This is a genomic window from Enterococcus sp. DIV0170 (assembly GCF_051710765.1).
In the GTDB taxonomy this organism is placed as follows: domain Bacteria; phylum Bacillota; class Bacilli; order Lactobacillales; family Enterococcaceae; genus Enterococcus_A; species Enterococcus_A raffinosus.
In genome coordinates, this window is the sequence record NZ_JBIOLG010000001.1 from 173,014 (window position 1) to 229,335 (window position 56,322).

The window sequence follows — 56,322 nt, forward strand, 5'->3', positions numbered from 1 at the left end:
TTTCTCCTTTTTCAGTAACGATGAGGAGCTAATAATCAAATCATAATCATCCTTCAAAGATACATCGTAAGGCTCCGCATCGATAAAACGCAGATCCTCTAAGAAGCGATATAAGTCTCGGACAAAAATCGCATTGTGTTCGAGAGCGATGCCCACCTTCAAATTTTGAGCATAAGGAAATTGATTGAAATACGGCAGCAACAATCGTTTGAAGGCTCGCGTAATCATTGGATGAACAGAGCTGATGAAACTATAGGATGGATTGTCCTTGTTCATCTGCATAAAGTTTTGGATATTTTGATACAAAATATATTCGCCGCGGGTTTGCTTTTCATTCGGATCCATGACCAGTTCAATAATACTTGGAAATGGCTGACGGAAAATAAAATAGCCAAAGGTAATATTTAACATGTTGGCGACAATCAGCGGGTCATCCATGACGGTAGGCCGATCTGGGAAGAGCGCCTTTTTCGCGAAATTACGAAATTCAGTCACAAAATCGTTGACCGGATTTGCTCGTACTTCAAAGTCATGAATCGTTTGTTTCATGCTTTGATCATCACGAATCGTGTAGAATGGGGAATAGTGAGCTAGGAAATAAATAAAGCTAGATTCGCCCTTTAACTGTCGTGTGGTCATCGGAACATCCACTAGATCGCGTAATGAAGTAAAGTCGTAATAAGGATTGTCCTTCATTAAGAAATTATAGCGGGGATCGTATTTAACAAATTTCTTATTATTGACACGAGTCAAATTAATACTGGTGAACAATTTAATTTCTTGTGTGCCAAAATAAGTTCGTGATAGCGGAAAATAGTCCTTATAAGTATCAATGATTCGCGTTAATTGTTGCTGGTCAACATTGATCGGGCATTCGATTCCTCGAGTTCCCAGCCATAGAAGATTGAAAAGAGCTAAGCGAATCAACCGTTCGTCTCCTGACATGCCGGCTTCTGTATATGTAAAGCGAATATTAAATCGTTTCAAATGTTTCTTCAGCTTATCGATTTTTCGAGAAACTGTGGAACGACTCACAAAATATTTCTCACAAAATTGTTCAATTGTTGGATTTTCTTCATTCAAAAAGTATAACATGAACTGGAATGGGACAGCCTGCTGGAGTAAATGGTAACGGTATTCATCAACAGTAGCAGTAAGGTTTTCCAAATTTACTTTTCCGGCACGCATCATGATGGTTTCGTGGTTCGGTCGGATTTCTGCCAATTCTTGATCTATTTCATTTAGTTCGATAACACTTTGTTGATAATTTAAATCCATATCTTCTGACAATTGGCTAATTGCAAGTACTTGTTTTGTGGATTGGTTTAAATATTTGAAGATATTAAAACGCAAGAGGAGCGACGCATCAAACATAAGTTCCTCATATAACATCTGTTTTCCTCCTTTATTAAATTAGGCGATTAATCTGAATTTTTTTAAGCATATTTCTCCTATATTGTACTTTATTTACAAAAACCTGTCAGTTATTAACTGGTAAAAAGTGAGTAAAATTATATAGAGAAAAACAATTTTCATGCTATTCTAAGAAAGAAGGTGAAAAAATGACAAAGTCACGTTTAGAGGCATTTACAGACGGAGTCGTCGCGATTGTTTTAACGGTTCTGGTATTGGATATTCAAATACCAGATGCGCCAACTTTGGCTTCTTTACTAAGTATTACGAATACATTATTTGCTTACGTGGTTAGCTTCATTTTTGTTGCAGTTATCTGGGTAAACCATCATCGGATGATGCAAATGGCAGAAAAGATTAATTATCGTGTTATTTGGGCGAATATTTTTTGGTTATTTTGGCTAACTTTATGCCCCGCAGTGACGAGTTGGGTAGGTCGTAATCCTGACCATTTTTGGCCTGAATTTTCCTATGTCGTCGTCTACACGATGTGGAGTTTTTCCTATGGGATTTTATCGAAGCAAATCATCAAAGCGAATGCTCCAGAAAGTCATGTAGTGAAGGTTTTGAAAAGAGATCAACGAAGCAAATTATCCATGATCATCAATTTGGCTGTTTTAGCAGGAGTCTTCTTTTTTCCTTCCATCGGTATCTTTGGACGATTTTTGGTCTCTGGCATTTGGATTGTTTCCTATCGTAAAGCCGATCAATACTATCAAAGAATCATTGGCAAAAAAAATCACGACAGAAGTTGAACACTTCCGTCGTGATTTTTTTTTTTTTAAGGTTCTGGATGCAATACACGATGTAGAAATTCTTTGGTTCGTGCTTCTTTCGGATTGCCGAAAATATCATCTGGATGTCCTTCTTCAGCGATGATGCCTTTGTCCATGAAGATCACGCGATCTGAGACTTCTTTGGCAAAAGCCATCTCATGAGTGACAATAACCATTGTAAGGCCGCTTTCGGCTAATTTTTTCATGATTTGCAGCACGTCACCGACCATCTCTGGGTCTAAGGCAGAAGTGGGCTCATCAAACAGCATCACTTCAGGGTTCATAGACAGAGCACGGGCAATTGCTACACGTTGTTTCTGACCACCGGAAAGCTGTGCTGGTTTCGCGTCAATAAAGCGATCCATGCCAACCTTTTCTAAATTTTCTAATGCGATTTTCCGAGCCTCTTCTTCTTTACGGCCTAAAACGGTGACCTGACCGCTCATACAATTTTGCAAAACGTTCATATTATTAAAGAGATTGAAGGATTGGAAAACCATGCCTAGATGTGTACGGTATTTTGGGAGATTATAGCCCGGAGCTAAAACATTCTCTCCTTGATACATGATTTTTCCATCTGTTGGTGTTTCTAACAAGTTGATGCAACGAAGGAAGGTTGATTTACCAGAACCTGATGCACCGATGATCGTTACAACTTCTCCTTTGTTGACGTTCATGCTGATATCTTTTAAGACGAGATTATCGCCGAAACTTTTTTTCAAATGTTCGATTTCAATGATACTGCTCATAATGATCCTCCTTGGATAAGTATTCTTTCATAGTAACAAACTGCGAAAAACGTATAGAAATTTCCTATTTATCCTCACCAACAGCTACATCTACATCGTCTAAACGGACATAAGCGGAGGGACCATCCATCTTTTTCTCTACCGCTCGTAGGATACGTGTGGCCGTGAAGGTCAATACGAAGTAAATCACGCAAATAATGAAGTAGGTCTGGAAGAACATGTAGTTTGTACCAGCCGCTGATTTCCCTTGGAAGAACAATTCAGAGACAGAGATGATACTCAATACAGAGGTATCCTTAATATTGATGACTAATTCGTTTCCGGTTGCTGGCAGGATGTTTCGTAAAACCTGCGGTAAAACGACTTTACGCATTGTTTGCCCGTGGGTCATCCCGATGGCATGAGCAGCCTCGAACTGACCTTGATCAACAGCGAAGATTCCGCCGCGGACGATTTCAGACATGTAAGCACCAGTATTGATCGAAACGATGAATAGCGCAGCTGCGGTACGATTTAAATCAATTCCGAAGGCCATCGCGATTCCATAATAGATAACCGCTGATTGAACAATCATTGGGGTACCGCGGAAAATTTCGATATACGCATTCAGCAGCCAGCCAAAGATTTTTTGCAGACCACGTTTTGCACGGTTGTCCGATTCTGGAATCGTCCGGAAAACGCCGACTAGTAAACCAATCAAGGTACCAACAGTCGTACCGACAATCGCAAGGAGTAAGGTCATTCCTGTACCGCGAAGAAACATCGAACCATTTTGTTTTAAGATACGAACAAAGACATTTTCCTTTTTACCTGAAGAGCTTTGTGTTTCGTCAGTCGCTGGCTGGTCTTTGATGGCTTGATCCATGATGTCAACACGTTCATCTTGTGGAATTTCAGCTAGGATCTGATTGACTTGTGCCATATCAGAATCTCCTTTGCGCATCCCCACAGATACTTGTACATCTTCAGGATTGGTTTGGAAACCATCGGCTTTATCAAACTCAACCATTTTTAAATCAGGGTTGACACTTTCAGCGGTCACCCCTTCAGGTCGTTCACTGACATAGCCATCGATGGTTCCAGATTCCAAAGCGACGCGCATCGCTGGAAAATTATCCATGGCTTCCTGTTTGTTTACGTCAGGGATCTGAGGAATGACATCATAATGGAACGTGCTCAACTGAGCGGTAATTTTTGCGCCAGCAAAATCCTTAATTGAAGTTGCTTTTGCATACTTTGTATCTTTACGAGTGACGATGACTAGTTGAGATTCGTAATAAGGATCAGAAAAATCGACTTCCTTCCGGCGTTCAGCCGTCGGGGACATTCCGGCGATGATCGCGTCGATCTTGCCAGATTGCAGTGCAGGGAGTAATCCGTCCCATTCGGTTTTTACAATGACCAGTTTGCGGTTCATCTTATCAGCGATTTTTTTCGCCATTTGAACGTCGTAGCCTCCGGCGTAAGCCTTGTCTCCTTGGATTTGGACAGCACCGTTCCGGTCATCTTTTTGTGTCCAGTTGAAAGGAGCGTAGCCGGCTTCCATGCCCACGCGTAATTCTCCTTCAGGGGTCTTTTCATCTGCCCGAGTGACTAGCGGGGCTCCTAGAAATGAAATAAATAAGGCAATGAGTGCGATAACTGAAAATTTTCTTCTATTCATAATTTCTCCCTTTCTTGAAATCACGAGATTGGGTAAGGGCTGTCTTTGAAAATCTGCAACAAAAAAAGCCGCCGATTTGTGTATAAGGCCGCTTGCAGATAATAAGAAGATGATGTTCCCTCTCACAAAAACATAGCGCAACTTAGCATCACTGCTAAGACAGTCCGCAAGTTATTCGCTTGCGTCCCAACATACAAAACAAAGAGAATTTTGTACATTTCGGCGAAACTTCCTAGACCTATTTCAACGTGTCTCTGCACTCCATAGGGTTAATAAGGTTCGCGACCTCTACCTCATTGTTCTGAGGCATCTCGTATTCAGTTATTATGTTTCACAGTCTAAAGCCTAGAAATGAAAAAGTCAATGGAAATCATTTGAAACGAACAAAAAACTTGTTCGTTTTTTTAATTACTTTGAATTATTTGTTCGAAAAGTCCAAAAATATTGGCAAATAATTTTTCTTTTAGTAAAAAAGGCCTTTTTTCGTTTGGATAAAAGTATTGCAACAGTACTATTCGTTCTGAATAATACGATTAAGCAGCCTCAGCACATAATTTTGCTTTCGGTACAATCATTTTGATTTTCAAAACGTAAATTGTACTGAAGAAGGTTCGATAATAAAACGGTTACACTCTATACTTTAGTCAGGAGGTGAGGAGAAAGTGAATTACAAAATGAGCTATCTCCTATCCAATTATTTTAATCGTTACGTAACATTAAAAGAAGCGACCCAGCAGACGGGATTATCTACTAATGAGCTCGCGACTCAATTAGCGGAGTTAAATTTGACCGTTGAAAGCGGAACAGCTTCAGAAGAACAGCATGTGTTCATTAAACCGCTCTCTATCGAGCAGTGGACACGAAAACTTGTGAATCATACGTATGAATACCTTGTTTATACTGAGGAGCAGCGTCAGGCATTGATTTATTTGTTGAGTTACTCTGCGTTTGAGGAATTGTCACTGTTTCATTTTCAAGATTTTTTAGAGATTTCAAAAGGCACGGCGATCGCTGACGTTAAAAAGCTCCGAACCTATTTATCCACCCAAGGGATTGAATTGGTGTATTCCAGAAGAGCAGGATTTTATCTAACTGGTGATGAACTGGAGATTCGGCGAGTGGCGCAAAATTTTGTTGCTCGTTTAGTACAGGAAACGACGGGGAAATTTGGTTTGTTCTATTGGTTGAATCAGTTTGATCTGACATTGTATGCGAGCATTCGTGATCATATTCAGAAATTAACGAGTAACCTAGGGCTGACCATTGTACCAAGTAGAATTGAGGAAGTCTGCTTATTGATCGGATTGTCCTATAAGCGTATCAATGAACAGCGTTTGACTCAATTGACTGATTTGGACATTTTACAGTCGTTAACGGTCCATCAAGCGAGTGAACAATTTTTTGATACTTTTTTTGAAAAAAATCATCCGATTGAAACAGGCTATCTGACGATGGTATTAATGACTATCGTACAAGGAGAAATTCGTGATTTACAACTGGATTTCTTACTAAGCTGTTCGGCAGAAATTATCCATCGGATGGAAAATTATTCAGCAATTCAATTTTCAAATTTTAGAGAATTATTGATGAATCTTTTTTATCATCTAGTTCCCGCTTATTTTCGCATTCGGTTCGGTTTTTACTTGCCTAATGTTTTGATTGAAAATATTCAACTGGATTATCCGGAGATTTTCGATTTTACAAAACAAGCACTTTATCCGTTAGAGCAAGTTGTAGGACAAAAAATTCCTATTGAAGAAGTTGGTTTCTTTTCCATCTTGTTTGGTGGAGCGATTACTAATCAGAAGGCTGAAGAAGCTGAAAAGGAAGTCCGGGCGCTCATTGTTTGTCCAAGTGGGATCAGCTCTTCTTTGATCTTACAAACAGAGTTAAAAAAAATGTTTTCGACGATTCGCTTCCAGGAAGCTGGCTCGATCGATCAGCTGCAGAATATTTCGGAGGAAAATTATGATGCGGTTTTCTCAACCATTCCATTGAATAGCAAGAAACGTGTGTATCTCGTTAAGCCGCTAATGTCGCAGCTGGAAAAAAATCAATTGATCAATCATGTTCAGGAAGAATTGCTTGTTCCTGGTTATTCACTGCCCAGTGCGGAAGAAATACTCAAGGCACTGAACCCCTATATTGATTTGAAAAAAGGGGTGACGGAAGAAAAGCTGTACAAAGTGTTAAATAAGAAAATGAATCGATTAATTGAGAAAAAGGAGGACAATCGTCCAATGTTAACAGAACTTATTACTCCGGATATGATCCAAATCAGCACAGAGGTTGCGGATTGGGAATCAGCGATTCGTTTGGCGGCACAGCCTTTGGTAGATAGCCAAAAAATCGAGGATCGTTATTCGGAGGCAATGATTGAAAAAGTAAAACAGTATGGACCATTTATCCATATCGGTAAAGGGATCGCTTTGCCCCACGCACGACCTGAAGACGGCGTGAAGGCACTAGGAATGTCGCTCTTAAAGGTGGAGAAGCCCGTTTTACTATTAAATGATGAAAAGCATGCCATTCAATTATTTGTTTGTTTAGCAGCAGTCGACAACGAAGCTCATTTGCGTGCATTGTCTAGTCTAACTAAACTATTATCCAATCGAGAGAACTTGGATGATCTATTGGCATCAACAACCAAAGAAGAAATCACAACTATTTTAACTAGAGGAGAGAATAACTAATGAAATTTGCAGCAGTATGCGGCTCAGGCTTGGGCTCAAGCTTTATGGTAGAAATGAATATCAACAGTGTATTACAAGAATTAGGGGTAAAAGACGTCGAAGTTGCTCATTACGATATGGGGAGTGCCGCGCCCGATCTAGCGGATGTCTTTTTTGTGGGGACAGACTTAGCAGATAGCGCGAAGCATCTTGGAGAAGTCGTTGTTTTAGACAGCATTATTGATATGGATGAATTAAAAACGAAGGTTCAAGCGGTTTGCCAAGAAAAGGGCCTGCTTTCTTAACATTTTTGCTAGATAGTAAAGAAATCTTGTTCTTAGCCATCTGAACGGATAGCAAAAGAATTACTTGAAAACGATATAGGAGGAATACAAATGAACGGAATTTTGGATATTTTGATCGATATTGCCAGTACACCGGCTTTATTGGTTGCATTGATAGCCATTTTAGGGAATGTTTTGCAGAAGAAAGATACAGCGTCTATTGTTAAAGGCGGAATTAAAACGTTTGTTGGATTCTTGGTAGTAACTGCGGGTGCTGGTGTAGTTGAAGGCTCATTGGCACCGTTTGGCGAGATGTTTCAAGCCGCCTTTAACATGCAGGGAGTAGTACCAAATAATGAAGCCATCGTAGCGCTGGCTCTAACGAAGTATGGCACGTATACAGCACTTATTATGTTAGTCGGAATGATTTTTAATATTTTGATCGCACGTTTTACGCGCTTCAAATATATTTATTTGACTGGGCATGCAACCTTATATATGTCTTGTATGATTGGTGTCATTTTAAGCGTAACGAAAATGGGTGCCGTTCCACTAGTGTTGTTTGGCGGTCTAGCCTTAGGGATAGCCAATACTATTTTCCCAGCGGTGGCTCAACCATTTACAAAGCAAATTACGAAGAATAATACCGTTGCCTTAGGACATACTGGAAACTTCGGCTACGCCTTGAGTGGTCTCATCGGAAAATATGTTGGCAACAAGGAAAAATCAACAGAGGATATTAATTTTCCGAAAGGCTTATCCTTCCTACGAGATTCTACTGTCAGTATCACGATCACGATGGCTGTTGTTTATGTGATTGTGGCTCTCTTCGCCGGAAATTCTTATGTTACGACCAATTTAAGTGATGGGACAAACTACATCATCTATTCTTTACAACAAGCTGGGTCGTTTGCAGCGGGCGTCTTCGTCATCTTAGCTGGGGTTCGTTTGATCTTAGCGGAAATTGTTCCAGCCTTCAAAGGGATTTCAGAGAAATTAGTCCCAAATTCAGTGCCGGCATTAGATTGTCCAATCGTATTTCCATATGCGCCAAATGCTGTATTGATTGGGTTCTTGACTAGTTTTGTTGGTGGGATTGTAAGTTTGGCGATCATGGTTCTTACTGGAACGACAGTGATTATTCCTGGTGTCGTACCTCATTTCTTCTGCGGAGCAACAGCTGGAGTTTACGGGAACGCTACTGGGGGTCTGCGAGGAGCGGTCGTTGGTTCTTTTGTTCATGGAGTAATTATCAGCTTTATGCCGATTCTTTTAATGCCGGTTATGGGTGATTTAGGCTTCCAAGGGTCCACCTTCTCAGATACCGACTATGGTGTCGTGGGTATCTTCTTAGGAAACTTAGCAAATGCTGGTGGACAAATCGCAGTCATTTCTGGAATTGTGGCCGTTTTAGCAGTATTGATTGGATTAACGGCCATAGGCAAAAACAAAAAATCAAAAGCTGTCTCAGAGTAAGAGGAGAAGTGTGGAATGAAGAATGTGACAATCAAAGAGTTAGAGGATTTGGCGACAAAAATTCGAATCAATAGTATTGAAGCTATTCGAAAAGTCGGGGCGGGGCATATCGGGGGTTCGCTATCAATTGTTGAACTATTAGCTGTGCTTTATGGGAAGCAAATGGTTTATGATCCCGAAAATCCTCAGTGGGAAAAGCGTGACCGCTTAGTATTGTCAAAAGGGCATGCGGGTCCAGCTTGGTATAGTGCATTATCGGCAGTTGGCTTCTTTCCAGAAGCATGGTTATGGACATTGAATGAGGGAGGAACCAAGTTGCCCTCACATCCAGACCGAAGAAAAACTCCTGGTGTGGATGCTACTACAGGTTCACTAGGACAAGGAACCTCTCTAGCGGCAGGGATAGCTACTGGATTGAAACTGCAAAAGAGCGAGAGCTATGTCTATCTAATTGTCGGGGATGGCGAACTAAATGAGGGGCAATGCTGGGAAGCTTTTCAATACATCGCCCATTTCAAATTGAATCACTGCATCGTAATCATTGATGAAAATAAGAAGCAATTGGATGGCACGACACAGGAAATATTGAATCCGTTTGATCTTACAGAAAAAATGCGCGCGTTTGGTTTTGCTGTACAAAAAGCCAAAGGAAACGATCTAATCGCCATTGATCAAGCGATTGAAGCATGTAAAAAAATTGAAGACCAAGCAGTTTGTATTGTTTTAGATAGCGTAAAAGGGCAAGGGATAAAATATTTTGAAGAAATGGCGGCCAACCATTCAGTAAAATTTGATAATGATGCCGTTCAAGAAGCTACAGATCAAGCCCTAGAGGAATTAAGAAAGGGGCGTGCCTAATATGTTCACCTTAGCAGATAATCATGAGGTTGGTAAAGAATTGCGGGCAACGGTAGTAGATGCCTTGAAAGCGGCGATGTCAGTAGATGAGAAAATCATCGCACTGGATGCGGACCTGGGCGGCGCAAGTAAGTGGACAGAGCTTGCTCAAAGTACACCAGAACGTTTTATTAATGTTGGAATTGCTGAAGCCAACATGATCGGGGTGGCAGCAGGACTTAGTCTGACTGGCTACACACCATTTATCCACACCTTTGGTCCTTTTGCGACGCGTCGTGTGTTAGATCAAATCTATCTGTCTGGTGCTTACGCAGACAACACGATAAATATTTATGGTTCAGATCCAGGCTTTACTGCGGGACATAATGGCGGGACACATACCACATGGGAGGACGTCGCACTATTGCGTTCGATCCCAGAAGTCATCATATGCGACGCCGCCGATGAAGTGCAGATGGATTGGATCATCAAGGAATTCGCTAGATTAAAAGGCGTACATTATGTTCGCGGTAATCGTAAAGGCGTAAAAAATATCTATGCACCCGGTTCGACCTTCAAGCTTGGTAAAGGCAATGTATTGCGAGAAGGACAAGACTATTTGATTGTTGCCACAGGTCAGCTTGTTTCTGAAGCATTAGAAGTAGCGAACGCCTTAGAAGCGAAGGGAGAATCAGTCGAAGTCATTGATATGTTTACTATCAAGCCTTTAGATAAGGAATTGCTGCTGGAACGATTCATTGGAAAGAAAGCCGTTATCACGATTGAGAATCATTCGATTACTGGTGGCCTAGGTAGTGCTGTGGCCGAAGTTTTAGCCGATAACGGGTTGGCGATACCATTGAAACGAATGGGTGTTGATGAGCGTTTCGGTCAAGTAGGAACGCCAGCTTTCCTACAGGAGGAATTTGGCTTGACGACGACAAAAATTTTAGAACAACTAAACAGCCTATAAAAAAGAATTCCCTCAATTTGATATGCTACCCCTAACTAGGACAAAGAAATAATTAAGTCCTAGTTAGGGGTATTTATTATGGGAAAAAGACAGATGAAACTTACTGTGGAAAAACGAGTACAGTTTGTTAAACAGTATTTGAATGGAGAACGAGGATCAGCTCGAACCGCTAAAGAAGCTGGAATTAGTTCCACTACGTTGAAACGATGGTGCGCAATTTATGAAAACGAAGGTCCTGCTGGGTTGATTGCCACAAGAAAGAATAAGGGATATTCAAAGGAACTAAAACTTGAAGCCGTTCTTGATTATCTGAATGGCTCAGACAGCCTATTGAGAGTAGCTAAAAGATACGAATTAAGAAGTACAACTCAACTTCGAGACTGGATTAAGAGATATAATACTCATGGAGACTTCAAATCAGAAAGTGGTGGAAGCAACGTGAGACAAACAAAAAAATTCAGTTTGGAAGAACGTGTAGAAATGGTCCTGTATTGTATCGCAAATGACTATGATTACAGCGGGACCGCAGTCAAATACCAAGTGAAATATGCCAATCTCTACAATTGGGTAAAGCGTTACGAAAAAAAAGGCAAGGCCGGTTTAGAAGATCGTCGTGGACAACGAAAAGCCAAACAAGAAAGTCGCACCCCAGAGGAAGACGCGCAAATCAGAATCGCTCAACTCGAAGAACAAGTAAAATACCAACAGATGGAGATCGACCTGTTAAAAAAAGTAAAGGAATTAGAAAGAAGGGATCGCTAGGACAAGTCAGAAAAGTAGTTGCTTACGAAGCAATCAAAGAACTTCACGAAGAAAAAGCCTATGCCATCTTACCCATGTGTAAAATCATGAGTGTCACTCGTTCGGCTTATTTGCGATGGATCGAACATCCCTATAGTGAACGGACGCTAGAAAACATGGAATTGGCGAAAGTTATACGGATCATTCATAATGAACATCCTGAAAAAGGGTATCGCGGGATTAATAATGACTTGCTTCGAGAACACGATATTCATGTCAATGACAAACGCGTGTTGCGTATCTGCCGACATGAAGGGATTCAGTCGACCATCAAACACTCTGCCAACAGTATTACAAAAGGAGCGAATCATCCCTACCACACCGCCGAAAACATTTTAGATCGTAAGTTTACTGCCGAAGCGCCGAATCAAAAATGGCTAACGGATGTAACGGAATTCAAATATTATGAGGGACCAGAAATCCACAAGGTTTATTTAAGCGCGATTTTAGACCTCTATGATCGTCGGATTGTTTCTTACGTCATTAGTGATACCAATGACCTGAATATTGCCTTTGATACCTTCGATCAAGCAATCGAAACAGAACCTGATGCTCACCCGCTCTTTCATAGCGATCGTGGATTCCAATATACGCATCAGAATTTTTATAACAGAGTCATTGAAGCTGAAATGACGCAAAGCATGTCTCGTGTTGGAAAATGTATCGATAATGGTCCGATGGAAGGGTTTTGGGGAATGATCAAACGAGAAAAATATTACGGCAAGAAATTTACGAGTCGTACAGAACTAGTCACGATGATTGCGAATTATATGGACTATTACAACAATGGGCGCTATCAACGAAAATTACATGTGTTGACACCGATGGAGTATCACAATCTGTATTACGAAGCAGCCTAATCATTCGTGCGTTTCAAACATAAAACGTCCTTTGTTTTGTGTTTGAAACGCATGACCAACCAAGCGGCAGCGCGGTAGTTGTTTCTTAGAAAAGTTAAAAACTACTCTTCAAGAAGCGAAGAGTAGTTCTAAAAATCATTCATTATTTCATTGTCCTATTGACGGGTAGCCCACCAATTTTTAATTGGGGGAACTCTTTTTGTTTTGTGTTGAATTTATACTATACTGATTCTTGAGGTGATAGAAATGGAAATCACAGTTGATCAAGCTGTAGAAATGATTCAACAAAGCAAAAGTATTACATTTCTAACAGGAGCAGGTGTTTCAACGCCTTCTGGAGTCCCTGATTATCGTTCGCTGCAAGGGGTGTATCATGGACTTGAGGTGCCAGAATATCTTTTAAGTAATGCGTGCTTGGTTCATGAGCCAGAAAAATTTTATCAATTTGTAAAGCATTTATACCATGAAGAGGCGCAACCCAATAGTATTCATCTAGCAATGGCGGAAATGGAAAAAACGAAAAAAATCTGGGTCGTATCGCAAAATATTGATGGTTTGCATGCAGCAGCAGGAAGTCGGCATTTAGTGAATTTCCATGGTTCGTTATATGACTGTTATTGTCGTAATTGCGGAGAAGCCGTGCCATGGGAAGAGTATTTACAAAGTGATCGGCATCGCGTATGCGGTGGACAGATTCGGCCAAACATTGTTTTATACGGTGAAGGATTTGAAGAGAAGGTGATTCAGCAGGCAATCCAAGCAGTTGGAAATGCTGAGCTTGTGGCTATCGTAGGAACAAGCTTTCAAGTTCATCCGTTTTGTGATTTAATTTATGAAAAACAACAATCTGCGAATGTTTTAGTAATAAACCAGACACCGATTCAATTGGCAGGCGAGTATAATTTTGTGCAAACAAATGGTGTAGCAGTTTTTAGTAAATTGTAGATACGTATCTGTTCCATCTGCAGTTTTTAAGAGAATAGAAGAGTATTGTGACATAAAAGCTAGGAGGAAGATGAGTGGAGTTAACAGAAAAAGAAAAAATGATCGCAGGCAAATTATATTTTGCGGGTGATCCTGAATTAGTAGCCGACCGTAAAGATGCACGAGTAAAATTGCATGCAATTAATCAAGAGATGGATAAGAAAAAACGCGAGGAACTGGTAAAGGCGACTTTTGGCGGGACTAAAAACCGTGTATACATCGAGCCGACGATCTCCTTTGATTATGGCTACAATATTTTTGTTGGAGAGAATTTCTATTGTAATTTCCATAATGTTTTCTTAGATATTTGTCCAATTACCATTGGTGACAACTGCCTGTTTGGACCGAATGTTCAATTGTATACAGCTAGTCATCCGTTAGAGCCAGGAAAACGGAACAGCGGACAAGAACTTGGCAAACCAATTACTATTGGGAACAATGTTTGGATCGGCGGCTCTTCTGTCATCATTCCAGGTGTGACTTTGGGTGATAATGTTGTTGTTGCTGCGGGTGCAGTCGTGACGAAGTCCTTCCCAGACAATGTCGTGGTAGGGGGGAATCCAGCGCGGATTATCAAGACGATCGAGGAAGACAAGGAAAAGGACGCCTTAACTCAAGCGCGTGAAAAAATTGATCAAATTGATCAGGCGCTCGTGAGTCTATTAGAAAAACGAATGTCGGCAGTTAGTGAAGTGACTGCTTATAAAGCGCAAACAAAAAAAGCGGTCTTAGACACTAATCGAGAAGAAGCAGTGTTGGAAAATGTCGCGAATTTGGTAAAGGATGAAAACTATCGAGAAACGATTGTAGAGACATTTAAGGATATTATGAAACAATCACGGAATTATCAAGAAAGGCGGTTGAAATAGCATGATGGATGGGGATAAACGTAAAGCTGAAATATTACGCGCGCTGCAGCAAACGGAAAAGCCAATCAGTGCCACCAGCTTTGCAAAAGAATTTGGCGTGAGCCGTCAGATCGTAGTTGGTGATGTCGCATTATTGCGAGCCTCAGGAGAAAATATCATCGCAACTGCCCGCGGTTATCTGTTAGAACGTGAATCTGGAAAGCTAATTAGTAAGATAGCAGTACAACATACGCCACAGCAGACAGAGGAAGAACTGCGAACGATCGTTGAACATGGCGGTGAAGTGATTGATGTCGTCGTAGAACACCCTTTGTATGGTGAACTTGTCGGAGGCTTGCATCTTACAACGCAGCAAGACGTGGATACGTTTATTAAAGAAGCGAATGAGCTGCAAGTAACCCTCTTATCCGAGTTGACAGCGGGGATTCATTTACACACGATTGCCTATGAAACGTTAGAAGATTTAGCAGAAATCAAACAGGCGCTTTCGGAAAAAGGGATTCTATATGAAGAAAAACACCATTCGTAGTGAATGGTGTTTCTATTCGATGACTAAAACGCCATCTTTTAGTTGTAACGGATTCTTTTCATCGATATGATCGTAGAACATAACGCCATTAATATGATCAATCTCATGCTGTACAACAATTGCGTTATAGTTTTTCAAACGTACTTTATGTTTCTCGCCCTCTGCATCAAAATAAGAAACAGTAATGCGTGCAGCACGAACAACATAACCTGGTACTTCACGATCAACCGATAAGCAGCCTTCTCCTTCGCCTAAGCAGGCCTCTTGGACCGAGTGGCTTAAAATTTTCGGATTGTACATCACTGTACTGATTCCGTTCTCAGGTTTTTCTGGATCAACACTCGGAACATGAACAGCAATGATCCGTTTTGAGATGTCTAACTGGGGAGCGGCCAAGCCGACACCGCCTCGTAGATTTAATTCTTCTGCTTTTACGGGGTCTTGACTGTTTTTAAGAAACTGCAGCATTTCTTTGCCAAGCTCCACATCTTCAGCGGTTGGAGGAATCGGGACTTCTTTGGCAACCGCCCGCAAGGTTGGATGGCCTTCCCGAATAATATCATCCATTGTGATCATTAAAAAGTCTCCTCTCAGACATGATTTCATCACGTTAGTTTAACACAAAAAGTAAGTAAGGTAAAAAAACTGTTTCTAGAGAAGCCGTTCTTTAAAAAAATTGTAATGATTGTAAAAGACTTGCTTAAATTGCTGTACAGCTTGATTTTTTAGAGTAAATAAAGTAAAGTGTTAGAGTGTGCAAAGCGCACCACCTATCACTTGGTTGGGCGATTCACCAACGCTCTACTCAGTCGTAGGAAGAAAAAAGGAAGAGGTGAAAACCATGGCATTATCAAAAGAACGTAAAAACGAAATCATCAATGAATATGCTCGCCATGAAGGAGATACTGGTTCTCCAGAAGTACAAATCGCTGTATTAACGGAAGAAATCAATCAACTTAATGAGCATGCACGTGTCCACAAAAAAGACCACCATTCATATCGCGGTCTAATGAAAAAAGTTGGTCATCGTCGTAACTTGCTAGCTTACTTACGTAAGAATGAAGTACAACGTTACCGTGAATTAATCCAACGTCTAGGACTACGTCGTTAATTCGTACTACTATGAAAGTGAGGTTCCTAGGAATCTCACTTTTTTTGACAGTTTCACTTCGTATTTTCAATACGTTAATGAAATGTTATGCGAAGCGAGAATAAGTTCATTTTTCTGGTTTGTAGAAAAAATGAGCTAGCTGCTAGTTTATCATGCAAACGTAGAAAATATTAGTAGGCGATCGTTTATATCTAAGTGAATCTATTACCGAGGCTTTCTCGGAAAAAATAAAAGACCTTTGATTAGCGTGTTGTCACTCTACTAACCAAATGCAAGTAGAGGTTGAAACAGAAGTGTTCAGCTTCAAGAAATAAGACAGGCAATCTGAAAACAGCTTTTCGTGTTTTCGAGATTGACGGACTTATTTCCGTAGAAGCTACTTCTGGTACACCGTTTATTGGCAATTTCAGTGTACGCATGTTTCACCCGCTGTTTCCATTTGTTTAGTAGCGTCGCACTGGTCAAAGGGAAAAGGAGAAATTATGTCAGAAAAACAAGTTTTTAAAACCACTTGGGGCGGACGCCCTCTGCAAGTTGAAATTGGTCAGCTTGCTAAACAAGCGAATGGCGCAGTATTGGTTCGCTATGGAGACACAGTTGTATTAAGTGCAGCGGTTGCTTCAAAAGAAGCGAAGGATACCGACTTTTTCCCATTAACGATCAACTATGAAGAAAAGATGTATGCGGTAGGTAAAATTCCTGGAGGCTTCATTAAGCGTGAAGGACGTCCAAGTACAGATGCGACTTTAACCGCTCGTTTGATTGACCGCCCGATTCGTCCGATGTTCGCTGATGGCTTCCGTAACGAAGTTCAAGTGACAAACGTGGTAATGAGTGTGGAACAAGATTGCTCCCCTTCAATGGCGGCGATGTTTGGTTCTTCATTAGCATTAGCTATTTCAGATATTCCGTTTGACGGTCCTATCGCAGGAGTTGATGTGGGACGTGTGAATGGCGAGTATGTGCTAAACCCTACGACGGAACAACATGAGGCATCAGATATTGATTTAACCGTTGCCGGTACGAAACAGGCTATCAACATGGTTGAATCTGGTGCAAAAGAAGTCTCTGAAGAAGATATGTTAGGGGCATTATTGTTCGGTTTTGAAGCAATTAAAGAAATGGTCGCTTTCCAATCTGAAATCGTCGCAGCAGTCGGTAAAGAAAAAATGGAAGTGTCCTTATTACAAGTCAATCCAGAATTGAAAAAAGAAATTTTTGACGGCTATTACGAAACAATGAAGACAGCTGTAATGACGATGGACAAATTGGCTCGTGAAGATGAAATCGAAAAAGTTAAAGAAACAGTGAAAGAAGTCTATGGAGAAAAATTTGCGAATGTTGAAACCGAAGACTTAGTTCAAATCACAAAAGAAGTGAAACAAATCGCAGAAGATCTTGAAAAAGATGTCGTGCGCGAATTAATCACGATTGACAAGATTCGTCCGGATGGTCGTAAATTAGATGAAATCCGTCCATTGGCAGCAGAAACAAGCTTATTGCCACGGGTTCACGGATCAGGTTTGTTCACTCGGGGACAAACACAAGCATTGTCTGCTTGTACCTTGGCGCCTTTGGGTGAGCATCAAATTATTGATGGTTTAGGAACAGTTGAAAGCAAACGATTCATTCATCATTACAATTTCCCACAATTCTCTGTTGGTTCAACAGGACGAGCAGGATCTCCTGGTCGCCGTGAAATTGGACATGGAGCATTGGGTGAACGTGCTTTGGCTCAAATTATTCCAAGTGAAGAAGATTTCCCTTATACAATTCGTCTAGTAGCGGAAGTATTGGAGTCAAACGGTTCGTCTTCACAGGCAAGTATCTGTGCGGGCACTTTAGCATTGATGGATGCGGGTGTTCCAATCAAAGCGCCTGTTGCCGGGATCGCTATGGGATTAGTTTCAGATGGAGAAAACTATACAATCTTGACAGATATCCAAGGGTTGGAAGACCATCTTGGCGATATGGACTTTAAGGTTGCTGGAACAAAAGATGGTATCACTGCTTTGCAAATGGATATTAAAATCCAAGGGATCACAGAACAAATTCTTTCAGAAGCGTTGACACAAGCGAAAAAAGCGCGGATGGAAATTTTAGAAGTGTTGACGGATACGATCGCTGAACCGCGTGAAGAATTAAGTCCTTATGCACCGAAGATTGAAATGATCCAAATCGACCCAGATAAGATCAAGACAGTTATCGGTAAGGGCGGCGACACGATTAATGGCATTATCGAAGAAACTGGCGTGAAAATCGATATTGATCAAGAAGGCAATGTCAGCATCGCTTCTTCCGATGCTGAGATGATTAAGAAAGCTATCAAGATCATTGAAGAACTAACAAAAGAAGTAAAAGTCGGCGAAGTTTATCTAGGTAAAGTAGTTCGTATCGAAAAATTTGGTGCTTTCGTAAACTTGATTAAGGGCAAAGACGCGCTGGTTCATATTTCTCAACTTGCTAACGAACGCGTTAATAAAGTGGAAGATGTTGTGAAACTAGGGGACGAAGTACTCGTTAAAGTCACTGAAATCGACCGTCAAGGACGTGTAAATGCTTCTCGTAAAGCCTTGCTGAAGGAAGAAGAAAGCAAAAAAGAAGAAAAATAGTTTCTATTTTGAGGTTATTCTTTGACAATTCTCTCTGGAAACTGGATAATACGGATAAGTTTTAGGGGAGTAGCGACATAGAGAAACGTTCTATGCTTTTAGATCAACAACTAGTGCATAGCACTGGTCTAAGAGGTAATTTGCAAGACCTAAACAATAGTGAAAGCTGTTGTTTAGGTCTTTTTTTGCAAGTTCTTCTTCGCGTTTTCGTGCGATTAGAAGGATGGTATGCGTAGCGAGATTCATGGTTTCGGAGCAATGAACTTCGCACTACGAAATAGCAGCGAGTTTCACTTCTTACTTCAGTAGGGCTAGTGGGATCGTTTTTCGAAAGCTTTGTCTGCCTAAAACGTTTTAAATAAAAATCACCACCGATTCAATGAGAACCTGTAACAGGAGTGTGCAAAATGGAGAAGAAGAAAGACCATATCAAGAAGCTTTCAGCGGCAGGTCTGCTGATAGCGATGGGCGTTGTATATGGAGATATCGGAACGAGCCCACTATATGTAATGAAAGCTATTTTAGAAGAAAATGGCGGATTAAATACCGTTACTCAAGATTTTGTCCTTGGTGCGGTTTCGCTAGTGTTCTGGACAGTCATGCTTCTGACGACCGTCAAGTATGTATTAATTGCCCTGCGTGCAGACAACCATGGAGAGGGAGGAATTTTCTCTTTGTATACATTGGTGCGCAGAGATGGAAAATATTTAATCATCCCGGCGATGATTGGTGGGGCGGCATTACTAGCCGATGGCGTATTAACACCGGCTGTAACAGTAACCACTGCCATCGAGGGATTGCGGGGGATTCCTAATTTCTATCAAAAGTTCGGGAACAATCAAAACGTTATTGTAATTATCACATTAATCATCTTGTTATTCTTATTTTTAATTCAACGATTTGGAACTGACTTTGTTGGAAAAGCCTTTGGGCCGATTATGTTCTTGTGGTTCTCCTTTTTAGGGTTAATGGGTCTGATGAACATTCCCTATGATTTTAGTGTAATCAAAGCATTGAATCCTTATTATGCCATTCATTTGTTATTCAGTCCTGAGAATAAAATGGGTATCTTTATTTTGGGGAGCATCTTTTTGGCGACAACCGGGGCAGAAGCGCTCTACTCTGATATGGGCCATGTGGGGAAGAAAAATATTCATTTTAGCTGGCCCTATGTGTTGATTTGCTTAATGTTGAATTATGCTGGCCAAGCAGCGTGGATTCTTCACGCGAAAGGAGATGCTTCGATTGAAGCCATTGATAACTTAAATCCATTCTTTCAAATTTTACCGGATGGCTGGATGATTTTTGGTGTAGTTTTTGCGACAATCGCGGCAATTATCGCTTCTCAGGCACTGATCTCCGGTTCGTTTACATTAGTATCTGAAGCGATCAAATTGAAGCTTTTACCAAGAATGCGCATCATTTATCCCGGTAAAAGTATCGGACAGATGTATATTCCGGCGATTAACCTGATTTTATGGGCCGCCTGTTCATTGATTGTTCTGACCTTCCGAACCTCTACGCACATGGAAGCAGCCTACGGACTTTCAATTACAGTGACGATGCTTATGACGACCTTCTTGCTCTATCATTACTTATTGCAAAATGGCACCTCACGTGTTTTAGCTACATTAATGCTGCTCTTTTTTGGTACGCTAGAAGGATTTTTCTTTATCTCGAGTGTTACGAAATTCTTCCACGGCGGATTTGTTGCTGTTGCGATGGCGTTAGTGATTTTGAGTGTGATGTACATCTGGCACCGCAGCAATCGTGTTCAAGAAAACGCAAGTCAAGATGTTCGATTTAAAGATTATCTGCCGCAACTTCAGGAGCTTCATGATGATGAGAAGATTCCGTATTATCAAACAAACGTGGTCTTTTTGGTGCCGCGGTTAGAGGAAGATAGTATTCCGCAACAATTTATTTATTCAATTTTGGATAAACGGTTGAAACGTGCCAAAGTCTATTGGTTTGTAAATGTGGAAGTTACTGATGAACCATATACAGAAGAATATAGTGTGGATATGATGGGAACAGATTTTATCGTGAAGGTAAAATTGTATTTAGGTTTCCGAATTGCGCAAGATGTGAATGTTTATTTGCGTCAAATTATTCATGACTTAATGAAGCAAGGGCGTTTACCAAAACAACCGCAGCACTATTCGTTAACTCCAGGTCGTCAAGTTGGAGATTTCCGTTTCGTGATGATACAAGAAGAGCTGTCAAACATGACGCGAATTGATAAATGGGATCGTCAGGTTATGCAGGCGAGGTTGGCGATCAAACGGCATACAGTTACCCCAGAGCGTTGGTTCGGTATTGAGTATAGTGAGGTTACCTATGAGACGGTTCCACTAATTGTTGGTGAAACAAGAAAAACCTGGCTAAAGGAGAGAAAGTCCTAGCTACTCATTGACTAGCGTTACCCCATTCACTCAAAAAGTTTAATTAGACTAAGGACTTTTGGCTCAAATAGATGCCAAAAGTCCTTTTCTTTTTATTTGAAATGCGTTAAATTAAGATTAAAAAAGAGTGGAGGTGAGGGTTGCAAGATGGAAATGACGATTTCGGGATTGCGGGAAAAACTAGGCGAGGCGAATGATGAACAGTTAAGAGAACTGATTTGTCAGCTATACAAACAATCGGAGGTTGCTCAGCAGATTGTGGATTCACGTTTTCTAGGGGATGGATATGGACTACGGATCGCAAAAGAAACCAATCAAAAGCTGGAACAAGCTTTTTTTCCACATCGAAAAATTGATCGTTCTTTATCCGAGGCAAAGGAGCTACTGCGAAAGTTTCGTAAGAGCTGTCAAAACCAACGGGCATTGATTGATGTAGAATTGTATTTTGTTGAATGTGGCTTGGATTTTATTGGTATTTTTGGTGAATCAGATAAGTCGATCATTACGTTGATGAATACAAGCTATGCATCAGCGATTGCTCGAATTTTAGAAGATGACTCGCAAGTATATTTTCACGAGTATTTTTCTAGATGCAACCAAATTATTGATAATGCTAGAAAATTTCAATCAGAGTTCTCGCAACAGATGTTAACGATCTACCATCAGTTAGCCAATGAGTAAGAGACTGTTCGATTGTTCAAACCAATGAGTATAAGAGAAAAAGGCAAAAATCCAAACGGATTTTTGCCTTTTTAATGTTCGAAGCTTATTTCTGCGGCTTCAAGGGTTTGTTGATTATCCAATTGTTTCAATCGGCGTATGGCCTTAAAATAAGAGGCCAACAAGACAAGTGTTGAACCAATCCAAGCTAGCGGAGAAGCGAAAGCGGCGCCAGCAAAGCCAAAGGAGTGGGTCAAAATAATGGCAGCAAATGAGCGCATAATCAACTCCATCATTCCGGCGATTGTAGGGATTTTTGCTTGCCCCAAGCCTTGCAATGTGTAACGCAGAATTAGTAAAGTTGCTAGCACCCAATACAAAGAACCATTAATTGTGAAATAGGTTTGCGCTAAATCAAAGACATGCGTTTCGCTGCGAGCAACAAATAAGGCAATGAATGTGCGACCGCATGTAATAACTAGCAGACCAGCGAACAAGCTAAATGCACCACTCATTAGTAGACCATACTTCACTCCTTGCAGGATACGTCCGTATTGTTTTGCGCCTAAATTTTGTGCCGTGAAAGTAGTCATGGTAATACCAAAGGACATCATAGGAAGGATCGCGAATTGATCGATCCGACTAGCCGCCGCCTGAGCAGCAACCACATCTGTCCCTAACGTATTTAGCGCAGATTGTAAAATCACAGCACCGATAGCAATAATGGATGATTGGAAGCCCATAGGTAGAGCTGCTCGTAAATGCAGCGCCAACTCCTTTTTATCAAAGGAAAAATGTTTACGGCTGATTTGCAGCAAAGGAATTTTGCGTCGAATAAACCAAACACATAAAAGGCTAGCAAATACCTGCGCAATGACTGTTGCATAACCGGCACCGGCGACGCCCATATGGAAATAGATAATGAAAATCAAATCCAAAACAACATTAACTACAACAGCAGCGGCTAAGAAAAATAAAGGTGTTCGACTATCGCCTAAAGCTCTTACCATGTTTGACAAAAGATTAAAACTCATGGCCGCAAAAATCCCAGCTAAAATGACAGAAATAAAATCTTGCGCTTGATTTAAAAGTTCAGGCGGTGTTTGCATCAACAACAACAAGGGACGTAAAAAGACTAAACTTAAAATCGTTAAAATGACAGTGACAACTAAGCTGATTACAATGGAAGTAGCAAAACTTTTACGAACGCCTTGCAAGTCTTTTGCACCGAATCGTTGTGCGGTAATAATTGAGAGGCCTGAGGTTAGACCTTGTGCAAATCCAATAATTAAAAAGCTGACGCTGCCTGTTGCACCAACAGCAGCTAAGGCATCTTTACCTAATACCTGACCGACAACTAACATATCTATCATGCTATAAAATTGCTGAAAAACATTTCCTACGAACAAGGGCAGTGTAAATAATAAAATCAATTTTGCTGGATTTCCATGAGTTAATTCTTTCATTCTTTTCCCGCTTTCTATTAAAATTTTCTGATTGATATTACCACAAAATTTTCTGAAAGCAAGAATAAATTTTCAATTATTAAGAAAAAAAGACATCCCTTAAGAAAAGGAATGTCTCGTGAATTAACGTTGGCGAATTTCATTTGGCAACAAAATTGTTTGGCGGTTGCCATCATCGTAAGCATATACTTCTTGTGGGAATTCACTAGAATATCTAAAAGGTAAATCAATGCCCATTTCAACACTACTGTCTTCTTGAGAGAAGTGCATGGTAACGTGGCCGTCATTATTGATTAAATCAAAACTCAAAATATTTTCTAATGGGATTAGTCCCTTTAAGTCTAAGTCAATGATATACCAGATACTATCAATCAGCTCGCCTGGCAAACTGGATACCACACCGACAGAGGCATAACGACTTTTTTTAGAATCAAATGTTTCAAACATAGATTTTCCTCCTTTAGTTGGAATCACTTACTTTAAGTACAAATAAGCTTTGTAGTGACTTATTGTAATTCTTTTTTGCTAAAAAAACCACTCATTGTACTTAGTATATAAGAAAACGTAAAAATTTACAGAAGCCAAGGCTTGTCAGATTTCCTGTATTGGAAGATAAAAAGACATATCGAAAGTCATTCGATATGTCTCGTTGGTTTGTTTATTCTTCTGTTGATTCGCCGATAACTTCTGGTTCGGCACCTTCAGAAGCTTCGTCTTCTTCAGGAAGTTCTTGTGCTTCTTGGACAGCTACAATTTGTTCTTCTGAATCCGTAACGATTGTGTAATCATCATTTTTAGGTAGATCACCAACAGATAGTGATTGACCAATTTCTAATCCAGAGATATCGACTTCAATACCTTCTGGTAATTTTTCTGGTGTAGCGGAAACCGTTGCTGTATAAAGTGTTTGTGTCAACACACCGCCAGCCTTCACACCAACAGATTCACCAACTAGGTTGATCTCTGTTTCGGCTTCTGTTTCTTCTGATAAGTTTACAGATAATAATTCTACATGAGTTAAGCGATGGGTAAAGGTATCCACCTGTGAATCACGCAATAGGGTATTCACTTTTTTTCCACCGATTTCGATAGCGAAAACAGTATTTGCACCATTTTCACGCAATAATTTAGAAAATTCACGTTCGTCGAATGAGATAGGGGTACTTTCTACTTTATACCCATTAACGACTGCAGGGACTTTTCCTTCGTGACGTAGCTGGTTGCGAATGGAACGGGGACGAGTTGCTCTTTCTTCTACTTTCAATGATACTGCCATAACCAAATTCCTCCTTAAAATGTGACTGTCTGTGGTTAAGCAGACAGATTTTATTTAAGTGATGGGTTATTCTCAGCACAATGGCTTTGCGAAAAAAACGCAAAAAGACAGTCGTATACACAACTGTCCAAAAAAAGTCTAAGTTCAACTTTCTCTACCAGGTCATAACGCTGTGTATGAGAAACCTTTGACACCGGAGTGTCGATTCACTTAATCATACGAATCTCTGACTCGTATAATTAAATTCTAGGGCTCATCTAATCAAAATGCAAGTATAAACTACTTGCACCTATTAGAAGAGTGTGGAATTTTTCCTGAAATTGCTTTAAGTAAAGGGTTTGATTAAGGAATTAATTTTTTCAACGGTTAGCTAATGAACGTAAAAAAAGCACTGTATGAAGTAGAAATAATAGGAAGAGGAGTTCTAGGGTTTTGACTTTTTTTAAAATTCGGTATAATGAGTCCGATAGATTTAAAGGAGTATCAGCATGCGGCTAGATAAGATCATCGAAGAAAACCTAAAAACGACTCGAAAAGAAATGAAACGTTTATTTCTCATGAAAAAAGTTTTAATAGACAACAAAGTGGAAATGAACCCACAGAGAAATGTGGATAGCAAGCTTCATAAAATTCAAGTCGATGGGCAAAAACTGCAGACGAACCACGTATACTATTTATTGAATAAGCCTTCAGGTGTCGTAACAGCAAAAAAAGATACGAAGTTTCAAACGGCAACAGAATTAGTAAAAGAGTCAGAACGTCCGGAAGCTCTCTATCCGGTAGGGCGATTAGATCGTGATACGACTGGATTGTTGCTTTTAACAGACAATGGACAGTTGGGTTACGACCTTTTGCAGCCGGAATCCAAAGTTACCAAGACCTATCGAGTGATTGTCAATGAGGCGGTAACAATGGAGGACGTGGAGGCGTTCAAAGCGGGGATCGTTTTTCATGGAGGCGTTCGCTGTCAACCTGCGAGATTAAGTATTGTAAGTTCAACGTCTAGGCATTCTGAGGTGCTATTAACGATCAAAGAAGGCAAGTTTCATCAAGTGAAAAAAATGTTTCTAGCATGCGGGAAAAAAGTTATTGCATTAACGCGAGTTTCTATGGGACCGCTAGTATTACCAGAAGATTTAGCAGAGGGGAAGTATCGATCTCTAACGATTACAGAGCTTCAACAATTAAAAACATATTTTAGATAGAAGGTATAGAAATGGGATACGAAACAATTTTATTTGATATTGATGACACCTTATTAGATTTTAAAGCCGCAGAGGAACAAGCCTTAAGCTGGTTATTTCAAGACATGGGTGTAGAGCCGTCTTTAGAGGTAAAAAATCAGTATAAGAAAATGAATCAAGGCTTTTGGCGAGACCATGAAGCAGGCTTGCTTTCTCGTCAAGATTTATTAGATAATCGTTTTCGCTTGTTCTTTGAACAATATGAAAGAGAGGTTGATGGACCGAAGACGGAGGCACGCTATCGTCATTATTTGAATCAAGGACATCAATTAATTTCTCATAGCCTAGAAGTTGTAGAGAATTTAAGTCAGAAAAAAGATCTTTATGTGGTCACTAACGGGGTTTCTGCGACACAACATGAACGCTTGACAAAATCAGGTTTAGCTCCGTATTTCAAGAAATTTTTTATTTCTGAAGAAATGGGTGTCCACAAACCAATGAAAGAATTCTTTGATATCGTTTTTGCTGAAATTCCTTATATAGAAAAAGAAAAAACAGTGATTGTGGGAGATTCTTTAACCTCGGATATTAAGGGTGGACAGGTTGCCGGCATCGATACGATTTGGATGAATCCTCAGGAAAAAGAAGCCCAAGAAATAAGACCAACATTTCAGATAAAAGAATTAACCGACCTCTATCAAATTTTAGAAGAATTTTAAGTTTTTGATAGCAATTTAACGATGATTCGCTATAATAGGACTAATGAAAAACGAAAGAGGTTTTAGTTGCATGGAAAACAAGCCGATCATTATTGGCGTAACGGGCGGTTCAGGTAGTGGGAAAACTAGCGTCAGCCGCGCAATCTACAATCGGTTTCCCAATCATTCAATTATGATGTTGGAACACGATTCTTACTATAAGGACCAAAGTGGTATCAGCTTTGAGGAACGTTTAAAAACGAATTACGATCATCCGTTTGCGTTTGACACAGATTTATTGATCGAGCATTTAAAGGAATTAACGAAATATCAATCGGTAGAAGTACCGATCTATGATTACGTAAAACATACACGCAGTGATGAAGTTTATTTGCAAGAGCCAAAAGAAGTCATCATTCTAGAGGGTATCTTAATCCTAGAAGATGAACGGCTGCGTGATCTAATGGATATTAAAATTTATGTAGATACAGATGATGATATTCGGATTATCCGCCGTATTAAACGGGATATGAACGAACGAGGCCGGACATTGGAATCGGTAATTGATCAATATTTAACAGTAGTAAAACCAATGTACCATCAATTTATCGAACCAACGAAACGCTATGCAGACATCATTGTGCCTGAAGGTGGCGAGAATCACGTCGCCATTGACTTGATTGCTACAAAAGTGGCAAGTTTCTTGAATCATGATTAAAAAGAGCAAGACAGAAAACTTCTGTCTTGCTCTTTTTACAGCTTGTATTATGCGGCCGAGAAGACTCGAACTTCCACGGTATTGCTACCACTAGCGCCTGAAGCTAGCGCGTCTGCCAATTCCGCCACGACCGCAAAGAAAGTACTTATTTATTTTAGCACAAAAAGACCAATGTGCCAGATATAATGCAACGAAGTATAAAAAAATCCCGACCCATTAAAAATGAGTCGAGAGAAATTTTATAGGTAGTATTTTTTAGCGACAGTTAAGTCATCATTCAAGTCATAAACAAGAGGTTGACCTGTTGGGATTTCTAAGTCCATGATGTCTTCGTCAGAAATACCTTCAATGTGTTTAGCCAATGCGCGTAGTGAGTTACCATGTGCAGCCACTAAAACAGTTTTTCCATCTTTCAAAGCAGGAGCGATTTCGTCTTGCCAGAAAGGTAATGCACGTTCCAAAGTAACTTTTAAGTTTTCGCCTCCAGGAATATCGCGAGGGTCTAACATTGCGTAACGACGATCTTGAGCTGCTGAACCTTCGTCAGTTGCTTCCATCAATGGAGGTAATACGTCGTATGAACGGCGCCAGATGTGAACTTGTTCGTCACCGTATTTTTCAGCGGTTTCTTTTTTGTTCAATCCTTGTAATTTACCATAATGACGTTCGTTTAAGCGCCAAGATTTAACAGTTGGTACCCAAAGTTGGTCAGAGTATTCTAAGATGTAGTCGCAAGTTTTGATCGCACGAGTTAAAACTGATGTAAAAGCAATATCAAATTCAATTCCTGCTTCTTTAATTTTGCGGCCGCCTTCTTTTGCTTCTTCGACACCTTCTGGAGCCAAATCAACGTCTGCCCAGCCTGTAAATTGATTCAATTTGTTCCATTCACTCAAGCCGTGACGAGAAAAAACTAATTTTGGCATAACATTCTCTCCTTTTGAAATTTCTGAAATTTTCAATTCCTGATTCATTGTACAATGTTTCGGTCGCGATTTCCATTAAATTGAGTGTGTTTTTTATCAAATCACAAGCTTTGCCAGGAATTTAGAAAATTATTTTGCTGGAACCTCAAGAATTTTTGGTCCCTCAGGAGTACCAACAATAACACGTGAGATCATATCAATAAATAGCCCGTGTTCAACGACACCAACGCAAGTGTCTAACTCTGCTGCAAGCGCGTGAGGGTCTTCTATTATGTCTAGATGTAGATCAATGATGTAATGACCGCCATCGGTAGTTAGAAGTTCTCCTGCATCGTTCAATCGCCAAGAAGGATGATATCCTTTTGCTTCAAATAATCGAAATACGTTGTGGCTGCCGAAGGGAACAACCTCGACTGGTAAAGGGAATTTTCCGAGCTTATTAACCATCTTGCTTTCATCAACGATCCAGATACATTCTTTTGAATAAGTTGCTACGACTTTTTCAAAAAGCAGGGCAGCACCGCCGCCTTTGATTCCTTGGAAGTCCTCACTAATTTCATCTGCGCCATCAATTGTGAGATCAACAGACGCTACCTCATCGATAGCTTTTAGGGGAATACCTAATTCTTTTGCTTGTTCTTCTGTTTTAATAGAAGTAACAACACCTGTGATCTTCAACCCTTCTTCATTGACACGGCGACCCAATTCTTTTACTAAGTAATAAGCAGTTGATCCTGTGCCTAATCCAACAATCATTCCATCTTTGACAAATTTTGCTGCTTCGATCCCAACTAACTCTTTCAAATTCATTGAAAAATCCCACCTTTTGCTAAGTTACGTTTATTGTAATCGCAAAAAAAGAAAAAAGATAGCCTTTTAAGTAAAAAAGACCAAAAAAGTGAATCCGCTTTATTTGCTGATATATAAATCATCAAGAGAAACTGCTTAATCTAAATAAATTTTTTTATTCTAATTATAAAATCTAAACGCTGATCCAAAGTAAAAAAACTCTAGATAGTTTGTTGACAGCGAAAATCAATCATGGTATGCTATCAAAGGTGCTTTGTGAACAGGTCTCTCAATAGAGACGTGCTGACTGTGTCAAGGTACGCTTGATAGAGAATGCAGGGATGCATTATTTTTTATCGCTGAAAAAGAACCACCAGGATGTGTGGTACTAGAAAGCGGATCGAGGAAGGAGGAAACAAGGAATGCCTACAATTAATCAATTAGTACGTAAACCTCGTAAATCAAAGGTGGAAAAATCAAATTCACCAGCATTGAACAAAGGATATAATAGCTTTAAAAAAGCTCAAACAAACGTGAACTCACCACAAAAACGTGGAGTTTGTACACGTGTGGGGACTATGACACCTAAGAAACCCAACTCAGCATTGCGTAAATATGCTCGTGTTCGTTTGTCAAACTTGATCGAAGTAACAGCTTATATTCCAGGTATCGGCCATAACCTACAAGAACACAGTGTTGTTCTATTACGTGGTGGTCGTGTAAAAGACTTACCAGGGGTACGTTACCACATCGTTCGTGGTGCACTAGATACTGCCGGTGTTAACGATCGTAAACAAAGCCGTTCTAAATACGGTACTAAAAAACCTAAAGCTTAATCAAACGAATAGATAAAGACATATTTTCGGAAGGAGGAGTTACGTATGACTCGTAAAGGAACTATCGCAAAACGCGACGTTTTGCCAGATCCTATGTATAACTCTAAGCTAGTAACTCGTTTAATCAACCGTGTAATGGTTGATGGAAAACGCGGAACTGCTTCAAATATCGTATACAACGCTTTTAACACTATCAAAGAATCAACAGGGAATGATCCATTGGAAGTTTTCGAACAAGCAATGGAAAATATCATGCCTGTACTAGAAGTTAAAGCTCGCCGTGTTGGGGGTTCTAACTATCAAGTGCCCGTTGAAGTACGTCCAGAACGTCGTACTACTTTAGGTTTGCGTTGGGTTGTTAACTTCGCTCGTTTACGCGGCGAACATACAATGGAAGAACGCTTAGCGAAAGAAATCATGGATGCTGCTAACAACACTGGCGCTTCTGTGAAAAAACGCGAAGATACACACAAAATGGCGGAAGCCAACCGTGCATTTGCTCATTATCGTTGGTAAGATTTTTTCTGCTGGCGAAGGTCAACAGAAAACTGACCAGACAATGCTAAATTTAATTTAAGAGAGGAGCAAACAAAGAAATGGCAAGAGAATTTTCTCTAGAAAATACGCGTAATATCGGGATCATGGCCCACGTTGATGCAGGTAAAACTACAGCAACTGAGCGTATCTTGTACTACACTGGTAAAATCCATAAAATTGGTGAAACCCACGAAGGTGCTTCTCAAATGGACTGGATGGAACAAGAACAAGAACGTGGTATCACGATCACTTCTGCTGCAACAACTGCACAATGGAAGGGTCACCGCGTAAATATCATCGATACCCCAGGACACGTGGACTTCACAATCGAAGTACAACGTTCATTACGTGTACTTGACGGTGCAGTAACTGTATTGGACTCACAATCAGGTGTAGAACCACAAACAGAAACTGTTTGGCGTCAAGCGACAGAATACCAAGTACCACGTATTGTGTTCTGTAATAAAATGGACAAAATTGGTGCTGACTTCCTTTACTCAGTAAGCACTTTACATGATCGTTTACAAGCGAATGCTCATCCAATCCAATTACCAATTGGTGCTGAAGATGACTTCACTGGTATTATCGATTTAGTTAAAATGAAAGCTGAAATCTATACAAATGATTTAGGAACTGAAATCCAAGAGACTGAAATTCCTGAAGAATATAAAGAACAAGCTGAAGAATGGCGTGAAAAATTAGTAGAAGCTGTGGCTGATACTGATGAAGACCTAATGATGAAATTCTTGGAAGGTGAAGAAATCACTGACGAAGAATTAAAAGCGGGTATCCGTAACGCTACTCTATCTGTAGACTTCTACCCTGTTCTTTGTGGTTCGGCCTTCAAAAACAAAGGTGTTCAATTGATGTTGGATGCAGTCATTGACTATCTTCCGGCACCAACTGACGTAAAAGCTATCCAAGGGTTTAACCCTAAAACTGATGAAGAAACGGAACGTCCAGCTGATGATTCTGCACCATTCTCATCACTAGCGTTTAAAGTAATGACTGACCCATTCGTAGGTCGTCTAACGTTCTTCCGTGTTTACTCAGGTGTTCTAAATTCTGGTTCATATGTATTGAATGCTTCTAAAGGCAAACGTGAACGTATCGGACGTATTTTGCAAATGCATGCAAATACTCGTAAAGAAATCGAAACGGTTTACTCAGGTGATATCGCCGCTGCTGTTGGATTGAAAGATACAACAACTGGAGATACACTTTGTGCTGAAGATGCACCAGTTATCTTAGAATCAATTGAATTCCCTGATCCAGTTATCGAAGTTGCTGTTGAACCTAAATCAAAAGCTGACCAAGATAAAATGGGTGTTGCTTTACAAAAACTTGCTGAAGAAGATCCTTCATTCCGCGTTGAAACAAACGTTGAAACTGGCGAAACAGTTATCGCTGGTATGGGTGAACTTCACTTAGACGTGTTGGTTGACCGTATGCGTCGTGAATTTAAAGTGGATGCAAACGTTGGTGCCCCTCAAGTATCTTACCGTGAAACATTCCGTTCTGCGACAAATGCAGAAGGTAAGTTTGTACGTCAGTCTGGTGGTAAAGGTCAATACGGTCACGTATGGATCGAATTTACACCAAACGAAGAAGGTGCCGGCTTCGAATTCGAAAACGCAATTGTCGGTGGTGTGGTTCCTCGTGAATACATTCCAGCAGTTGAAAAAGGATTAGAAGACGCTATGGCAAACGGTGTGTTAGCAGGTTATCCATTAGTTGATATCAAAGCTAAACTTTATGATGGTTCATACCATGATGTCGATTCAAATGAAACAGCCTTCCGTGTAGCTGCGTCTATGGCGCTACGTGCTGCTGCGAAAAAAGCGAATCCATCAATTCTTGAACCAATGATGAAAGTTACAATTACTGTTCCGGAAGATTACTTAGGTGATGTTATGGGGCATGTAACTGCACGTCGTGGTCGTGTGGAAGGTATGGAAGCGCATGGTAACGCGCAAATCGTTAACGCTATTGTGCCGTTAGCTGAAATGTTTGGTTACGCAACAACGCTTCGTTCTTCTACTCAAGGACGCGGTACATTCATGATGGTCTTTGACCACTATGAAGATGTACCAAAATCAGTTCAAGAAGAAATTATTAAGAAAAACGGCGGCAAAGCTGATTAATTCTTAAAAGTCAATTGTTTTTGACTGCTTTTCCGAAAAGAACTGTATTTTTAGTAACGTTTCATGTAAAATAATTAACTGATGATATGGGCTCGCATCGCTTGTGTGGTGCGGACCTATCAGATAAAAAACTAATCTCATTTACTTAGGAGGAACATTTTAAATGGCTAAAGAAAAATTTGACCGTTCAAAACCCCATGTTAACATTGGTACTATCGGACACGTTGACCATGGTAAAACTACTTTAACAGCTGCAATTACAACTGTACTTGCTAAACAAGGCGGAGCGCAAGCTATGGACTACGCTCAAATCGACGGAGCTCCTGAAGAACGCGAACGCGGAATCACTATCAACACTGCTCACGTTGAGTACGAAACTGACAACCGTCACTATGCTCACGTTGACTGCCCAGGACACGCGGACTACGTTAAAAACATGATCACTGGTGCTGCTCAAATGGACGGAGCTATCTTAGTAGTATCTGCTGCTGATGGCCCTATGCCTCAAACTCGTGAACACATCTTGTTATCTCGTAACGTTGGTGTTCCTTACATCGTTGTATTCTTAAACAAAATGGATATGGTTGACGATGAAGAATTACTAGAATTAGTTGAAATGGAAGTTCGTGACTTATTAACTGAATACGACTTCCCAGGCGACGACACTCCAGTTATCGCAGGTTCAGCTTTGAAAGCTTTAGAAGGCGACGCTTCATACGAAGAAAAAATCTTAGAATTAATGGCTGCTGTTGATGAATACATCCCAACACCAGTTCGTGATACTGACAAACCATTCATGATGCCAGTGGAAGACGTATTCTCAATCACTGGTCGTGGAACTGTTGCAACTGGTCGTGTTGAACGTGGACAAGTTCGCGTTGGTGACGAAGTTGAAATCGTAGGTATTGCTGAAGAAACTGCTAAAACAACTGTTACAGGTGTTGAAATGTTCCGTAAATTGTTGGATTACGCTGAAGCGGGCGACAACATTGGTGCATTATTACGTGGTGTTGCACGTGAAGACATCCAACGTGGACAAGTATTGGCTAAACCAGCTTCAATCACTCCACATACAAAATTCTCTGCAGAAGTTTACGTTTTAACTAAAGAAGAAGGCGGACGTCATACTCCATTCTTCACTAACTACCGTCCTCAGTTCTACTTCCGTACAACTGACGTAACTGGTGTAGTTGATCTACCAGAAGGTACTGAAATGGTAATGCCTGGTGATAACGTAACTATGGAAGTTGAATTAATCCACCCAATCGCGATCGAAGACGGAACTCGTTTCTCTATTCGTGAAGGCGGACGTACTGTTGGTTCAGGCGTTGTAACAACAATCAAAGCTTAATTAGCTTTATAGTTTAATTATTATACTCGGACGCAAAGAGTCACTGGAATTCCAGTGACTCTTTTTTTGGATCGAATATCGATATCTGGTTTGATCTTGATTTATAGGCTCTTTGTCAATGAGTGTTGGTGAAGAAATTCAATAGAATAATCAAGTCATTCACACGGCTAGGCAGCTCTTCTGTCTAGCCGTGTTGTCGTTCTGGTCTTGTTCATTTGGATGGTTTTCTTGAAATACTTTTCGCGATACAAAAAGATTCGTTCTCGGTAATTTTGGAAGTTTCTAAAGCCATTAGGCCATTCGTTTTAGTACTTTGATATGGTTGTTCAAACATTCCAGTGGCCCGTTGGAATAGGGAACCCGCAACGCGCGTTTGATTTCTGTTTGGTACTTTTTGAAGGTCGTAATCACTGGTTGGTAGTGTTCTGGTAACTCTTTGTAATTTTCCTTTAAAAGCTTCGTGAAATCAGGAACATCTCGTCTTCTGATAGCGGACAGAAAGTGTTGGTAGACTTCGTAGCCTTGCTTTAAGGAGTCATCGTAAGACAACAGGCGATCGACGATTTCTGCTTCCGTTAGATGTGCCCGAAAAGAAGGTCGCCAGTAGCGGTGTCTCCCCTTCAATTCCCACGCATTCTTCTGAAGCAGTTTCCAGTATTTCTTTAAATGTTTTGATCGACTGTCGCCTTTTCTAAAGGACTTCATCACTTGAATTCGGTGGTTGGTAAAGGCTCGGCCAATGTGTTGACTGATATGAAAGCGATCGGCGACGATTCGGGCATTCGGAAAACAATCTTTCACCAATGTACGATAGGGTGTATAGAAATCTGAAACCACTAGACGTACTTGTTCCCGTACCTTTCTGGGATAACGCAAGAAATAGTCGCGTAAAGGATCGAGTTGACGATTTTCCACAATGTCGATCAGTTGATGGGTTTTGCCATCCATCATGACAAAGCTCATAGCACCCGAGACATTTTTCACTGATTTGAATTCATCAAAACACAACACTTCTGGCAGTGGCTGGTTCAAAGAAATGGTTTTAGGCCGAAGGCTGCGAAGGATCCGAATAACCGTTGTTGGAGAAACGTGTTTCATGCGTGCAATCAAGGACATAGAAAGAGGCTCACTTAATAGTTCGAGAACGGCTTGTTTGACTCTGCGGGCAATGGAGCAGTGACGATCACTAACCGAATCTTCGGCTAAAAAAGTTTTTCCACAATGTTTACACTTAAAGCGTTGTTTATTTATCCGCAGAATCGTCTTGTAATTACTGACGTCATTTAATAGGATAGAGACTTTTTTCCAGCCCCATTTAATGATCGTTTGATCATTTTCATAGCGGCAATGAAAGCATTCCTCTGGTCGATAGGTTAATGTGCCATCAAAAACAAAACAGGTCTCGTCATTGATTCGCTCTTTGCGAAAGGCATTCTCATGAAAGGTAAGATTTAGGTCTAGAATATCTAGTAACTCTTTGGTAAACTCTGAATAGGACATCTTGAAACACTCCTTTGAATGGTTTTCGTCGACTTTATTCTAAAGGATTTCAAGGTGTCTGTTTGCGTTTATTAGAAAAAAAGAAAAAGTGTTGGCAACAGAAGGTGTCACCAACACTAGATATTATAGAGCCGATTTATAAAGATTGAAGAATCTGTCGCTAGTTATAGGTGATAAAGTGAAATGCTATATTATATAGTAGGAAACATATCAAGCAGGTATTTTTTAGGTTTTCTGAAAACGTAATAGAAAATTCAAAAAAAACTGAGAAAATCCTTGCAATCATTGATGCCATATAATATAATCATAAAGGTGCTGTTTGCAGAAGTGCAACTGACACTGGGGGGTTCTGAAAAGAATCCGTCGGCTTTGAAACGAGAGGTTGCGACACGCCCGGACGCTTTGCCACGAACGAGCGTGACGGAGATTTTCGTGGAGCTATGTCTACTTTTTAAAATAGGCGAAGGAGGGAACAAGATGGCAAAACAAAAAATTCGTATCCGTTTAAAAGCGTATGAACATGGTATTTTAGATCAATCAGCGGATAAAATCGTGGAAACTGCAAAAAGAACTGGAGCTAGTGTATCTGGTCCAATTCCATTACCAACTGAACGCAGTCTTTACACTGTAATCCGTGCGACTCATAAATACAAAGATTCACGCGAACAATTCGAAATGCGTACTCACAAACGTCTGATTGACATTGTGAACCCAACACCGAAGACAGTTGATGCTTTAATGAAGCTTGACTTACCATCAGGTGTGAATATTGAAATCAAACTATAATTAAGAAGATGGAGGTGTAATCATGACCAAAGGAATCTTAGGGAAAAAAGTGGGAATGACTCAAATCTTCACTGAATCTGGCGAACTTATTCCAGTTACTGTTATCGAAGCTACTCCAAACGTTGTTTTACAAGTGAAAACAATGGAAAATGATGGCTACGAAGCTGTTCAATTAGGTTACCAAGATATGCGTGAAGTTTTGTCTAACAAACCTGCGAAAGGTCATGTTGCAAAAGCAAACACGGCTCCTAAGCGCTTCATTCGAGAATTCAAAGATGTTGAGCTAGGAGACTATGAAGTAGGTAAAGAAGTGAAAGTTGATACTTTCCAAGCTGGAGACATTATTGATGTTACCGGAACGACTAAAGGTAAAGGATTCCAAGGCGTTATCAAACGTCACGGACAAAGCCGCGGCCCAATGGCTCACGGTTCTCGTTACCACCGTCGTCCTGGATCTATGGGTCCTGTTGCACCGAACCGTGTATTTAAAAATAAACGTTTAGCTGGCCGTATGGGTGGCAATCGCGTGACAATTCAAAATCTTGAAGTTGTTCGTGTTGACGCTGACCGCAACGTTATCTTAGTAAAAGGAAATGTTCCTGGCGCTAAAAAATCTTTAATCACTATCAAATCAGCTGTGAAAGCTAAATAATTAGTTAGAGGAAAGGAGGAACTAAGGAATGCCAACTGTAGCATTATTCAAACAAGATGGAACTCAAAACGGTGACATCACTTTAAATGAAGAAATCTTCGGAATTGAACCAAATGAAAGTGTTGTTTACGATGCAATTGTTATGCAACGCGCTTCATTAAGACAAGGAACACACGCTGTGAAAAATCGTAGCGCAGTTCGTGGCGGTGGTCGCAAACCATGGCGTCAAAAAGGAACTGGGCGTGCTCGTCAAGGTTCTATCCGTTCACCACAATGGCGTGGAGGTGGCGTTGTCTTCGGACCTACACCACGTTCATACAGCTACAAACTTCCTAAAAAAGTTCGTCGCTTAGCAATTAAATCTGTATTATCAGAAAAAGTTGCTGAAAATAACTTAGTTGCTGTTGATGCTTTAAGCTTTGACGCACCTAAAACAAAAGAATTTAAACAAGTTTTAACTAGCTTGTCTATTGATTCTAAAGTATTGGTTGTATTAGAAACAGAAAACGAAGTTGCAGGTTTAGCTGCTCGTAACTTATCAAACGTAACTGTTACTACTTCAAACAACGTTACTGTATTAGATGTAGTCGCTAATGACAAAATCTTAGCAACGCAAACTGCTCTTACTCAAATTGAGGAGGTGCTTGCATAATGAACTTACTAGACGTAATTAAACGCCCGGTGATCACTGAAAAATCTATGTTAGACATGGACGAAAAGAAATATACTTTCGAAGTTGACACTCGCGCAAACAAAACTTTAGTGAAACAAGCAGTAGAAGCTGCTTTCGACGTTAAAGTAAAAAACGTAAACATTATGAATGCTAAACCAAAAGCAAAACGTATGGGTAAATACCAAGGCTTCACAAAAAAACGTCGCAAAGCTGTTGTGACTTTAACTGAAGACTCAAAAGAAATCCAACTTTTCGACGCTGAATAAGCGTTAGAAAATCACTAGTAAATAGGAGGGAAACTAGACGTGGCGATTAAAAAGTACAAACCTACCTCAAATGGTCGTCGTAATATGACAAGTTCTGATTTCGCTGAAATCACTACTTCAACGCCTGAAAAGACGTTATTACAACCATTGAAAAACAACGCCGGTCGTAACAACAACGGTCGTATCACTGTACGTCATCAAGGTGGCGGACATAAACGTCAATACCGTGTTATCGACTTCAAACGTAATAAAGATAACGTGGTTGCTACAGTTCAAACGATCGAGTACGATCCAAACCGCTCAGCAAACATTGCATTAGTTCATTATTCAGACGGAGTGAAAGCTTACATCTTAGCCCCTAAAGGCTTAGAAGTAGGTATGACAATCGTTTCTGGACCAGATGCAGATATCAAAATCGGAAATGCATTACCACTAGAAAATATTCCAGTAGGTACTGTGATCCACAATATTGAAATGAAACCTGGCAAAGGCGGACAATTAATCCGTTCAGCTGGTACAAGTGCTCAAGTACTTGGTAAAGAAGGAAAATACGTATTAGTACGTTTAAACTCTGGCGAAGTTCGTATGATCTTAGCTACTTGCCGTGCGACAATCGGTTCTGTTGGTAATGAACAACATGAATTGATCAATATCGGTAAAGCTGGTCGTTCTCGTTGGATGCGCAAACGTCCAACTGTACGTGGTAGCGTAATGAACCCTAACGATCACCCACACGGTGGTGGTGAAGGTAAAGCTCCAGTCGGACGTAAAGCTCCAGTATCTCCTTGGGGACAACCTGCATTGGGTTACAAAACTCGTAATAAGAAAGCTGCATCTGACAAGCTTATCGTACGTCGTCGTAAGACTAAATAGAACCATTGACTATGTGTCGCATATTTTGAGAGGAGGTACACCATGGGTCGTAGTTTGAAAAAAGGACCTTTCGTCGATGATCATTTGATGAAAAAGGTTGAAGCGCAACAAGGTGTTGAAAAGAAAAAAGTTATTAAAACTTGGTCTCGTCGTTCAACAATTTTCCCTAGTTTTGTAGGATTTACAATTGCTGTTTATGACGGACGCAAACATGTACCAGTTTACATCCAAGAAGACATGGTAGGACATAAATTAGGTGAATTTGCACCATCAAGAACTTATCGTGGACATGCCGCCGACGATAAGAAAACAAGACGTTAATTTTGAGGGGAGGATATTAACATGGCAGAACAAATTACATCAGCTAAGGCAACTGCAAAAACAGTTCGCACTTCTCCTCGTAAAGCACGTTTAGTAATGGATCTTATTAGAGGAAAAAGCGTAGCAGAAGCAATTTCAATTTTGAAATTCACACCGAACAAATCTGCAGGAATCATTGAAAAAGTAATGATGTCAGCAGTTGCTAACGCAGAAAACAACTTTGACTTAGATGTTGAAAATTTGGTAGTTTCTGAAGGATTTGTTAACGAAGGACCAACAATGAAACGTTTCCGTCCACGTGCAAAAGGATCAGCTTCACCAATCAACAAACGTACAAGTCATATTACCGTTGTGGTATCAGAAAAATAAGGAGGGATAATCAGTGGGTCAAAAAGTAAATCCTATTGGAATGCGTGTAGGCATCATCCGTGAGTGGGATGCTAAATGGTATGCTGAAAAAGAGTATGCTGAATTTCTACACGAAGATTTGAGAATCCGTAAGTTCATCGCAACTAAACTTGCTGATGCCGCTGTGTCAACTGTTGAAATCGAACGCGCTGCAAACCGTGTAAACATTTCAATTCACACAGCCAAACCTGGTATGGTTATCGGTAAAGGCGGATCTGAAGTTGAGAGCCTAAGAAAAGAATTAAATAAATTAACTGGTAAACGAGTTCACATCAACATCGTTGAAATCAAAAAACCAGATTTAGATGCAAAATTAGTCGGAGAAGGAATCGCACGTCAATTAGAAAACCGTGTTGCTTTCCGTCGTGCACAAAAACAAGCGATCCAACGCACTATGCGTTCAGGCGCTAAAGGAATCAAAACTCAAGTATCTGGTCGTTTGAATGGTGCGGATATCGCTCGTTCAGAAGGATACTCTGAAGGAACAGTTCCTCTTCATACATTGCGTGCCGATATTGACTACGCATGGGAAGAAGCAGATACAACATACGGAAAACTAGGAGTTAAAGTGTGGATTTATCGTGGAGAAATTCTTCCTACAAAGAAAAACACTGAGAAAGGAGGGAAATAATCATGTTAGTACCTAAACGTGTAAAACACCGTCGTGAATTCCGCGGTAAAATGCGTGGGGAAGCTAAAGGTGGTAAAGAAATCGCATTTGGAGAATACGGCTTACAAGCTGTTGATTCACATTGGATCACTAACCGCCAAATCGAAGCTGCCCGTATTGCAATGACTCGTTACATGAAACGTGGTGGGAAAGTATGGATTAAAATTTTCCCTCACAAATCTTATACTGCCAAAGCAATTGGTGTACGTATGGGATCTGGTAAAGGTGCTCCTGAAGGCTGGGTTTCACCAGTTAAACGCGGCAAGATCATGTTTGAAATCGCCGGCGTTCCTGAAGAAGTTGCTCGTGAAGCATTACGTCTTGCTTCTCACAAATTACCAATGAAGACTAAGATCGTAAAACGTGAGGAAATGGGTGGTGAATCGAATGAAGGTTAAAGAAATCAGAGAATTAACCACTGCCGAAATGCTAGATCAAGAAAAACAATTGAAAGAAGAATTGTTCAATCTTAGATTCCAATTAGCAACAGGTCAATTAGAAAACACTGCACGTATTAAAGAAGTACGTAAATCGATTGCACGCATCAAAACTGTGTTGCGTGAACAAGCTGACAAATAGTGGAAGGAGGCCATTTCCAGTATGACTGAAGAAAGAAATCAACGTAAAGTTTATCAAGGACGTGTGGTATCTGACAAAATGGACAAGACGATCACTGTTGTCGTTGAAACCAAGAAGAACCATCCAATCTACGGTAAACGTATGAAATATTCTAAAAAATACAAAGCTCACGATGAAAACAATGAAGCAAAAATTGGCGATATCGTGAAAATCATGGAAACTCGTCCATTATCAGCTACCAAACGTTTCCGTCTGGTTGAAGTCGTTGAAAAAGCAGTGATTATCTAATCACACGAGATTTTCCTATATAGATGTTTCTTAAATCTGAAAGGAGGATACACAAGTGATCCAAGCAGAAAGCCGTTTAAAAATCGCGGACAACTCAGGCGCTCGTGAAATTTTAACTATTAAAGTTCTTGGCGGATCTGGTCGCAAAACTGCAAATATCGGTGATGTGATTGTTGCTACGGTTAAACAAGCAACGCCAGGTGGTGTTGTCAAAAAAGGTGACGTTGTAAAAGCCGTTATCGTTCGAACTAAATCAGGCGCTCGTCGTACTGACGGTTCTTATATCAAATTTGATGAAAATGCAGCTGTTATCATTCGTGATGACAAGAGCCCAAGAGGAACACGTATCTTCGGACCTGTCGCTCGTGAACTACGCGAAGGCAACTTCATGAAGATCGTTTCATTGGCACCGGAAGTATTATAATCGAAAGATTCAACCAAAGGAGGTGCGCAACAGTAATGTTCGTTAAAAAAGGCGATAAAGTAAAAGTTATCTCTGGTAAAGACAGAAATAAAGAAGGCGTAGTATTAGAAGCCCTTCCTAAAAAAGACAAAGTCGTTGTTGAAGGCGTCAATGTCGTGAAAAAACATAAAAAAGCCTCTCAAGAAGCTCCTCAAGGAGGAATCGTTGAGGTAGAAGCACCAATTCATGCTTCTAATGTTATGGTGATCGACCCTTCAAATGGAGAAGCGACACGCGTTGGCTACAAAGTGGTTGACGGTAAGAAAGTCCGTGTTTCTAAGAAAACCGGCGAAGCTCTAGATAAATAATTAAACAAGGAAGGAGGATCTTATAGATGAACCGCCTAAAAGAAAAATTTGTAAGTGAAATTACACCATCTTTGATGGAAAAATTTAACTATAATTCAGTTATGGAAGTTCCTAAAGTTGAGAAAATCGTCATCAACATGGGTGTTGGTGATGCGGTATCAAACGCAAAAAACTTAGACAAAGCTGTTGAAGAATTAGCCTTGATCTCTGGTCAAAAACCAATCATTACAAAAGCTAAAAAATCAATCGCTGGTTTCCGTTTACGTGAAGGAATGCCTATTGGTGCGAAAGTAACACTACGTGGAGAAAGAATGTATGAATTCTTAGACAAATTAGTGTCTGTATCACTTCCCCGTGTACGTGACTTCCACGGAGTAAGCAAAAAATCCTTCGACGGCCGTGGTAACTTTACTTTGGGTGTTAAAGAACAATTGATCTTCCCTGAAGTAGATTATGATTTAGTTGATAAAGTTCGTGGTATGGATATCGTTGTGGTTACAACTGCTAAAACAGACGAAGAATCTCGCGAATTATTAACACAACTTGGAATGCCATTCCAAAAATAATCAAGGAGGCGAAAAAATTGGCTAAAAAATCAATGATTGCTAAAAACAAACGTCCTGCAAAACATTCAACGCAAGAATATACTCGCTGCGAACGTTGTGGACGTCCACATTCAGTTTATCGTAAATTTCATCTTTGCCGTATTTGCTTCCGCGAACTTGCCTACAAAGGTCAAATTCCCGGCGTGAAGAAAGCTAGCTGGTAAAATAAACTCGCATAAAGGAGGTAAACAGTTCAATGGTCATGACAGATCCAATTGCAGATTTTCTAACTCGTATTCGTAACGCCAACATGGTAAAACACGATTCAGTGGAAGTACCTGCTTCAAAAATCAAACGTGATATCGCAGAAATCCTTAAACGTGAAGGTTTCGTACGTGATGTTGAATATATCGAAGATGACAAACAAGGCATGATCCGTGTTTTCCTTAAATACGGTAAAAATGACGAACGTGTTATCACGAACTTAAAACGTATTTCTAAACCAGGCTTACGTGCTTATGTCAAAGCTGACGAAGTACCAAAAGTATTAAATGGTTTAGGTATCGCAATCATCTCTACTTCTGAAGGTTTAGTAACTGATAAAGAAGCTAGAGGTAAAAACGTCGGCGGCGAAGTGCTAGCTTACGTTTGGTAAGAACAAACAATCCATGAGGAGGTGTCTTTAAGTGAGCCGTATTGGTAATAAATTAGTCGTTTTACCTGCAGGAGTTGAAGTAACTCAAAACGGAAATGACATTACTGTTAAAGGACCTAAAGGTGAATTAACTCGTACTTTTTCTTCTGATATCAAAATGAGTATCGAAGGAAACGAAGTAACATTTACTCGTCCAAACGACAGCAAAGAAATGAAAACAATTCACGGAACAACTCGTGCAAACTTCAATAACATGGTTGTTGGTGTTTCAGAAGGGTTCCAAAAAGCATTAGAATTAATCGGGGTCGGATACCGTGCGCAATTACAAGGATCAAAACTTGTTTTGAACGTTGGTTATTCACATCCAGTTGAGATCGTAGCTCCAGAAGGTGTTACAATCGAAGTTCCTGCAAACACTCAAGTAATTGTTAAGGGATCTAATAAAGAAGTAGTAGGCGAATTAGCTGCGAAAATCCGCGGAACTCGTCCTCCAGAACCTTATAAAGGCAAAGGTATCCGTTATGTTGGCGAATACGTACGTCGTAAAGAAGGTAAAACTGGTAAATAGTAGGTTGACCCTACACGCGGCTTAGGCCAGCTTAATTAAAGAGGTGACAATTGTGATTACAAAACCAGACAAGAATAAAACACGCCAAAAGCGCCACATGCGTGTACGTAACAAAATTTCTGGTACTGCTGAGTGCCCACGCTTGAACGTTTTTCGTTCTAACAAAAACATCTACGCGCAAGTAATTGATGACGTAGCGGGTGTGACGCTAGCAAGTGCCTCTGCCTTGGATAAAGAAATTTCAGGTGGAACAAAAACTGAACAAGCACAAGCTGTTGGGAAATTAGTGGCAGAACGTGCTTCAGAAAAAGGTATTAAGAAAGTAGTCTTTGACCGTGGTGGATACCTTTACCATGGCCGTGTAGCAGCTTTAGCTGAAGCAGCTCGCGAAAATGGACTAGAATTTTAGGAGAAGGAGGAACACCATTCATGGTTTATATCGATCCAAAACATTTGGAATTAGAAGACCGCGTTGTAGCGATCAACCGTGTTACTAAAGTTGTTAAAGGTGGACGTCGTCTACGTTTCGCAGCACTTGTTGTTGTCGGTGACAAAAACGGTCACGTAGGCTTTGGTACAGGTAAAGCACAAGAAGTACCTGAAGCAATTCGTAAAGCAATCGAAGACGCTAAGAAAAACCTAGTCGAAGTACCAATGGTAGGAACTACGCTTCCTCACGAAGTTATTGGTGTATTCGGCGGTGGCCGCATCTTGATGAAACCAGCCGTTGAAGGTTCTGGGGTTGCTGCTGGTGGACCAGTTCGTGCCGTCTTGGAATTAGCTGGGGTTGCCGATGTAACTTCTAAATCTTTAGGTTCAAACACACCAATCAACGTTGTTCGCGCAACTGTTGAAGGTTTAACTCAATTGAAAAAGGCAGAAGAAGTGGCACAATTACGTGGCATCTCTGTTGAAAACTTAGCTAATTAAGGAGGACGAATGACATGGCTGAATTAAAAATTACTTTAAAACGCAGTATTATCGGACGTCCTCAAAACCAACGTGACACTGTTAAAGCGTTGGGTCTTAAAAAAATGAACAGCACTGTTGTTAAACCAGCCAATGATGCAATCAAAGGTATGGTTAACACTGTGTCTCATTTAGTGGACGTAGAAGAAGTTTAATAAACAATGATGATTAAAATCTAAGGAGGTGCCCAATATAATGAAACTTCATGAATTACAACCTGCCGAAGGTTCACGTAAAGTTCGCAACCGCGTTGGACGTGGTACTTCATCAGGTAACGGAAAAACAGCTGGACGTGGTCAAAAAGGTCAAAAGGCTCGTTCAGGCGGTGGTGTACGTTTAGGTTTTGAAGGTGGTCAAACTCCTTTATTCCGTCGTTTACCAAAACGTGGATTTACTAACGTGAATCGTAAAGAATATGCTGTTATCAATTTAGATGTCTTAAATCGTTTTGAAGATGGAGCTGAAGTAACTCCAGTTGCTTTAGTCGAAGCTGGAATCGTGAAAAACGAAAAAGCTGGAATCAAAGTTTTAGGAAACGGATCATTAGATAAAAAACTAACCGTTAAAGCAGCAAAATTCTCTAAACATGCTCAAGAAACAATTGAAGCTGCTGGTGGTTCAATCGAGGTGATTTAATGTTCAAACTTTTAAAAGATTCATTCAAAGTTCAGAACATCCGATCACGGATCCTGTTTACTGTCATGATGCTATTAGTCTTCCGATTAGGTGCGCAAATCACTGTACCGGGAGTTGATGCACATGGATTGCAAGGCCTGAGCGAAATGCCATTTTTCAGAATGTTGAATATGGTCAGCGGATCAGCTATGCAAAACTTTTCGATCTTCTCGATGGGGGTTTCTCCATATATTACGGCTTCAATTGTGATTCAATTGCTGCAGATGGATATCATCCCTAAATTTGTCGAATGGTCAAAACAAGGGGAAGTTGGACGTAAAAAGTTGAATCAAGCGACTCGCTATTTAACTTTGGTTTTGGCTTTCATTCAGTCTGTAAGTATTACAGCTGGATTTGACTATTTTGCACAATTCGGTTTTGTACCAAATCGTAATGTTCAAACATTTGTTACGATCGGTATTATTCTTACAGCAGGTACCATGTTTGTTACTTGGTTGGGAGAACAGATTACTGAAAAAGGAATCGGTAATGGTGTATCAATGATCATCTTTGCGGGTATCATCTCTCGATTGCCGCAAAGTATCAAAGATATCTATGATGATTATTTCGTAAATATCGATCCTAGTGATCTATGGAAATCAGTTATTTTTGTTGTGATTTTACTTATTGCTATTGTATTGATTGTCGTTTTTGTAACGTACTTTCAACAAGCAGAAAGAAAAATTCCGATACAATATACAAAACAAGTCGTTGGTGCGCCCACAAGTAGCTATTTACCATTAAAAGTGAATGCTGCGGGGGTTATCCCAGTTATCTTTGCCAGCTCATTCATTGCGACACCAAATGCGGTGTTACAAGCATTGGCTAGCAAGTATAGCGCGGAAGGCTGGTACGATGTTTTAACCAAATTATTTAGTTATAACACAGTGCCTGGTGCTGCGATTTATACGGTTCTTATTGTTGCCTTTACTTTCTTTTATGCCTTTGTTCAGGTTAATCCTGAAAAATTGGCTGAGAACTTACAAAAACAAGGAAGTTACATTCCTCGTGTAAGACCAGGTAAAGGGACAGAAGAATATGTTTCTGCAATTTTGATGCGTTTAAGCGTAGTCGGAGCTATTTTCTTAGGTTTGATCGCTTTGATTCCAATTATTGCGCAAATGGTTTGGAACCTGCCTCAATCAATCGGTTTAGGTGGTACAAGTCTTTTGATCGTAGTTGGTGTAGCACTCGAAACAGCAAAACAATTAGAAGGACTCATGTTGAAACGACGTTATGTCGGATTCATGGATGAAGAGTAGATTCGCGTGTTGAGGGTTTCCTCAACGCCGTTCTCACTTCAAATACTTAGGAGGGAAAGCAATGAACCTGATCTTAATGGGACTGCCAGGAGCAGGAAAAGGAACACAAGCAGAAAGAATTGTTGCGACGTACAATATTCCACATATCAGCACGGGGGATATGTTCCGAGAAGCAATCAAGAACGAGACAACACTCGGATTGAAAGCAAAATCTTACATGGATGCAGGGGATTTGGTCCCAGACGAAGTTACTAACGGTATCGTGAAGGAACGTTTAGCTCAAAAGGACACTGATAAAGGGTTCTTGTTAGACGGCTTCCCTCGTACTTTAGATCAAGCCAAAGCATTAGCTGAAATGTTAACGGACTTGAATAAAAAGATTGATGCTGTGATTGAAATTCAAGTAGCAGAAGAAGTGTTAGTTGAACGTTTGGCAGGACGCTTCATGTGCCGAAACTGCGGTGCAACTTATCATAAAATCTTCAACCCTACAAAAGTAGAGGGAACTTGCGACCGTTGCGGTGGTCATGAGTTTTACCAACGTGAAGACGATAAGCCAGAAACAGTTAAAAATCGTTTATCTGTAAACATTAAAAACAGTGAACCAATTTTAGCTTATTATGATGAAGAAGGTCTGTTATATCCAGTTGATGGAGATCGTGAAATTGATGCCGTATTTGCGGATGTAGAAAAGATTATCGAAAAATAATTTGCCTACCGACTTGAGATGCAGTTTATCTTGCCAAGTTCGATGTTTTATGATAGAATTTGTCAGTCCGACTTCTAGCTTTTTTTGGAAGTTAACTTAAGAATTAGGGTGGGAACTGCAGTTTCCGCCATTTTATCGTGTGAAAATGCGAAACAACTACAAGGAGGTACTCTGCGTGGCAAAAGAAGATATGATTGAAATCGAAGGAACAGTCGTCGAAACTTTGCCGAATGCAATGTTTAAAGTCGAATTGGAAAACGGACACGAAGTTCTTGCACACGTATCTGGTAAAATCCGGATGTATTATATTCGAATCTTGCCTGGAGATAAGGTTACAGTTGAACTTTCTCCATATGATTTGAGCCGTGGTCGCATTACCTATCGCTTTAAGTAAGTTGTACTCCGTAAAACTTCAGGAGGTATAATCATGAAAGTAAGACCATCAGTAAAACCAATGTGTGAACATTGTAAAGTAATTCGTCGTAATGGACGTGTTATGGTGATTTGCCCAGCAAACCCAAAACATAAACAACGTCAAGGATAATTGGAGGTGTAATTAAGTATGGCTCGTATTGCAGGAGTAGATATTCCTCGTGATAAACGCGTGGTAATTTCACTTACTTATATTTACGGTATTGGAAATACTACAGCGAAACAAATTTTAGCCGATGCAGGCGTTTCTGAAGACGTTCGTGTACGTGATTTAACCAACGAACAAACAGACGCTATCCGTGCTGAAGTTGATAAATTAAAAGTTGAAGGCGATCTTCGTCGTGAAACTAACTTAAACATCAAACGTTTGATGGAAATCGGTTCTTACCGTGGAATCCGTCATCGTCGTGGCTTGCCTACACGTGGACAAAACACTAAGAACAACGCTCGTACTCGTAAAGGCCCAGCTCGCGCTATTGCCGGCAAGAAAAAATAATTAGTGAAGGAGGTTTAAATCTTCATGGTAGCAAAGAAAGTCAACCGTAAACGTCGTGTGAAGAAGAATATCGAAACTGGTATTGCTCATATTCATTCGACTTTCAATAACACAATCGTCATGATTACTGATGCAAGCGGAAATGCTTTAGCATGGTCATCTGCAGGTGCATTAGGGTTCAAAGGTAGTAAAAAATCAACTCCTTTCGCTGCTCAAATGGCTGCTGAAACTGCAACAAAAGCTGCAATGGAACATGGATTGAAAAGTGTTGAAGTAACTGTTAAAGGACCTGGTTCTGGTCGTGAAGCAGCGATTCGTTCATTGCAAGCAACTGGTTTAGAAGTAACTGCAATTCGTGACGTGACTCCAGTACCTCATAATGGATGCCGCCCTCCAAAACGCCGTCGTGTTTAATGAGTGCCCCACTCTATGAGTTTTACAGGAACGTCATTGAACAAGACACTTTTCGTTTTGAAAGGGGTAAAAGACAAGAATGATTGAATTCGAAAAACCAAGAATCACAAAAATTGATGAAGACAGAGATTATGGCAAGTTCGTTGTTGAACCTTTGGAAAGAGGTTATGGAACTACTTTAGGTAATTCTCTACGTCGTATTCTACTTTCTTCTTTACCAGGCGCTGCCATTACCAATATTCAAATCGATGGGGTGTTACACGAATTTTCAACCATCAAAGGTGTAAGAGAAGACGTTGTACAAATCATCTTGAATATCAAAGGTTTGGCTTTGAAATTATTCGCTGAAGAAGAAAAAACCCTTGAGATCGATATTACTGGACCAGCTACGGTAACTGCCGGCGATATTATTGTTGACAGTGACGTTGAAATCTTGAATAAAGATATGTACATTTGTACTGTTGCTGAAGGAGCGACATTCCATGCTCGCTTAACAGTAAAACCTGGTCGAGGCTATGTTCAAGCAGACGAAAATAAAAAGGAAGACATGCCAATTGGTGTCCTTCCAGTCGATTCTATTTACACACCAGTACGTAAAGTAAACTACCAAGTTGAAAATACACGTGTTGGCCGTCGTGATGACTTCGATAAATTAACGATGGAAATTTGGACTGATGGATCAATCATTGCTCAAGAAGCATTGAGTCTTGCAGCGAAAATTTTGACTGAACATTTAGATATTTTTGTAAATCTTACTGATGAAGCGAAAAACGCTGAAATCATGGTTGAAAAAGAAGAAACGCAAAAAGAAAAAATGTTAGAAATGACCATCGAAGAACTAGACTTGTCTGTACGTTCGTACAATTGCTTGAAACGTGCTGGAATTAATACGGTTCAAGAATTAACGAATAAGTCTGAACCTGAAATGATCAAAGTTCGTAATTTGGGTCGCAAATCACTTGAAGAAGTGAAAGCTAAATTGCATGATCTTGGTTTAGGATTACGTAAAGACGATTAATATTGTTTACAAAGGAGGGAAACCTACGTGAGTTACCGTAAATTAGGACGCACATCTAGCCAACGTAAAGCGATGTTGCGTGACTTAACAACTGACTTAATTATCAACGAACGCATCGTTACGACTGAAGCTCGTGCGAAGGAAGTTCGTTCAACTGCTGAAAAGATGATTACCTTAGGAAAACGCGGGGATCTTCATGCACGTCGTCAAGCTGCTAGCTTTGTACGTAATGAAGTCGCTGATGTTCGTGAAGAAAACGAAGCAATCGTTGTTGAATCTGCATTACAAAAATTATTCAACGATATCGCTCCTCGCTACGCTGAACGTCAAGGTGGATACACTCGTATCTTAAAAACTGAACCTCGTCGTGGCGATAACGCGCCTATGGTCGTTTTAGAACTTGTATAATAATCACTCTTCACTTTATAGATGATTCTTTTAGAGTGTTATGATGTTGGAGATTTTCTCCGAGTCTAGCTCAGCGCCGCTTCCCAGATTGACTGGGAAGCCGGCACTCATCATAAAGTGTTTTTTTATACCCAAAAATACTGTCAAGACAGATCGGTATACAAAAGCATTTTATCGAGTATCAAGGATTGATAAAACATAGCTTTTTTGCTAGGCTTAGAACAGATTTGCAAAGAAGTGGGAAGGTGTAACCATGAAGCCAATTATTGAAATCAATCAAATTGAATTTAGCTATCAAGAAGATGCGACACCCGCTTTGAAGGATGTCAGTTTTTCAATTAACAAAGGAGAATGGATCGCTATCGTTGGGCATAATGGTTCAGGAAAGTCTACATTAGCCAAAGCGATCAATGGTCTTCATTTACCGCAAAAGGGAACGGTGACTGTTGGAGGAATGGAACTGTCTGAGGAATCTGTATGGGATATTCGTCGAATGGTGGGAATGGTCTTTCAAAATCCTGATAACCAGTTTGTTGGAGCAACAGTAGAAGATGACGTTGCCTTTGGATTGGAAAACCAAGGAATTGAACGAAGCGAGATGCAAAGTCGTGTACAGGATGCCTTGGAAAAGGTAAAAATGCAAAATTTTGCAACACGAGAACCTGCACGTCTATCAGGTGGACAAAAACAACGAGTAGCTATTGCCGGTGTTGTTGCCCTCCGACCGGATATTATTATTTTAGATGAAGCGACTAGCATGTTAGATCCTGAGGGTAGAGATGATGTTATTGCGACAATTCGTAAGATTAAAGAGGAAAGTGATTTAACAGTCATATCAATCACTCATGATATTGACGAAGCAGCCAGCGCCAATCGAATTCTAGTAATGAGAGAAGGCGAACTATATCAAGAGGGGACCCCTGAAGAAATTTTTTCTGCAGGACCTGAGTTAGTTTCGTTGGGATTAGATTTGCCGTTTCCTGAAAAATTAAAGGCTGCATTAAAAGCCCGTGGTGTAAATGTGCCGTTGAATTATTTAGATGAAGAAGGGATGATGGACTGGTTATGGACATCCGTTTTGAAAAAGTAAGCTACGTTTATCAACCGAATACTCCCTTTGAACAACGAGCACTTTATGATATTGATCTATCTATTAAAGAAGGGTCATATACTGCATTAGTGGGACATACTGGTAGTGGAAAATCCACTTTACTTCAGCATTTGAATGCGTTATTAAAACCAACTGAAGGGCAAGTGAAAATTGGTGATCGGATGATTACACCGACTACAGATAATAAGAATTTGAAGCCTGTTCGGAAAAAAGTAGGAATTGTCTTTCAATTTCCGGAAGCTCAATTATTCGAAGAGACGGTGGCAAAAGATATTGCCTTTGGACCGAAGAATTTTGGTGCTAGTGATGAAGAAGCTTTCGTTTTAGCAAAGGAAAATTTGAAATTAGTTGGCTTGGATGAAGAATATCTTGAGCGATCTCCTTTTGAGCTCTCAGGAGGGCAGATGCGACGTGTTGCGATTGCAGGGGTGTTAGCCATGGAACCTGAAATATTAGTCTTAGACGAGCCAACAGCAGGTTTAGATCCGCTTGGACGTAAAGAAATGATGGAAATGTTTTTGCGGTTGCATCGGGAAAAAAATATGACGATCGTTTTGGTCACTCATTTAATGGATGATGTTGCCAATTTTGCCGATTATGTTTATGTTTTAGAAAAGGGTCATGTGGTGAAACATGGGACTCCTCAGGCAGTCTTTGCTGATGTTGCATGGCTGAAAGAAAAGCAATTAGGCGTCCCTCAGGCAAGTGCTTTTGCTGAAAAGATGCAAGCACGCGGAGCTGCCTTTAGTGAACTACCATTAACAGAAAACGAATTGGCTGATTGGATCGTTAAACAAGCAGGAGGTCCTGCTCATGATGAATAAATTGATCTTTGGCCGCTATATTCCGGGGGATTCCTTGATTCATCGTCTGGATCCACGGGCTAAATTAGTTGCGAGTTTCTATTTTATTGGGATTATTTTTTTGGCGAATAATTGGCAAAGCTATGTTTTTTTAGGAGTGTTTACATTATTCGCAGTCTTTTTGTCAAAAATAAATATAAACTTCTTTTTAAAGGGTGTTAGACCCTTGATTTGGTTGATCATCTTTACTGTAGCATTGCAAATGTTGTTTACACGCGGTGGAACTTTGTATTGGTCATGGGGAGTATTTAGTCTTTCCTCCTACGGGATTCAGAACGGACTATTTATCTTTTGCCGTTTTGTGTTGATCATCTTTATGTCAACATTGTTGACTTTAACGACACCGCCATTGTCAATGTCCGATGCAATTGAATCTTTATTGAATCCGTTAAAAAGATTCCATTTACCAGTTCATGAGATTGCTTTGATGCTGTCGATTGCTCTGCGGTTTGTTCCTACATTGATGGATGAAACGGAAAAAATAATGAACGCGCAACGTGCTCGCGGCGTTGATTTTAATGATGGCAATTTGATCCAAAAGGTTAAAGCAATCGTGCCTCTATTGATACCGTTGTTTGTTAGCAGCTTTAATCGTGCGGAAGATTTGGCGACTGCGATGGAGGCCCGTGGGTATCGTGGTGGTGAAGGACGTAGTAAATATCGTAAATTACAATGGGCATCACGAGATACGATTGTCCTTGTTGTTTTTGGGATAGCAACAATTCTTTTAATATTTTTACGCAGCTAAGCTTGGAGACATCCAAGCTTTTTTTGTACGCCAATTAGTTTGAATGCACAGAGCTTATTTTGTAGTTTTTATGTTAGGATGAATAAAGGAATAAGATGGAGGGGAAAGATGGCTGAAAAGCGACCAGATTTACACGCAGGGATGAAGATAGAAACATTTAGCGAATATTATTATTTAAAAGAAGAACTGCAAGCCTTTTGTCAAGCTCATGGTTTGGCAAAATCAGGAAGTAAAGCGGAGTTGAACCAACGAATTGCAAACTTTTTGCGCACGGGGGAAAAGCTAGTTCCTAAAAAGAAACCAACAAAAATTGCGCGTACGGAAGAATTAACACTGGATAGTTTAATCGAAGAGAATATTGTTTTTTCTGAGAAGCATCGTGCTTTTTTTAAACAAGAACTTGGCGAGTCTTTTCGTTTTAAAGTAGCCTTTCAAAAATGGCTGAAATCTAACCCAGGAAAGACTTATCGTGAAGCGATTCTGATGTATCCTGATGTTGCAGCGAAGAAGCCTGAAAAAATTGATGCGCAATTTGAATACAATACTTATATCCGTGATTTCTTTATAGCGAACAAGGATCGATCATTACAAGAAGCGATCGTATGTTGGAAGCATAAAAAAGCATTGCCAGGCAGCAATAAGTACCATGTTTCAGATTTAAGTGTGTTGGAATCCCGATAAAAAAGCTGTTATAATGACTCCGGTTAAGAATATCTCTCTATGTTTAATTTAAGAGATATTAGATTAAGATTCGTTTGTTTTTAAAAGGAGAATTAGGATGGTTAGATATAAGGCAGTGATTGCCTATGATGGAACAAATTTTAACGGATTTCAGCGACAACCCAATGGTCGAACAGTACAAGAAGAAGTAGAAAAAACGTTACAGAAAATGAACAATGGAATCCCTGTAACAATTTTTGGTTCAGGTCGGACAGATGCTGGAGTCCATGCGATTGGACAAGTCATTCATTTTGATTATCCGCAGGAACGGCCGCTAGAACGTATGCGGTTTGCGTTGGATACACAAACCCCCGAGGATATTGCGGTTTCCTCAGTTGAGGTTGTGGCTGATGATTTTCATGCACGTTATCACGTTGTAGAGAAAACTTACCATTTTAAAGTTCAAATTGCTAAACCCCGAAGCCCTTTTCGGCGCCACTATGCTGCGTATTATCCGTATCCTTTAGATTTGGATTTGGTTCGCCGAGCATTGCCGGATTTATTGGGAACTCATGATTTCACTTCATTTTGTGCGACAGGTGGAGCGATTGAAGATAAAGTTCGGACGATTTACCAAGCAGACCTTGAGGTAAATACAGCAGGAACAGAACTGACTTTCATTTTTCGCGGAAACGGCTTTTTGTACAAGATGATCCGAATTTTGGTGGGAACTCTGCTAAAGATTGGAAATGGGCGTATTCCTGCAGACGGAATTCCAGAGATTCTTTCAGCGATGGATCGGAACGCTGCCGGACCAACAGCGCATCCAGAAGGATTGTATCTTGCAGAAGTCAAATATAAATAAAAAAAGGATCAAACAACTGAAGACTCAGATTGTTTGATCTTTTTTTACGGTCTTTACTAAGAATGACGATGTATTTTTTTGGGTTTAAGTACTCTTAGATAAAGAATGAACATACCAATAGCAATTACAAAAGAACATGCACCAGCGATGAAGCCTTTAGGTAGGTAACTAAAGGTTACTTTGTGCTTGCCTTTCGGGACGCGAATACTGACAAAGGCGTTTTGGAAGGCTTTTGTCTCCACTTTTTTGCCATCGATTTTGGCAGTCCACCCTTCATCGTAAGGAATCGTTGTAATTAAAGTCTTGTCTTCTTTCGTGTTTACTGTTCCTTCAGCACTACGTTTGCCGACTTGCATATCTACACCATTTTCTTTGATCTTATCGACAGCTAATTGATAGGCTACGGTGTCTAATGCTAAGACTTGCGGGTTTTGGAAGCTAATCGATTTTGTACCATAAAAACTTGCGGTGAAGGTAACTGTTGTTGCTTTTTCATAATAACCTAAATCATAATATTGTCCGCTGATTCCGATTTGCGCTTGGCGTGTTTGTCCATTTGCTGTAACGGTAGCGGTCGAACTTTCTAGCTCAGCAAAATCGTAAGGATAGAGACTTAAGTAGGCTTGAGTGTTTGCTGGGACCTGTACTTTCCAGGTGACATCTTTCGCTACATTTCCTTGTTTTTCAGTAATTGTTGTAATATTGCCAGCGTTAGTAACGTTGGCATTTTTTGTGTCTACTTGTGTGATAGGCAGAAATTGATAATACTGAAATTGTTCTTGCGACAATGCGTTGAATAATTGTGTCTGTGTGCCAAGGTTATCATTTGGCAAGGCCTTTAATTTATCAATACTTGTTGGAGCCGTAAAAGCTAATGGCAAGGCGTTATTATTTTCAAAAAGATTATACTCGCCAACGCTTTGCGTTTTCGTGAATCCGTATTTATTTAAGTCTTTCGTTTTCGCTATATTGTATTTAATCCCTGTGAAGGCATCTGCTAGCAATGTATTATTTTGATAACGAATGTTTAGACTTGTGCCTCTTGAACGAAATCCTAATTGATCCATATAACCAGAAGAGTGTCGATTACGAATTGAAGAGAACATGCTGACACCGCTATAGCCATAATTAAAGGCATCGTTAGAGGAAACGGGGTCAAGGTTCTCCATTCGATAAAACGTGTCGTTATCACTCTTGGTTTTATCAACTAATGCTTTGATTGAAGGATAGGGCTCAGTATAGAGGCTGCGGGAAGCATAGTTCCAATCTTTCAACACGCCACGTACCATAAAGTCACTATTAATAAAGGCTTCTGTAGACATCAGTAATAAAAGTAAAATGCTGAGTGCTTTGAACGGAATCTTATTAAAATGGTGGGCGGTAAAGATCAACGCATATACCGCTAAAAACCCTAATGTGATGTAAAGCGAAATATTTTTAAGGTAGTCGTAATCTTTGCCCTTCATTCCCCAGAAAATGGCAAAGAGTGCGATTAGCAGCAGACAGGAAGCTACCAGTTGTAAAATATTCTCTCTGTCCAATTTTTCCCAGCCCCACGCCGCTAGTGTGATCACTAAAAATGAAAGTAAATACGCGTAACGGAATAAGAACATGTTTGGCGCATGCATCCCATGCCAAAATAAATTCATCGGCTGAATATAAAAACTTGCAATCAGGATTGCACCAATCACACCATAAGCAAGTTTATTTTTCCAAGGAATCTTTTTGCAGATAAAGAAAAACAAACACAGAGCTAATGGTAATAGACCGATATATATAAATGGAATCGAACCGTATTTCGTTGTATCGTAGGAGCCAATCAAATTTTTTGCAATAAAATCCCACCAGCTTGTCGCTTCCGTTTTAAAGGTAGTGATTTGCGTTAGTTCTTCACCATTTGTCCGTAAATCAAGGATCGAGGGTAGAATTACAATCATTGAAGCAAAACCGGCTAATAACGAAGTGGCTCCATAGGGAATAATGCTTTTTTTATACAGCTTCCAATTGGTAACCAAACGGGCAATAAAGTAAAGAACTGAAAAAACACCAATCATAAATCCCATATAAAAGCTCGTTAGAAACAACATTAAATAGGAGACAAACAGTACAGTCGGCTTTTTCAAATCCATCACACGATTGATTCCTAAAATAATCAATGGTAGATAAACAAAGGCATCCAGCCACATGATGATTTCAGAATGTGCAATAGCAAAGGACATCAGAGCATAGGTGACACTCAGTGCTACACGAGACCAGTCGGGCAATTTAAAACTCCCCTTGGCGTAAAACCAAAAGGCTAGTCCCGCGGAGCCAATTTTGATCAGAGTTAAGAAATACAGAGCATCCGGCATCAATTGATTTGGAAAGAAAATAACCAACGGTGTAAAAAATCCGCCGAGGTAGTAGGAAACTAATGACAGATAATTCAGCCCCATAGAGGCATTCCAAGTATAAAAAAGGCCTTGCTTACCTAAAAGCGTATTTCGAAAACTTGCGTGAAAATTTGAAAATTGGGAGAAGGCATCACTGGCTAAAACA

At 40.2% G+C, this 56,322-nt stretch carries 66 protein-coding genes, 1 tRNA gene, 1 pseudogene and 1 riboswitch (2 of these 69 cut by a window edge); of the genes and pseudogenes, 56 read left to right on the top strand and 12 right to left on the bottom strand.

Features of this window, described 5'->3' with window-relative positions:
* Positions 1 to 1,392, bottom strand: partial view of a helix-turn-helix domain-containing protein gene (locus IGI50_RS00840; protein WP_438775774.1) — the 5' portion only. Its footprint begins 111 nt before the window's first position; only the first 1,392 of its 1,503 coding nucleotides appear in the window; it begins with the start codon at positions 1,390 to 1,392; its stop codon lies off the left edge, out of view.
* A gap of 170 nt (positions 1,393 to 1,562) precedes the next feature.
* Here IGI50_RS00840 and IGI50_RS00845 point away from each other — a divergent pair, with 170 nt between their 5' ends.
* A complete protein-coding gene (locus tag IGI50_RS00845) occupies positions 1,563 to 2,168 on the top strand; it encodes a TMEM175 family protein (protein WP_010747245.1) in 606 nt (201 codons plus the stop codon).
* Positions 2,169 to 2,194: 26 nt separating this feature from the next.
* On the opposite strand, the gene IGI50_RS00850 is transcribed toward IGI50_RS00845, so the two are convergent.
* Together IGI50_RS00850 and IGI50_RS00855 are read right to left on the bottom strand one after the other, a co-directional pair.
* Entirely contained in the window at positions 2,195 to 2,938 is a 744-nt protein-coding gene (locus IGI50_RS00850; protein ID WP_010747244.1) for an amino acid ABC transporter ATP-binding protein, read from the bottom strand.
* A gap of 64 nt (positions 2,939 to 3,002) precedes the next feature.
* Positions 3,003 to 4,601, bottom strand: coding sequence for an ABC transporter permease subunit (locus tag IGI50_RS00855; protein ID WP_010747243.1), 1,599 nt, complete (start codon positions 4,599 to 4,601; stop codon positions 3,003 to 3,005).
* A 125-nt stretch (positions 4,602 to 4,726) separates the two neighbouring features.
* Positions 4,727 to 4,900: riboswitch (Lysine riboswitch) on the bottom strand.
* Between the two features lie 363 nt (positions 4,901 to 5,263).
* Here IGI50_RS00855 and IGI50_RS00860 point away from each other — a divergent pair.
* The 10 genes from IGI50_RS00860 to IGI50_RS00905 all read left to right on the top strand — a co-directional run bounded on the left by IGI50_RS00860 (position 5,264) and on the right by IGI50_RS00905 (position 14,886).
* Positions 5,264 to 7,294 (top strand): BglG family transcription antiterminator, encoded by a 2,031-nt coding sequence (locus IGI50_RS00860; RefSeq protein ID WP_438775777.1) that lies wholly within the window; start codon positions 5,264 to 5,266, stop codon positions 7,292 to 7,294.
* On the top strand, positions 7,294 to 7,578 hold the full coding sequence (locus tag IGI50_RS00865) for a PTS sugar transporter subunit IIB (protein ID WP_218256429.1): 285 nt from the start codon (positions 7,294 to 7,296) through the stop codon (positions 7,576 to 7,578). The genes IGI50_RS00860 and IGI50_RS00865 overlap by 1 nt, the downstream gene beginning before the upstream one ends.
* Positions 7,579 to 7,668: 90 nt before the next feature.
* Positions 7,669 to 9,033, top strand: coding sequence for a PTS ascorbate transporter subunit IIC (locus IGI50_RS00870; protein WP_438775779.1), 1,365 nt, complete (start codon positions 7,669 to 7,671; stop codon positions 9,031 to 9,033).
* Positions 9,034 to 9,048: 15 nt separating this feature from the next.
* Positions 9,049 to 9,891, top strand: coding sequence for a transketolase (locus IGI50_RS00875; RefSeq protein WP_438775781.1), 843 nt, complete (start codon positions 9,049 to 9,051; stop codon positions 9,889 to 9,891).
* A gap of 1 nt (position 9,892) precedes the next feature.
* The gene (locus tag IGI50_RS00880; RefSeq protein ID WP_438775782.1) at positions 9,893 to 10,843 is read left to right on the top strand and encodes a transketolase family protein; all 951 of its coding nucleotides are present in this window, start codon (positions 9,893 to 9,895) and stop codon (positions 10,841 to 10,843) included.
* 78 nt (positions 10,844 to 10,921) lie between these two features.
* Positions 10,922 to 11,605, top strand: a complete 684-nt coding sequence (locus IGI50_RS00885) for a helix-turn-helix domain-containing protein (RefSeq protein WP_010745472.1) — start codon at positions 10,922 to 10,924, stop codon at positions 11,603 to 11,605.
* Positions 11,584 to 12,504 (top strand): IS3 family transposase, encoded by a 921-nt coding sequence (locus IGI50_RS00890; RefSeq protein WP_438777557.1) that lies wholly within the window; start codon positions 11,584 to 11,586, stop codon positions 12,502 to 12,504. The genes IGI50_RS00885 and IGI50_RS00890 overlap by 22 nt, the downstream gene beginning before the upstream one ends.
* Positions 12,505 to 12,750: 246 nt before the next feature.
* The gene (locus IGI50_RS00895) at positions 12,751 to 13,449 is read left to right on the top strand and encodes an NAD-dependent protein deacylase (RefSeq protein WP_438775783.1); all 699 of its coding nucleotides are present in this window, start codon (positions 12,751 to 12,753) and stop codon (positions 13,447 to 13,449) included.
* A 74-nt stretch (positions 13,450 to 13,523) separates the two neighbouring features.
* On the top strand, positions 13,524 to 14,357 hold the full coding sequence (locus tag IGI50_RS00900) for a chorismate mutase (protein ID WP_438775785.1): 834 nt from the start codon (positions 13,524 to 13,526) through the stop codon (positions 14,355 to 14,357).
* 1 nt (position 14,358) lies between these two features.
* On the top strand, positions 14,359 to 14,886 hold the full coding sequence (locus tag IGI50_RS00905; protein WP_438775786.1) for a transcription repressor NadR: 528 nt from the start codon (positions 14,359 to 14,361) through the stop codon (positions 14,884 to 14,886).
* Positions 14,887 to 14,898: 12 nt separating this feature from the next.
* Here the strand turns inward: IGI50_RS00905 and def are convergent, their stop codons facing one another.
* A complete protein-coding gene (gene def, locus IGI50_RS00910) occupies positions 14,899 to 15,462 on the bottom strand; it encodes a peptide deformylase (RefSeq protein WP_438775787.1) in 564 nt (187 codons plus the stop codon).
* Between the two features lie 265 nt (positions 15,463 to 15,727).
* Between def and rpsO the strand changes: the two genes are divergently transcribed.
* From rpsO to IGI50_RS00930, 4 genes are all read left to right on the top strand, one after another.
* The gene (gene rpsO / locus IGI50_RS00915; RefSeq protein WP_010747233.1) at positions 15,728 to 15,997 is read left to right on the top strand and encodes a 30S ribosomal protein S15; all 270 of its coding nucleotides are present in this window, start codon (positions 15,728 to 15,730) and stop codon (positions 15,995 to 15,997) included.
* Positions 15,998 to 16,479: 482 nt separating this feature from the next.
* The gene (pnp, locus tag IGI50_RS00920) at positions 16,480 to 18,609 is read left to right on the top strand and encodes a polyribonucleotide nucleotidyltransferase (protein ID WP_010747232.1); all 2,130 of its coding nucleotides are present in this window, start codon (positions 16,480 to 16,482) and stop codon (positions 18,607 to 18,609) included.
* Between the two features lie 407 nt (positions 18,610 to 19,016).
* On the top strand, positions 19,017 to 21,014 hold the full coding sequence (locus tag IGI50_RS00925) for a KUP/HAK/KT family potassium transporter (RefSeq protein WP_218256437.1): 1,998 nt from the start codon (positions 19,017 to 19,019) through the stop codon (positions 21,012 to 21,014).
* Positions 21,015 to 21,161: 147 nt separating this feature from the next.
* Positions 21,162 to 21,695, top strand: a complete 534-nt coding sequence (locus IGI50_RS00930; RefSeq protein ID WP_218256438.1) for a hypothetical protein — start codon at positions 21,162 to 21,164, stop codon at positions 21,693 to 21,695.
* A 71-nt stretch (positions 21,696 to 21,766) separates the two neighbouring features.
* Here the strand turns inward: IGI50_RS00930 and IGI50_RS00935 are convergent, their stop codons facing one another.
* The 3 genes from IGI50_RS00935 to IGI50_RS00945 all read right to left on the bottom strand — a co-directional run bounded on the left by IGI50_RS00935 (position 21,767) and on the right by IGI50_RS00945 (position 24,416).
* Entirely contained in the window at positions 21,767 to 23,140 is a 1,374-nt protein-coding gene (locus IGI50_RS00935) for an MATE family efflux transporter (protein WP_438775790.1), read from the bottom strand.
* Between the two features lie 123 nt (positions 23,141 to 23,263).
* On the bottom strand, positions 23,264 to 23,587 hold the full coding sequence (locus IGI50_RS00940; protein WP_010747228.1) for a DUF960 domain-containing protein: 324 nt from the start codon (positions 23,585 to 23,587) through the stop codon (positions 23,264 to 23,266).
* A gap of 211 nt (positions 23,588 to 23,798) precedes the next feature.
* On the bottom strand, positions 23,799 to 24,416 hold the full coding sequence (locus IGI50_RS00945) for a 50S ribosomal protein L25/general stress protein Ctc (protein WP_010747227.1): 618 nt from the start codon (positions 24,414 to 24,416) through the stop codon (positions 23,799 to 23,801).
* A 488-nt stretch (positions 24,417 to 24,904) separates the two neighbouring features.
* On the opposite strand from IGI50_RS00945, the gene IGI50_RS00950 reads away from it, so the two are divergent.
* From IGI50_RS00950 to udk, 3 genes are all read left to right on the top strand, one after another.
* Positions 24,905 to 25,621 carry a 16S rRNA pseudouridine(516) synthase gene (locus IGI50_RS00950; RefSeq protein ID WP_218256441.1) on the top strand — a complete coding sequence of 239 codons (717 nt, stop codon included), beginning with the start codon at positions 24,905 to 24,907 and terminating at the stop codon, positions 25,619 to 25,621.
* An 11-nt stretch (positions 25,622 to 25,632) separates the two neighbouring features.
* Positions 25,633 to 26,319, top strand: coding sequence for a YjjG family noncanonical pyrimidine nucleotidase (locus tag IGI50_RS00955; RefSeq protein ID WP_438775793.1), 687 nt, complete (start codon positions 25,633 to 25,635; stop codon positions 26,317 to 26,319).
* Between the two features lie 70 nt (positions 26,320 to 26,389).
* Complete coding sequence (gene udk, locus IGI50_RS00960) at positions 26,390 to 27,016, top strand: uridine kinase (RefSeq protein ID WP_010747224.1); 627 nt, start codon at positions 26,390 to 26,392, stop codon at positions 27,014 to 27,016.
* A 50-nt stretch (positions 27,017 to 27,066) separates the two neighbouring features.
* Here udk and IGI50_RS00965 read toward each other — a convergent pair.
* From IGI50_RS00965 to rpiA, 3 genes are all read right to left on the bottom strand, one after another.
* Positions 27,067 to 27,150, bottom strand: a tRNA-Leu gene (locus tag IGI50_RS00965).
* A gap of 105 nt (positions 27,151 to 27,255) precedes the next feature.
* On the bottom strand, positions 27,256 to 27,942 hold the full coding sequence (gene gpmA, locus IGI50_RS00970) for a 2,3-diphosphoglycerate-dependent phosphoglycerate mutase (RefSeq protein WP_218256444.1): 687 nt from the start codon (positions 27,940 to 27,942) through the stop codon (positions 27,256 to 27,258).
* Between the two features lie 129 nt (positions 27,943 to 28,071).
* Entirely contained in the window at positions 28,072 to 28,752 is a 681-nt protein-coding gene (gene rpiA, locus IGI50_RS00975; RefSeq protein WP_218256445.1) for a ribose-5-phosphate isomerase RpiA, read from the bottom strand.
* A 401-nt stretch (positions 28,753 to 29,153) separates the two neighbouring features.
* Between rpiA and rpsL the strand changes: the two genes are divergently transcribed.
* The 4 genes from rpsL to tuf all read left to right on the top strand — a co-directional run bounded on the left by rpsL (position 29,154) and on the right by tuf (position 33,599).
* Positions 29,154 to 29,567, top strand: coding sequence for a 30S ribosomal protein S12 (gene rpsL / locus IGI50_RS00980; RefSeq protein ID WP_010742744.1), 414 nt, complete (start codon positions 29,154 to 29,156; stop codon positions 29,565 to 29,567).
* A 45-nt stretch (positions 29,568 to 29,612) separates the two neighbouring features.
* Positions 29,613 to 30,083 (top strand): 30S ribosomal protein S7, encoded by a 471-nt coding sequence (gene rpsG, locus IGI50_RS00985; RefSeq protein WP_010747221.1) that lies wholly within the window; start codon positions 29,613 to 29,615, stop codon positions 30,081 to 30,083.
* Between the two features lie 80 nt (positions 30,084 to 30,163).
* Complete coding sequence (gene fusA / locus IGI50_RS00990; RefSeq protein WP_218256447.1) at positions 30,164 to 32,248, top strand: elongation factor G; 2,085 nt, start codon at positions 30,164 to 30,166, stop codon at positions 32,246 to 32,248.
* Between the two features lie 163 nt (positions 32,249 to 32,411).
* Positions 32,412 to 33,599 (top strand): elongation factor Tu, encoded by a 1,188-nt coding sequence (gene tuf, locus IGI50_RS00995; RefSeq protein ID WP_010747219.1) that lies wholly within the window; start codon positions 32,412 to 32,414, stop codon positions 33,597 to 33,599.
* A 167-nt stretch (positions 33,600 to 33,766) separates the two neighbouring features.
* Here tuf and IGI50_RS01000 read toward each other — a convergent pair.
* Positions 33,767 to 35,099, bottom strand: a pseudogene (locus tag IGI50_RS01000) (ISL3 family transposase).
* 477 nt (positions 35,100 to 35,576) lie between these two features.
* Between IGI50_RS01000 and rpsJ the strand changes: the two are divergent.
* The 34 genes from rpsJ (at position 35,577) to truA (ending at position 53,784) form a co-directional block, all read left to right on the top strand.
* Complete coding sequence (gene rpsJ, locus IGI50_RS01005) at positions 35,577 to 35,885, top strand: 30S ribosomal protein S10 (protein WP_010756438.1); 309 nt, start codon at positions 35,577 to 35,579, stop codon at positions 35,883 to 35,885.
* A 22-nt stretch (positions 35,886 to 35,907) separates the two neighbouring features.
* Positions 35,908 to 36,537, top strand: a complete 630-nt coding sequence (rplC, locus tag IGI50_RS01010) for a 50S ribosomal protein L3 (RefSeq protein WP_010747217.1) — start codon at positions 35,908 to 35,910, stop codon at positions 36,535 to 36,537.
* Positions 36,538 to 36,565: 28 nt separating this feature from the next.
* Complete coding sequence (gene rplD / locus IGI50_RS01015) at positions 36,566 to 37,189, top strand: 50S ribosomal protein L4 (RefSeq protein WP_010747216.1); 624 nt, start codon at positions 36,566 to 36,568, stop codon at positions 37,187 to 37,189.
* Entirely contained in the window at positions 37,189 to 37,476 is a 288-nt protein-coding gene (locus tag IGI50_RS01020) for a 50S ribosomal protein L23 (protein ID WP_010747215.1), read from the top strand. The genes rplD and IGI50_RS01020 overlap by 1 nt, the downstream gene beginning before the upstream one ends.
* A 39-nt stretch (positions 37,477 to 37,515) precedes the next feature.
* On the top strand, positions 37,516 to 38,349 hold the full coding sequence (rplB, locus tag IGI50_RS01025) for a 50S ribosomal protein L2 (RefSeq protein WP_010747214.1): 834 nt from the start codon (positions 37,516 to 37,518) through the stop codon (positions 38,347 to 38,349).
* 42 nt (positions 38,350 to 38,391) lie between these two features.
* Entirely contained in the window at positions 38,392 to 38,670 is a 279-nt protein-coding gene (gene rpsS, locus IGI50_RS01030; protein WP_010742754.1) for a 30S ribosomal protein S19, read from the top strand.
* Between the two features lie 21 nt (positions 38,671 to 38,691).
* On the top strand, positions 38,692 to 39,039 hold the full coding sequence (gene rplV / locus IGI50_RS01035; RefSeq protein WP_010747213.1) for a 50S ribosomal protein L22: 348 nt from the start codon (positions 38,692 to 38,694) through the stop codon (positions 39,037 to 39,039).
* A gap of 13 nt (positions 39,040 to 39,052) precedes the next feature.
* The gene (gene rpsC, locus IGI50_RS01040) at positions 39,053 to 39,709 is read left to right on the top strand and encodes a 30S ribosomal protein S3 (RefSeq protein ID WP_010747212.1); all 657 of its coding nucleotides are present in this window, start codon (positions 39,053 to 39,055) and stop codon (positions 39,707 to 39,709) included.
* Positions 39,710 to 39,711: 2 nt separating this feature from the next.
* A complete protein-coding gene (rplP, locus tag IGI50_RS01045; RefSeq protein ID WP_010747211.1) occupies positions 39,712 to 40,146 on the top strand; it encodes a 50S ribosomal protein L16 in 435 nt (144 codons plus the stop codon).
* A complete protein-coding gene (rpmC, locus tag IGI50_RS01050; RefSeq protein WP_010747210.1) occupies positions 40,136 to 40,327 on the top strand; it encodes a 50S ribosomal protein L29 in 192 nt (63 codons plus the stop codon). The genes rplP and rpmC overlap by 11 nt, the downstream gene beginning before the upstream one ends.
* A 21-nt stretch (positions 40,328 to 40,348) precedes the next feature.
* Positions 40,349 to 40,615, top strand: a complete 267-nt coding sequence (gene rpsQ, locus IGI50_RS01055) for a 30S ribosomal protein S17 (protein WP_010747209.1) — start codon at positions 40,349 to 40,351, stop codon at positions 40,613 to 40,615.
* A gap of 55 nt (positions 40,616 to 40,670) precedes the next feature.
* Complete coding sequence (rplN, locus tag IGI50_RS01060; protein ID WP_010742760.1) at positions 40,671 to 41,039, top strand: 50S ribosomal protein L14; 369 nt, start codon at positions 40,671 to 40,673, stop codon at positions 41,037 to 41,039.
* A 35-nt stretch (positions 41,040 to 41,074) separates the two neighbouring features.
* A complete protein-coding gene (gene rplX / locus IGI50_RS01065) occupies positions 41,075 to 41,386 on the top strand; it encodes a 50S ribosomal protein L24 (protein ID WP_010747208.1) in 312 nt (103 codons plus the stop codon).
* A gap of 26 nt (positions 41,387 to 41,412) precedes the next feature.
* Positions 41,413 to 41,952 (top strand): 50S ribosomal protein L5, encoded by a 540-nt coding sequence (gene rplE, locus IGI50_RS01070; protein WP_010747207.1) that lies wholly within the window; start codon positions 41,413 to 41,415, stop codon positions 41,950 to 41,952.
* A 17-nt stretch (positions 41,953 to 41,969) separates the two neighbouring features.
* The gene (locus IGI50_RS01075) at positions 41,970 to 42,155 is read left to right on the top strand and encodes a type Z 30S ribosomal protein S14 (RefSeq protein ID WP_028020384.1); all 186 of its coding nucleotides are present in this window, start codon (positions 41,970 to 41,972) and stop codon (positions 42,153 to 42,155) included.
* Positions 42,156 to 42,187: 32 nt separating this feature from the next.
* A complete protein-coding gene (rpsH, locus tag IGI50_RS01080; protein ID WP_010747206.1) occupies positions 42,188 to 42,586 on the top strand; it encodes a 30S ribosomal protein S8 in 399 nt (132 codons plus the stop codon).
* 31 nt (positions 42,587 to 42,617) lie between these two features.
* Positions 42,618 to 43,154, top strand: a complete 537-nt coding sequence (rplF, locus tag IGI50_RS01085) for a 50S ribosomal protein L6 (protein ID WP_010747205.1) — start codon at positions 42,618 to 42,620, stop codon at positions 43,152 to 43,154.
* 52 nt (positions 43,155 to 43,206) lie between these two features.
* Positions 43,207 to 43,563 (top strand): 50S ribosomal protein L18, encoded by a 357-nt coding sequence (gene rplR, locus IGI50_RS01090; RefSeq protein WP_010747204.1) that lies wholly within the window; start codon positions 43,207 to 43,209, stop codon positions 43,561 to 43,563.
* 20 nt (positions 43,564 to 43,583) lie between these two features.
* A complete protein-coding gene (rpsE, locus tag IGI50_RS01095) occupies positions 43,584 to 44,084 on the top strand; it encodes a 30S ribosomal protein S5 (RefSeq protein WP_010747203.1) in 501 nt (166 codons plus the stop codon).
* Positions 44,085 to 44,098: 14 nt separating this feature from the next.
* Positions 44,099 to 44,278 carry a 50S ribosomal protein L30 gene (rpmD, locus tag IGI50_RS01100; protein ID WP_010747202.1) on the top strand — a complete coding sequence of 60 codons (180 nt, stop codon included), beginning with the start codon at positions 44,099 to 44,101 and terminating at the stop codon, positions 44,276 to 44,278.
* 40 nt (positions 44,279 to 44,318) lie between these two features.
* Positions 44,319 to 44,759 carry a 50S ribosomal protein L15 gene (gene rplO / locus IGI50_RS01105; RefSeq protein WP_010747201.1) on the top strand — a complete coding sequence of 147 codons (441 nt, stop codon included), beginning with the start codon at positions 44,319 to 44,321 and terminating at the stop codon, positions 44,757 to 44,759.
* On the top strand, positions 44,759 to 46,060 hold the full coding sequence (secY, locus tag IGI50_RS01110; protein WP_010747200.1) for a preprotein translocase subunit SecY: 1,302 nt from the start codon (positions 44,759 to 44,761) through the stop codon (positions 46,058 to 46,060). Before rplO ends, secY begins: the two co-directional genes overlap by 1 nt.
* Positions 46,061 to 46,121: 61 nt before the next feature.
* Positions 46,122 to 46,769, top strand: coding sequence for an adenylate kinase (locus IGI50_RS01115; RefSeq protein ID WP_010747199.1), 648 nt, complete (start codon positions 46,122 to 46,124; stop codon positions 46,767 to 46,769).
* A 175-nt stretch (positions 46,770 to 46,944) separates the two neighbouring features.
* Positions 46,945 to 47,163 (top strand): translation initiation factor IF-1, encoded by a 219-nt coding sequence (gene infA / locus IGI50_RS01120; protein ID WP_010742771.1) that lies wholly within the window; start codon positions 46,945 to 46,947, stop codon positions 47,161 to 47,163.
* 33 nt (positions 47,164 to 47,196) lie between these two features.
* Positions 47,197 to 47,313 (top strand): 50S ribosomal protein L36, encoded by a 117-nt coding sequence (rpmJ, locus tag IGI50_RS01125; protein WP_010742772.1) that lies wholly within the window; start codon positions 47,197 to 47,199, stop codon positions 47,311 to 47,313.
* 18 nt (positions 47,314 to 47,331) lie between these two features.
* Positions 47,332 to 47,697, top strand: coding sequence for a 30S ribosomal protein S13 (gene rpsM, locus IGI50_RS01130; protein WP_010747198.1), 366 nt, complete (start codon positions 47,332 to 47,334; stop codon positions 47,695 to 47,697).
* 24 nt (positions 47,698 to 47,721) lie between these two features.
* Complete coding sequence (gene rpsK, locus IGI50_RS01135) at positions 47,722 to 48,111, top strand: 30S ribosomal protein S11 (RefSeq protein ID WP_010747197.1); 390 nt, start codon at positions 47,722 to 47,724, stop codon at positions 48,109 to 48,111.
* Between the two features lie 79 nt (positions 48,112 to 48,190).
* Entirely contained in the window at positions 48,191 to 49,129 is a 939-nt protein-coding gene (locus IGI50_RS01140; protein WP_010747196.1) for a DNA-directed RNA polymerase subunit alpha, read from the top strand.
* Positions 49,130 to 49,156: 27 nt separating this feature from the next.
* Positions 49,157 to 49,537 (top strand): 50S ribosomal protein L17, encoded by a 381-nt coding sequence (gene rplQ / locus IGI50_RS01145; RefSeq protein ID WP_010747195.1) that lies wholly within the window; start codon positions 49,157 to 49,159, stop codon positions 49,535 to 49,537.
* A 253-nt stretch (positions 49,538 to 49,790) separates the two neighbouring features.
* Positions 49,791 to 50,627, top strand: a complete 837-nt coding sequence (locus IGI50_RS01150) for an energy-coupling factor ABC transporter ATP-binding protein (RefSeq protein WP_438775799.1) — start codon at positions 49,791 to 49,793, stop codon at positions 50,625 to 50,627.
* On the top strand, positions 50,603 to 51,472 hold the full coding sequence (locus tag IGI50_RS01155) for an energy-coupling factor ABC transporter ATP-binding protein (RefSeq protein WP_438775801.1): 870 nt from the start codon (positions 50,603 to 50,605) through the stop codon (positions 51,470 to 51,472). Before IGI50_RS01150 ends, IGI50_RS01155 begins: the two co-directional genes overlap by 25 nt.
* Positions 51,462 to 52,259, top strand: coding sequence for an energy-coupling factor transporter transmembrane component T family protein (locus IGI50_RS01160; RefSeq protein WP_010747192.1), 798 nt, complete (start codon positions 51,462 to 51,464; stop codon positions 52,257 to 52,259). Before IGI50_RS01155 ends, IGI50_RS01160 begins: the two co-directional genes overlap by 11 nt.
* 108 nt (positions 52,260 to 52,367) lie before the next feature.
* On the top strand, positions 52,368 to 52,940 hold the full coding sequence (locus IGI50_RS01165; RefSeq protein ID WP_218256452.1) for a DUF6434 domain-containing protein: 573 nt from the start codon (positions 52,368 to 52,370) through the stop codon (positions 52,938 to 52,940).
* A gap of 97 nt (positions 52,941 to 53,037) precedes the next feature.
* Complete coding sequence (gene truA, locus IGI50_RS01170) at positions 53,038 to 53,784, top strand: tRNA pseudouridine(38-40) synthase TruA (RefSeq protein WP_438775803.1); 747 nt, start codon at positions 53,038 to 53,040, stop codon at positions 53,782 to 53,784.
* Positions 53,785 to 53,840: 56 nt separating this feature from the next.
* On the opposite strand, the gene IGI50_RS01175 is transcribed toward truA, so the two are convergent.
* A protein-coding gene (locus IGI50_RS01175; protein WP_438775804.1) for a YfhO family protein crosses the window boundary here: on the bottom strand, positions 53,841 to 56,322 show its 3' portion. Its footprint extends 116 nt past the window's final position; 2,482 of the gene's 2,598 nt are visible here — the last part of the coding sequence; the start codon falls outside the window, past its right edge; the stop codon is at positions 53,841 to 53,843.

Coding starts and splice junctions, on each gene's coding strand:
- IGI50_RS00845 (WP_010747245.1), top strand. CDS start 1,563: ATGACAAAGTCACGTTTAGAGGCATTTACAGACGGAGTCGTCGCGATT.
- IGI50_RS00850 (WP_010747244.1), bottom strand. CDS start 2,938: ATGAGCAGTATCATTGAAATCGAACATTTGAAAAAAAGTTTCGGCGAT.
- IGI50_RS00855 (WP_010747243.1), bottom strand. CDS start 4,601: ATGAATAGAAGAAAATTTTCAGTTATCGCACTCATTGCCTTATTTATT.
- IGI50_RS00865 (WP_218256429.1), top strand. CDS start 7,294: ATGAAATTTGCAGCAGTATGCGGCTCAGGCTTGGGCTCAAGCTTTATG.
- IGI50_RS00870 (WP_438775779.1), top strand. CDS start 7,669: ATGAACGGAATTTTGGATATTTTGATCGATATTGCCAGTACACCGGCT.
- IGI50_RS00875 (WP_438775781.1), top strand. CDS start 9,049: ATGAAGAATGTGACAATCAAAGAGTTAGAGGATTTGGCGACAAAAATT.
- IGI50_RS00880 (WP_438775782.1), top strand. CDS start 9,893: ATGTTCACCTTAGCAGATAATCATGAGGTTGGTAAAGAATTGCGGGCA.
- IGI50_RS00885 (WP_010745472.1), top strand. CDS start 10,922: ATGGGAAAAAGACAGATGAAACTTACTGTGGAAAAACGAGTACAGTTT.
- IGI50_RS00895 (WP_438775783.1), top strand. CDS start 12,751: ATGGAAATCACAGTTGATCAAGCTGTAGAAATGATTCAACAAAGCAAA.
- IGI50_RS00905 (WP_438775786.1), top strand. CDS start 14,359: ATGATGGATGGGGATAAACGTAAAGCTGAAATATTACGCGCGCTGCAG.
- def (WP_438775787.1), bottom strand. CDS start 15,462: ATGATCACAATGGATGATATTATTCGGGAAGGCCATCCAACCTTGCGG.
- rpsO (WP_010747233.1), top strand. CDS start 15,728: ATGGCATTATCAAAAGAACGTAAAAACGAAATCATCAATGAATATGCT.
- pnp (WP_010747232.1), top strand. CDS start 16,480: ATGTCAGAAAAACAAGTTTTTAAAACCACTTGGGGCGGACGCCCTCTG.
- IGI50_RS00925 (WP_218256437.1), top strand. CDS start 19,017: ATGGAGAAGAAGAAAGACCATATCAAGAAGCTTTCAGCGGCAGGTCTG.
- IGI50_RS00930 (WP_218256438.1), top strand. CDS start 21,162: ATGGAAATGACGATTTCGGGATTGCGGGAAAAACTAGGCGAGGCGAAT.
- IGI50_RS00935 (WP_438775790.1), bottom strand. CDS start 23,140: ATGAAAGAATTAACTCATGGAAATCCAGCAAAATTGATTTTATTATTT.
- IGI50_RS00940 (WP_010747228.1), bottom strand. CDS start 23,587: ATGTTTGAAACATTTGATTCTAAAAAAAGTCGTTATGCCTCTGTCGGT.
- IGI50_RS00945 (WP_010747227.1), bottom strand. CDS start 24,416: ATGGCAGTATCATTGAAAGTAGAAGAAAGAGCAACTCGTCCCCGTTCC.
- IGI50_RS00950 (WP_218256441.1), top strand. CDS start 24,905: ATGCGGCTAGATAAGATCATCGAAGAAAACCTAAAAACGACTCGAAAA.
- IGI50_RS00955 (WP_438775793.1), top strand. CDS start 25,633: ATGGGATACGAAACAATTTTATTTGATATTGATGACACCTTATTAGAT.
- udk (WP_010747224.1), top strand. CDS start 26,390: ATGGAAAACAAGCCGATCATTATTGGCGTAACGGGCGGTTCAGGTAGT.
- gpmA (WP_218256444.1), bottom strand. CDS start 27,942: ATGCCAAAATTAGTTTTTTCTCGTCACGGCTTGAGTGAATGGAACAAA.
- rpiA (WP_218256445.1), bottom strand. CDS start 28,752: ATGAATTTGAAAGAGTTAGTTGGGATCGAAGCAGCAAAATTTGTCAAA.
- rpsL (WP_010742744.1), top strand. CDS start 29,154: ATGCCTACAATTAATCAATTAGTACGTAAACCTCGTAAATCAAAGGTG.
- rpsG (WP_010747221.1), top strand. CDS start 29,613: ATGACTCGTAAAGGAACTATCGCAAAACGCGACGTTTTGCCAGATCCT.
- fusA (WP_218256447.1), top strand. CDS start 30,164: ATGGCAAGAGAATTTTCTCTAGAAAATACGCGTAATATCGGGATCATG.
- tuf (WP_010747219.1), top strand. CDS start 32,412: ATGGCTAAAGAAAAATTTGACCGTTCAAAACCCCATGTTAACATTGGT.
- rpsJ (WP_010756438.1), top strand. CDS start 35,577: ATGGCAAAACAAAAAATTCGTATCCGTTTAAAAGCGTATGAACATGGT.
- rplC (WP_010747217.1), top strand. CDS start 35,908: ATGACCAAAGGAATCTTAGGGAAAAAAGTGGGAATGACTCAAATCTTC.
- rplD (WP_010747216.1), top strand. CDS start 36,566: ATGCCAACTGTAGCATTATTCAAACAAGATGGAACTCAAAACGGTGAC.
- IGI50_RS01020 (WP_010747215.1), top strand. CDS start 37,189: ATGAACTTACTAGACGTAATTAAACGCCCGGTGATCACTGAAAAATCT.
- rpsS (WP_010742754.1), top strand. CDS start 38,392: ATGGGTCGTAGTTTGAAAAAAGGACCTTTCGTCGATGATCATTTGATG.
- rplV (WP_010747213.1), top strand. CDS start 38,692: ATGGCAGAACAAATTACATCAGCTAAGGCAACTGCAAAAACAGTTCGC.
- rplP (WP_010747211.1), top strand. CDS start 39,712: ATGTTAGTACCTAAACGTGTAAAACACCGTCGTGAATTCCGCGGTAAA.
- rpmC (WP_010747210.1), top strand. CDS start 40,136: ATGAAGGTTAAAGAAATCAGAGAATTAACCACTGCCGAAATGCTAGAT.
- rpsQ (WP_010747209.1), top strand. CDS start 40,349: ATGACTGAAGAAAGAAATCAACGTAAAGTTTATCAAGGACGTGTGGTA.
- rplX (WP_010747208.1), top strand. CDS start 41,075: ATGTTCGTTAAAAAAGGCGATAAAGTAAAAGTTATCTCTGGTAAAGAC.
- rplE (WP_010747207.1), top strand. CDS start 41,413: ATGAACCGCCTAAAAGAAAAATTTGTAAGTGAAATTACACCATCTTTG.
- rpsH (WP_010747206.1), top strand. CDS start 42,188: ATGGTCATGACAGATCCAATTGCAGATTTTCTAACTCGTATTCGTAAC.
- rpsE (WP_010747203.1), top strand. CDS start 43,584: ATGGTTTATATCGATCCAAAACATTTGGAATTAGAAGACCGCGTTGTA.
- rpmD (WP_010747202.1), top strand. CDS start 44,099: ATGGCTGAATTAAAAATTACTTTAAAACGCAGTATTATCGGACGTCCT.
- rplO (WP_010747201.1), top strand. CDS start 44,319: ATGAAACTTCATGAATTACAACCTGCCGAAGGTTCACGTAAAGTTCGC.
- secY (WP_010747200.1), top strand. CDS start 44,759: ATGTTCAAACTTTTAAAAGATTCATTCAAAGTTCAGAACATCCGATCA.
- IGI50_RS01115 (WP_010747199.1), top strand. CDS start 46,122: ATGAACCTGATCTTAATGGGACTGCCAGGAGCAGGAAAAGGAACACAA.
- rpmJ (WP_010742772.1), top strand. CDS start 47,197: ATGAAAGTAAGACCATCAGTAAAACCAATGTGTGAACATTGTAAAGTA.
- rpsM (WP_010747198.1), top strand. CDS start 47,332: ATGGCTCGTATTGCAGGAGTAGATATTCCTCGTGATAAACGCGTGGTA.
- rpsK (WP_010747197.1), top strand. CDS start 47,722: ATGGTAGCAAAGAAAGTCAACCGTAAACGTCGTGTGAAGAAGAATATC.
- IGI50_RS01140 (WP_010747196.1), top strand. CDS start 48,191: ATGATTGAATTCGAAAAACCAAGAATCACAAAAATTGATGAAGACAGA.
- IGI50_RS01150 (WP_438775799.1), top strand. CDS start 49,791: ATGAAGCCAATTATTGAAATCAATCAAATTGAATTTAGCTATCAAGAA.
- IGI50_RS01155 (WP_438775801.1), top strand. CDS start 50,603: ATGGACATCCGTTTTGAAAAAGTAAGCTACGTTTATCAACCGAATACT.
- IGI50_RS01160 (WP_010747192.1), top strand. CDS start 51,462: ATGATGAATAAATTGATCTTTGGCCGCTATATTCCGGGGGATTCCTTG.
- IGI50_RS01165 (WP_218256452.1), top strand. CDS start 52,368: ATGGCTGAAAAGCGACCAGATTTACACGCAGGGATGAAGATAGAAACA.
- truA (WP_438775803.1), top strand. CDS start 53,038: ATGGTTAGATATAAGGCAGTGATTGCCTATGATGGAACAAATTTTAAC.